This window comes from Vibrio sp. zbq_1 (genome assembly GCF_043102935.1).
Classification (GTDB): Bacteria; Pseudomonadota; Gammaproteobacteria; order Enterobacterales; family Vibrionaceae; genus Vibrio; species Vibrio parahaemolyticus.
Genome location: NZ_JBICJH010000031.1, coordinates 1 through 56,414, shown reverse-complemented (window position 1 = coordinate 56,414; position 56,414 = coordinate 1). Strand labels below are relative to the sequence as shown.

Annotated in this window: 53 protein-coding genes, 1 tRNA gene and 2 pseudogenes; 21 read left to right on the top strand and 35 right to left on the bottom strand. The window is 43.2% G+C overall.

Translation table 11 applies throughout. From position 1 onward, the window contains the following. Nucleotides 1-48 precede the first annotated feature (48 nt). Nucleotides 49-435 carry a hypothetical protein gene (locus ACF8CV_RS14200; RefSeq protein WP_392417024.1) on the top strand — a complete coding sequence of 129 codons (387 nt, stop codon included), beginning with the start codon at nucleotides 49-51 and terminating at the stop codon, nucleotides 433-435. Between the two features lie 40 nt (nucleotides 436-475). Here the strand turns inward: ACF8CV_RS14200 and ACF8CV_RS14195 are convergent, their stop codons facing one another. Both ACF8CV_RS14195 and ACF8CV_RS14190 read right to left on the bottom strand, forming a co-directional pair. Further along, nucleotides 476-2,020, bottom strand: coding sequence for a DNA methylase (locus ACF8CV_RS14195; RefSeq protein WP_138938494.1), 1,545 nt, complete (start codon nucleotides 2,018-2,020; stop codon nucleotides 476-478). After that, nucleotides 2,017-3,126 carry a DNA methyltransferase gene (locus tag ACF8CV_RS14190; protein ID WP_061871893.1) on the bottom strand — a complete coding sequence of 370 codons (1,110 nt, stop codon included), beginning with the start codon at nucleotides 3,124-3,126 and terminating at the stop codon, nucleotides 2,017-2,019. Before ACF8CV_RS14190 ends, ACF8CV_RS14195 begins: the two co-directional genes overlap by 4 nt. A gap of 679 nt (nucleotides 3,127-3,805) precedes the next feature. Between ACF8CV_RS14190 and ACF8CV_RS14185 the strand changes: the two genes are divergently transcribed. The 4 genes from ACF8CV_RS14185 (at nucleotide 3,806) to ACF8CV_RS14170 (ending at nucleotide 8,742) form a co-directional block, all read left to right on the top strand. Continuing rightward, entirely contained in the window at nucleotides 3,806-6,673 is a 2,868-nt protein-coding gene (locus tag ACF8CV_RS14185) for a DNA polymerase (protein WP_138938495.1), read from the top strand. 634 nt (nucleotides 6,674-7,307) lie between these two features. Continuing rightward, complete coding sequence (locus tag ACF8CV_RS14180) at nucleotides 7,308-7,907, top strand: hypothetical protein (RefSeq protein ID WP_138938496.1); 600 nt, start codon at nucleotides 7,308-7,310, stop codon at nucleotides 7,905-7,907. Between the two features lie 60 nt (nucleotides 7,908-7,967). Continuing rightward, nucleotides 7,968-8,438: a hypothetical protein gene (locus ACF8CV_RS14175; protein ID WP_061871896.1), complete on the top strand. Its 471-nt coding sequence runs from the start codon at nucleotides 7,968-7,970 to the stop codon at nucleotides 8,436-8,438. Between the two features lie 34 nt (nucleotides 8,439-8,472). Next, on the top strand, nucleotides 8,473-8,742 hold the full coding sequence (locus tag ACF8CV_RS14170; protein WP_025534411.1) for a hypothetical protein: 270 nt from the start codon (nucleotides 8,473-8,475) through the stop codon (nucleotides 8,740-8,742). A gap of 239 nt (nucleotides 8,743-8,981) precedes the next feature. On the opposite strand, the gene ACF8CV_RS14165 is transcribed toward ACF8CV_RS14170, so the two are convergent. The 3 genes from ACF8CV_RS14165 to ACF8CV_RS14155 form a co-directional block, all read right to left on the bottom strand. Continuing rightward, nucleotides 8,982-9,179 carry a hypothetical protein gene (locus ACF8CV_RS14165; RefSeq protein ID WP_138938497.1) on the bottom strand — a complete coding sequence of 66 codons (198 nt, stop codon included), beginning with the start codon at nucleotides 9,177-9,179 and terminating at the stop codon, nucleotides 8,982-8,984. Nucleotides 9,180-9,264: 85 nt separating this feature from the next. Further along, complete coding sequence (locus ACF8CV_RS14160; protein ID WP_005484894.1) at nucleotides 9,265-9,402, bottom strand: hypothetical protein; 138 nt, start codon at nucleotides 9,400-9,402, stop codon at nucleotides 9,265-9,267. Between the two features lie 15 nt (nucleotides 9,403-9,417). Beyond that, nucleotides 9,418-9,540 carry a hypothetical protein gene (locus ACF8CV_RS14155; RefSeq protein WP_256896159.1) on the bottom strand — a complete coding sequence of 41 codons (123 nt, stop codon included), beginning with the start codon at nucleotides 9,538-9,540 and terminating at the stop codon, nucleotides 9,418-9,420. Nucleotides 9,541-9,718: 178 nt separating this feature from the next. Between ACF8CV_RS14155 and ACF8CV_RS14150 the strand changes: the two genes are divergently transcribed. Beyond that, the gene (locus tag ACF8CV_RS14150) at nucleotides 9,719-10,624 is read left to right on the top strand and encodes a YafY family protein (protein ID WP_138938541.1); all 906 of its coding nucleotides are present in this window, start codon (nucleotides 9,719-9,721) and stop codon (nucleotides 10,622-10,624) included. Nucleotides 10,625-10,919: 295 nt separating this feature from the next. Next, on the top strand, nucleotides 10,920-11,045 hold the full coding sequence (locus ACF8CV_RS14145; RefSeq protein WP_255212448.1) for a hypothetical protein: 126 nt from the start codon (nucleotides 10,920-10,922) through the stop codon (nucleotides 11,043-11,045). Between the two features lie 583 nt (nucleotides 11,046-11,628). On the opposite strand, the gene ACF8CV_RS14140 is transcribed toward ACF8CV_RS14145, so the two are convergent. From ACF8CV_RS14140 to ACF8CV_RS14125, 4 genes are all read right to left on the bottom strand, one after another. Further along, nucleotides 11,629-12,060 carry a DUF2787 domain-containing protein gene (locus ACF8CV_RS14140; protein ID WP_061894857.1) on the bottom strand — a complete coding sequence of 144 codons (432 nt, stop codon included), beginning with the start codon at nucleotides 12,058-12,060 and terminating at the stop codon, nucleotides 11,629-11,631. A gap of 100 nt (nucleotides 12,061-12,160) precedes the next feature. Further along, nucleotides 12,161-12,661, bottom strand: coding sequence for a hypothetical protein (locus ACF8CV_RS14135; RefSeq protein ID WP_138938498.1), 501 nt, complete (start codon nucleotides 12,659-12,661; stop codon nucleotides 12,161-12,163). A gap of 44 nt (nucleotides 12,662-12,705) precedes the next feature. Continuing rightward, a complete protein-coding gene (locus ACF8CV_RS14130) occupies nucleotides 12,706-13,089 on the bottom strand; it encodes a hypothetical protein (RefSeq protein WP_065274884.1) in 384 nt (127 codons plus the stop codon). A 101-nt stretch (nucleotides 13,090-13,190) separates the two neighbouring features. After that, nucleotides 13,191-14,429 (bottom strand): integrase family protein, encoded by a 1,239-nt coding sequence (locus ACF8CV_RS14125; RefSeq protein ID WP_050920397.1) that lies wholly within the window; start codon nucleotides 14,427-14,429, stop codon nucleotides 13,191-13,193. A gap of 436 nt (nucleotides 14,430-14,865) precedes the next feature. Between ACF8CV_RS14125 and ACF8CV_RS14120 the strand changes: the two are divergent. Both ACF8CV_RS14120 and ACF8CV_RS14115 read left to right on the top strand, forming a co-directional pair. Continuing rightward, nucleotides 14,866-15,060 (top strand): annotated as a pseudogene (locus tag ACF8CV_RS14120) (IS630 family transposase); the annotation flags it as partial. After that, nucleotides 15,056-15,142: pseudogene (locus ACF8CV_RS14115) on the top strand (IS3 family transposase); the annotation flags it as partial. The pseudogenes ACF8CV_RS14120 and ACF8CV_RS14115, both read left to right, overlap by 5 nt. A 59-nt stretch (nucleotides 15,143-15,201) precedes the next feature. Here ACF8CV_RS14115 and ACF8CV_RS14110 read toward each other — a convergent pair. Further along, nucleotides 15,202-15,402: a hypothetical protein gene (locus ACF8CV_RS14110; RefSeq protein ID WP_023585700.1), complete on the bottom strand. Its 201-nt coding sequence runs from the start codon at nucleotides 15,400-15,402 to the stop codon at nucleotides 15,202-15,204. A gap of 423 nt (nucleotides 15,403-15,825) precedes the next feature. Here ACF8CV_RS14110 and ACF8CV_RS14105 point away from each other — a divergent pair, with 423 nt between their 5' ends. Further along, nucleotides 15,826-16,455 carry a hypothetical protein gene (locus ACF8CV_RS14105; RefSeq protein WP_023585699.1) on the top strand — a complete coding sequence of 210 codons (630 nt, stop codon included), beginning with the start codon at nucleotides 15,826-15,828 and terminating at the stop codon, nucleotides 16,453-16,455. Nucleotides 16,456-16,856: 401 nt separating this feature from the next. Here ACF8CV_RS14105 and ACF8CV_RS14100 read toward each other — a convergent pair whose 3' ends face one another. The 12 genes from ACF8CV_RS14100 to ACF8CV_RS14045 form a co-directional block, all read right to left on the bottom strand. Continuing rightward, complete coding sequence (locus tag ACF8CV_RS14100) at nucleotides 16,857-16,994, bottom strand: hypothetical protein (RefSeq protein ID WP_023585698.1); 138 nt, start codon at nucleotides 16,992-16,994, stop codon at nucleotides 16,857-16,859. Between the two features lie 2 nt (nucleotides 16,995-16,996). Further along, nucleotides 16,997-17,143 (bottom strand): hypothetical protein, encoded by a 147-nt coding sequence (locus ACF8CV_RS14095; RefSeq protein ID WP_023585697.1) that lies wholly within the window; start codon nucleotides 17,141-17,143, stop codon nucleotides 16,997-16,999. A 459-nt stretch (nucleotides 17,144-17,602) separates the two neighbouring features. Beyond that, on the bottom strand, nucleotides 17,603-18,163 hold the full coding sequence (locus tag ACF8CV_RS14090) for a hypothetical protein (RefSeq protein ID WP_023585695.1): 561 nt from the start codon (nucleotides 18,161-18,163) through the stop codon (nucleotides 17,603-17,605). 205 nt (nucleotides 18,164-18,368) lie between these two features. Further along, complete coding sequence (locus tag ACF8CV_RS14085; RefSeq protein ID WP_158500929.1) at nucleotides 18,369-19,274, bottom strand: sensor domain-containing diguanylate cyclase; 906 nt, start codon at nucleotides 19,272-19,274, stop codon at nucleotides 18,369-18,371. Between the two features lie 838 nt (nucleotides 19,275-20,112). Further along, the gene (locus ACF8CV_RS14080; protein ID WP_023585716.1) at nucleotides 20,113-21,912 is read right to left on the bottom strand and encodes a hypothetical protein; all 1,800 of its coding nucleotides are present in this window, start codon (nucleotides 21,910-21,912) and stop codon (nucleotides 20,113-20,115) included. 10 nt (nucleotides 21,913-21,922) lie between these two features. Then, nucleotides 21,923-24,436 (bottom strand): ATPase AAA, encoded by a 2,514-nt coding sequence (locus tag ACF8CV_RS14075; RefSeq protein ID WP_023585715.1) that lies wholly within the window; start codon nucleotides 24,434-24,436, stop codon nucleotides 21,923-21,925. A gap of 324 nt (nucleotides 24,437-24,760) precedes the next feature. Then, nucleotides 24,761-25,381: a hypothetical protein gene (locus ACF8CV_RS14070; protein WP_023585714.1), complete on the bottom strand. Its 621-nt coding sequence runs from the start codon at nucleotides 25,379-25,381 to the stop codon at nucleotides 24,761-24,763. Nucleotides 25,382-25,478: 97 nt separating this feature from the next. After that, nucleotides 25,479-26,147 carry a hypothetical protein gene (locus ACF8CV_RS14065; RefSeq protein ID WP_392417010.1) on the bottom strand — a complete coding sequence of 223 codons (669 nt, stop codon included), beginning with the start codon at nucleotides 26,145-26,147 and terminating at the stop codon, nucleotides 25,479-25,481. 170 nt (nucleotides 26,148-26,317) lie between these two features. After that, the gene (locus ACF8CV_RS14060; protein ID WP_023585712.1) at nucleotides 26,318-29,005 is read right to left on the bottom strand and encodes a DNA-directed DNA polymerase; all 2,688 of its coding nucleotides are present in this window, start codon (nucleotides 29,003-29,005) and stop codon (nucleotides 26,318-26,320) included. 65 nt (nucleotides 29,006-29,070) lie between these two features. Beyond that, nucleotides 29,071-29,499: a hypothetical protein gene (locus ACF8CV_RS14055; protein WP_024103869.1), complete on the bottom strand. Its 429-nt coding sequence runs from the start codon at nucleotides 29,497-29,499 to the stop codon at nucleotides 29,071-29,073. Between the two features lie 373 nt (nucleotides 29,500-29,872). After that, nucleotides 29,873-30,052, bottom strand: a complete 180-nt coding sequence (locus ACF8CV_RS14050; protein ID WP_023585710.1) for a helix-turn-helix domain-containing protein — start codon at nucleotides 30,050-30,052, stop codon at nucleotides 29,873-29,875. A gap of 10 nt (nucleotides 30,053-30,062) precedes the next feature. Continuing rightward, entirely contained in the window at nucleotides 30,063-31,220 is a 1,158-nt protein-coding gene (locus tag ACF8CV_RS14045; protein ID WP_023585709.1) for a site-specific integrase, read from the bottom strand. A gap of 183 nt (nucleotides 31,221-31,403) precedes the next feature. Between ACF8CV_RS14045 and ACF8CV_RS14040 the strand changes: the two genes are divergently transcribed. Next, on the top strand, nucleotides 31,404-32,711 hold the full coding sequence (locus tag ACF8CV_RS14040) for a hypothetical protein (protein WP_023585708.1): 1,308 nt from the start codon (nucleotides 31,404-31,406) through the stop codon (nucleotides 32,709-32,711). 100 nt (nucleotides 32,712-32,811) lie between these two features. Here the strand turns inward: ACF8CV_RS14040 and ACF8CV_RS14035 are convergent, their stop codons facing one another. From ACF8CV_RS14035 to ACF8CV_RS14025, 3 genes are all read right to left on the bottom strand, one after another. Beyond that, nucleotides 32,812-33,009: a glycine zipper domain-containing protein gene (locus ACF8CV_RS14035; RefSeq protein WP_023585707.1), complete on the bottom strand. Its 198-nt coding sequence runs from the start codon at nucleotides 33,007-33,009 to the stop codon at nucleotides 32,812-32,814. A gap of 84 nt (nucleotides 33,010-33,093) precedes the next feature. Beyond that, on the bottom strand, nucleotides 33,094-33,231 hold the full coding sequence (locus ACF8CV_RS14030; protein WP_023585706.1) for a hypothetical protein: 138 nt from the start codon (nucleotides 33,229-33,231) through the stop codon (nucleotides 33,094-33,096). A gap of 15 nt (nucleotides 33,232-33,246) precedes the next feature. Then, on the bottom strand, nucleotides 33,247-33,369 hold the full coding sequence (locus ACF8CV_RS14025) for a hypothetical protein (RefSeq protein ID WP_254901957.1): 123 nt from the start codon (nucleotides 33,367-33,369) through the stop codon (nucleotides 33,247-33,249). A 178-nt stretch (nucleotides 33,370-33,547) separates the two neighbouring features. Between ACF8CV_RS14025 and ACF8CV_RS14020 the strand changes: the two genes are divergently transcribed. Then, a complete protein-coding gene (locus tag ACF8CV_RS14020; protein WP_080102011.1) occupies nucleotides 33,548-34,453 on the top strand; it encodes a YafY family protein in 906 nt (301 codons plus the stop codon). Between the two features lie 682 nt (nucleotides 34,454-35,135). Here the strand turns inward: ACF8CV_RS14020 and ACF8CV_RS14015 are convergent. The 4 genes from ACF8CV_RS14015 to ACF8CV_RS14000 form a co-directional block, all read right to left on the bottom strand. Continuing rightward, nucleotides 35,136-35,567 (bottom strand): DUF2787 domain-containing protein, encoded by a 432-nt coding sequence (locus ACF8CV_RS14015; protein WP_392417004.1) that lies wholly within the window; start codon nucleotides 35,565-35,567, stop codon nucleotides 35,136-35,138. 100 nt (nucleotides 35,568-35,667) lie between these two features. Then, nucleotides 35,668-36,168 (bottom strand): hypothetical protein, encoded by a 501-nt coding sequence (locus ACF8CV_RS14010; protein WP_392417001.1) that lies wholly within the window; start codon nucleotides 36,166-36,168, stop codon nucleotides 35,668-35,670. A gap of 44 nt (nucleotides 36,169-36,212) precedes the next feature. Next, nucleotides 36,213-36,596, bottom strand: a complete 384-nt coding sequence (locus tag ACF8CV_RS14005) for a hypothetical protein (protein ID WP_392416998.1) — start codon at nucleotides 36,594-36,596, stop codon at nucleotides 36,213-36,215. A gap of 102 nt (nucleotides 36,597-36,698) precedes the next feature. After that, nucleotides 36,699-37,934 (bottom strand): tyrosine-type recombinase/integrase, encoded by a 1,236-nt coding sequence (locus tag ACF8CV_RS14000; RefSeq protein ID WP_392416995.1) that lies wholly within the window; start codon nucleotides 37,932-37,934, stop codon nucleotides 36,699-36,701. 422 nt (nucleotides 37,935-38,356) lie between these two features. On the opposite strand from ACF8CV_RS14000, the gene ACF8CV_RS13995 reads away from it, so the two are divergent. After that, nucleotides 38,357-39,910, top strand: a complete 1,554-nt coding sequence (locus ACF8CV_RS13995) for a helix-turn-helix domain-containing protein (RefSeq protein ID WP_392416992.1) — start codon at nucleotides 38,357-38,359, stop codon at nucleotides 39,908-39,910. 513 nt (nucleotides 39,911-40,423) lie between these two features. On the opposite strand, the gene ACF8CV_RS13990 is transcribed toward ACF8CV_RS13995, so the two are convergent. After that, nucleotides 40,424-40,984, bottom strand: coding sequence for a hypothetical protein (locus tag ACF8CV_RS13990; RefSeq protein WP_392416990.1), 561 nt, complete (start codon nucleotides 40,982-40,984; stop codon nucleotides 40,424-40,426). A gap of 210 nt (nucleotides 40,985-41,194) precedes the next feature. Here ACF8CV_RS13990 and ACF8CV_RS13985 point away from each other — a divergent pair, with 210 nt between their 5' ends. Beyond that, nucleotides 41,195-42,643: a hypothetical protein gene (locus tag ACF8CV_RS13985; RefSeq protein WP_392416988.1), complete on the top strand. Its 1,449-nt coding sequence runs from the start codon at nucleotides 41,195-41,197 to the stop codon at nucleotides 42,641-42,643. Between the two features lie 498 nt (nucleotides 42,644-43,141). Here the strand turns inward: ACF8CV_RS13985 and ACF8CV_RS13980 are convergent. Together ACF8CV_RS13980 and ACF8CV_RS13975 are read right to left on the bottom strand one after the other, a co-directional pair. Continuing rightward, nucleotides 43,142-43,226 (bottom strand) — tRNA-Leu (locus ACF8CV_RS13980). 189 nt (nucleotides 43,227-43,415) lie between these two features. Then, nucleotides 43,416-44,081, bottom strand: a complete 666-nt coding sequence (locus tag ACF8CV_RS13975) for an SDR family oxidoreductase (protein ID WP_029803447.1) — start codon at nucleotides 44,079-44,081, stop codon at nucleotides 43,416-43,418. A 303-nt stretch (nucleotides 44,082-44,384) separates the two neighbouring features. Between ACF8CV_RS13975 and ACF8CV_RS13970 the strand changes: the two genes are divergently transcribed. Both ACF8CV_RS13970 and ACF8CV_RS13965 read left to right on the top strand, forming a co-directional pair. Beyond that, nucleotides 44,385-45,653 (top strand): DUF2254 domain-containing protein, encoded by a 1,269-nt coding sequence (locus ACF8CV_RS13970; RefSeq protein WP_025505157.1) that lies wholly within the window; start codon nucleotides 44,385-44,387, stop codon nucleotides 45,651-45,653. Between the two features lie 181 nt (nucleotides 45,654-45,834). Beyond that, nucleotides 45,835-46,314 carry an RDD family protein gene (locus ACF8CV_RS13965; RefSeq protein ID WP_005461101.1) on the top strand — a complete coding sequence of 160 codons (480 nt, stop codon included), beginning with the start codon at nucleotides 45,835-45,837 and terminating at the stop codon, nucleotides 46,312-46,314. Nucleotides 46,315-46,363: 49 nt separating this feature from the next. Here ACF8CV_RS13965 and lptG read toward each other — a convergent pair whose 3' ends face one another. Next, on the bottom strand, nucleotides 46,364-47,434 hold the full coding sequence (gene lptG / locus ACF8CV_RS13960; RefSeq protein WP_005461103.1) for an LPS export ABC transporter permease LptG: 1,071 nt from the start codon (nucleotides 47,432-47,434) through the stop codon (nucleotides 46,364-46,366). A gap of 3 nt (nucleotides 47,435-47,437) precedes the next feature. Then, nucleotides 47,438-48,538 (bottom strand): LPS export ABC transporter permease LptF, encoded by a 1,101-nt coding sequence (gene lptF / locus ACF8CV_RS13955; RefSeq protein WP_005461105.1) that lies wholly within the window; start codon nucleotides 48,536-48,538, stop codon nucleotides 47,438-47,440. A gap of 201 nt (nucleotides 48,539-48,739) precedes the next feature. Here lptF and pepA point away from each other — a divergent pair, with 201 nt between their 5' ends. The 5 genes from pepA to ACF8CV_RS13930 all read left to right on the top strand — a co-directional run bounded on the left by pepA (nucleotide 48,740) and on the right by ACF8CV_RS13930 (nucleotide 55,398). Then, nucleotides 48,740-50,248, top strand: coding sequence for a leucyl aminopeptidase (pepA, locus tag ACF8CV_RS13950; RefSeq protein ID WP_005461107.1), 1,509 nt, complete (start codon nucleotides 48,740-48,742; stop codon nucleotides 50,246-50,248). Between the two features lie 114 nt (nucleotides 50,249-50,362). Beyond that, the gene (locus ACF8CV_RS13945) at nucleotides 50,363-50,812 is read left to right on the top strand and encodes a DNA polymerase III subunit chi (RefSeq protein WP_021484725.1); all 450 of its coding nucleotides are present in this window, start codon (nucleotides 50,363-50,365) and stop codon (nucleotides 50,810-50,812) included. 94 nt (nucleotides 50,813-50,906) lie between these two features. Further along, on the top strand, nucleotides 50,907-53,765 hold the full coding sequence (locus ACF8CV_RS13940) for a valine--tRNA ligase (protein ID WP_005478852.1): 2,859 nt from the start codon (nucleotides 50,907-50,909) through the stop codon (nucleotides 53,763-53,765). A gap of 212 nt (nucleotides 53,766-53,977) precedes the next feature. After that, on the top strand, nucleotides 53,978-54,382 hold the full coding sequence (locus ACF8CV_RS13935; protein ID WP_015297309.1) for a DUF2061 domain-containing protein: 405 nt from the start codon (nucleotides 53,978-53,980) through the stop codon (nucleotides 54,380-54,382). 110 nt (nucleotides 54,383-54,492) lie between these two features. Further along, nucleotides 54,493-55,398 (top strand): bifunctional helix-turn-helix transcriptional regulator/GNAT family N-acetyltransferase, encoded by a 906-nt coding sequence (locus ACF8CV_RS13930; RefSeq protein ID WP_025521009.1) that lies wholly within the window; start codon nucleotides 54,493-54,495, stop codon nucleotides 55,396-55,398. A gap of 19 nt (nucleotides 55,399-55,417) precedes the next feature. Here the strand turns inward: ACF8CV_RS13930 and ACF8CV_RS13925 are convergent, their stop codons facing one another. Further along, complete coding sequence (locus tag ACF8CV_RS13925) at nucleotides 55,418-56,218, bottom strand: hypothetical protein (protein ID WP_138938501.1); 801 nt, start codon at nucleotides 56,216-56,218, stop codon at nucleotides 55,418-55,420. Nucleotides 56,219-56,414: the final 196 nt, after the last annotated feature.

Below are 56,414 nucleotides of genomic sequence, written 5' to 3'. Positions count from 1 at the left end.
ATCGACTCACTTCTTCCCTGGAACTTCTCCCACACATAAAAAGCGCCCGTGTGTTCATGGGGCGCTTACGATTGTTTCGACTTTTTCCCTCCTTTAACAATTCGGAATGCTAGAGGATGGAAAGGTACTCTATCAACTCTAATTACACTTGATTACATAGACTTAGGAATACGAAGAGAAGAAAGAGTCACTTTTGAAGCTGAGAATAATCTCGACTTTAGGCTAGGAACTGGAGCACTAAGATACTCGGGCATCGCTGCACCAGGTGACTTAGCTTGCCTAAGCAGAATCTCTGATGACCACTACGAGTTAAGAATAATAAATCAATACCACCACGCATTTAATATGCTAGATAGTCATGCTATTACACATATAGGTAATAGGGGAAAGCGTTATGGCTTTATTGAAACATCTAGATTTATGAGTATTATATGATTACAACAATAGGCACAAAGTGCCTATTGTTTTTAGTATTTTAATCAGGCTTTTGTAATGTGACTAAGGTCTCAACATTGATTGAGTTGGCTTTATGTAGGTCATAACGTTTATAAACATCTAATTTTAAATTTTCTAAAGAAACCCAACCAACACTCTCTGCAATTATTTTCAAGTAATTTGGGGTATCTAAAAGGAATAATTTACCACCTAATGTTGTTTGGTTATGACCAACAACCAAACCAAATTTTCCCTTTGGCTTTAGCATTTTAAGAACATTGGTAAACATTAACTTCATGTCGACAAAATACCTATAGACAACGTATGGCATTGCCTGTCTTCGAAAACCATCAGTATCTCCCAGTGATTTCAGCATATCTAAACATAGTAAATGCAGTTCATCTGGAATACTGTCGGCATTAGTTTCAAGCTGCTCGCGAAGAAAACGTTCTTCTTTTTTCGTCAACTCCCTAGAACCGATCAAATTATTCTCCAAAACTTTCACTTCCTTTGGAGAAGCAAATCCTAACCAAATCAAACTAAGCCGCTGGGTATCAATATAAGGCAAGGCTGTTGCATATGGAGGGCTTGTAATAGCAGCATCAAAATCAACAAAATCAATTAAACTTTCAGCATCCCTAATATCTATATTGAATGCTTTCGAGTTATTCCTAACATTAACCACATAAGGGGAGATAGATTTTACACGCTTTAAAAAGTCTTCCACCTTTGACAACAGTGCATTAAAAAAACAGACTTCGGGTAAAGGAGATTTGCGTCTACGTATGCGAAGATCTGCTGGTTCTTGTTGCGAATAATCACGAATTAGATCACTTGCCACGCAAAGACATACATCCTTTGCTGCACTATTAATACTGGAACGTTCCAACTCATATTTTAGAATTTCAATTTTCTCAAATTGCTCTACATCAAACCATTTTTGAAGATAATCAGTTCGCTCGTTTTTTTCAAAATTGAAATCATATTGCTTGATGTCTATTTTAATCTTTTCAACAATTACCTTGATTTCATTTAACACCAGTTCAGCATCTAAATCCAAAGAAGCTAACTTTGTATTTGTGATATAAACCGCTAAGGGGTTGAAATCAAAACCATTAGACTTCATCCCTATCAACTCACTTTGATAAAGCGTTGTTCCACTACCGCAAAAAGGCTCAAGAACTTTGTCACAAGGTGACAAATCGAATAAATTTGCTATTGCAGATACTATTTGAGGATTAAACTTTCCTTTGTATTCATGCAAACCATGTGCACCATAACGAGTCGTTTGACGTTTTTGCCCGCCCGTCTTATGACAACTTGCTTCGTATATAGCTTGCAATGGCTGTTCAATAAAATAATCCCCATCGTAAACTTCAACACTCTGTATATAAGTTAATCCTTTTACTAACTTATTCAAAAGCTCTATTTTTACATCTGGAACTTCTAATTTATGAAAGCGCCCCTCTGAAGATTCCAAAACATGCCCATCGCATTTAGTTACTAAGCGCTGGACTTCTCTCTCAAGAAGTTCGATTTCATACCCCAATAGTTTATAATTTACATGGTTCAATCTTATTTTCATTTTTTCTGAACCACAACAATCGTTTCTTTTTTAATATTTGCATGAGACAAATTGAAAGACTTTCGATTACTATTCATATTTCTATCAAACCGACCGATAATATTGAATCCTAACTCTTCTGCGCCATCTATAATAAGTTGAGCATTATCAACCACTTCACCATGTATTTTTGAACGCCCTACTACAAATGCAGCATAAGCAGAATCAATTAAAACATCATTAGCCAATGATAAAGTGCCTTTCATTTGATGAAAGAAGTCCTCTGCTGTGTGATGATTTTTCTTGAAAAAATGAGCTCTAGCGCCTATCTCAGATTTTTTCACTGACTGAGGATCAAAATCTAGCCACCACATTCTATATTTATGATATAGCCAGTATTCATAAGCATTTGGATACGGAGGGGACGTCACTAAAAGGCCAACTTTTTGAGTTATGTCATCCTTTGATACTTTCAAAATATCTTTATTTATAATCATTGATGAAGACACACCATCAAAATCAATGAGATTTTGACTTAGATTTATACATGAGATTTCAAATAACGAATATACTTTCTGAGGAGATATATTTTTATCAATCGCAGCATATCGTGTATCACTATCTTGATTAGAAACTTTTACTATAATGCTAGATAAGGCAGCTCTTAAAGCATCAAATATCACGGTATTGTCTCGATATAAGCCAATTGCAGTTTTTAATTTTAGAACTTCAATCTGTATTTCTTTTTTAAACCAATGATCTATATTTGGGATATTACTAAGACTACTCACATCTACTTCAAGCTCTACTGCAACTTGTAAAACATGATGATATGCGTCAACAAAGTCGGTGCTCAATGGCGTTGTTTTTACTCTACTAATCAAGCAAGCTATAGGGTTTAAATCAACCCCGATAGACTCATAACCTTTAGATTGAGCAACGCATAGTGTAGTGCCCGAACCACAAAAAGGATCTAAGATAACACCATCCGGACATCCCAATGTATCTATTATTTGAGAAGGTATCTGAGGAATAAACTTCGCTGGATACGGGTGGATACTATGCAATCCTTTGCTCTGTCGTGAATCTTTGAAATCCCAATCTAGCTCTTTTAATGTTGCTAACATACTCTCTCAAACCAAAGTGAATACTGACGACCAACAACTGATCCTATAACCAGTAGAAAGAAGAAACAAGGGTCGTATTCTCTCTTTTGTTTGCTCAGACCACAACAGGAATTGACATAAACTTTAAGTAGCTGGCAATAACATCATGTATTGTATGGCTATACTTCTAAACGGTTCTTCACCAGCTCGGGGGTATTACAACTTGCAACCACTACGCTACCTTCCAACAATTTCATCTGTGACTCAAATTTCAAACTAATCGACAATCCATTCTAAGTAAATTACATTAGAATGAAGCCTGATCCCACTAAAGGATCAGGCTCTCTATACCGCACATACAGTCAGACCAAATCGTTCACCACCAACTGCTAGGGTAATATCATATTAAATCGGACCTCCTAGCGGAGTTATTTATATGTTTAGTTACACTCGATGAAAAACAGCACCGTTTTGAGAGTTCCCATATCTGGTATGGGTTTCTACTTTCATCAATTGCCCCACTCTCCATACCACACATCAAAATCTCAAAAATCATCGTTCTGTCCCTCCCACTTTCTACACAACCTTATCACTCACACACAAAACCAAGACGAAGCCACACTCATCAGTGGATGAGCTCTGTGGTATAAAGAGGGACGCATCACCCGCCAACAATGCACTTGGTTATAAGAGAACAACGATGAACAATGAAAACAAACCTAACCATGTTGAAGCCATAGATAAAGAACTCGACGAATACTTCCAAGCAGAAACCACCGACCAAACCACAGCATCAACCAGCATTGAACTCGACGCTTTTCTAGCGCAAGAGCAAACCGATGAATACTCAAGTAAAGCTGTCGATGATGAGCTCGACATCTACTTCGAGAATGAACAGCAGTCACCATGGCAAGCTCTCAAAGGTGATGATGAAGCGGTTCACATTGGTATAGACAGTGAGTACGTCTACAACGCCGAAGAAAACCGAAACGACATTCTGTCCTATCAATATTATCTAATCGCAGGTGAGCACCATATGAGTGATGTCGTACTTACCCCCGTTGCTGATGTTATAAAGAAGTCCAGAGCCGCTAACAAAAGTCGTGAAGATGAACTGAAAGCGATTAATCGCATAAAGAAACCACGTAAGAAATTTGAAGAGTTCTTGGTTGAAGTACTCCAAACTGCAATGGGGCGCGGATTCATCACAGGATGGCCAAAGAAAATCTACATCTATGCCCACTACCTTAGAGCTGACATGGTGTCATTCGAAGCGTTCTGGGATACCAGTCAGAAAGCGAAACTGGAAGTCGTCAGAAGCACATTAACCTCCACGCGTGGCGCATACGGCATCGACCTAGACGCAGTGGGTAGAACCAAGCAAGCTTCAGAACCCGTCCACTTTACAGACAAGAATGGAAAGAAACGTGAGAGTCGCGTGCGCTTTGTAGATACTTTACTACTCAGTCCAGGACAAAGCGGACTTGATAACGTCGGTGAACTCATAAAAATTCCTAAAGAAGTGATACCAGAGCCATATAGTAAAAGCCGTATGGATGAGCTTTTGGTCGCAGACGAGCCACTCTTCCTTCGCTATGCCCTACGAGATGCCGAAATAACAGTGAGGTATGGATTCGAGATGCAACAATTTGCCCTCGAAGACATTAAAAAATCACTCAAAGATAAAGTTCCAGAAGAACGGTTAGACAAACTTCAATTTGAACATCTACCATCAACACTGGGTAACTTCTCAGTATCAATCTTCAAAGCACTCACGGGTGATAAAGATGCATTAAACCAAGCACTCGGCATGGAGACCAAAACGATTCAATACTGGAATCAAACAAAAGGTCGTGTCATGCAGAAGAAAGAAACTGTCATCACTGCTGGTCGTCGTATCTTCGAACAATTGGCAATAGACTGCTTCCATGGAGGTAGAAACGAGTGTTACGTGTTTGGTGGTGCAAACTTAGGCGATTACAACGATTTCGATCTTGCTACAGCGTACGTCAATGCCTTAATGGACATTAAACCCGTAGACTTCGAGAAAAGCTTCACTTCAACCAATATCAATGACTATCTCGGTCATAAAATGGGGTTTGCTTACGTTAAGTTCAGCTTCAATAAAGACACTACGAAATTTCCATGCCTACCCGTTAGAACTGACCTCTATGGATTATATTATCCGCTAGAGGGCTACTCTTACTGCACCGCACCTGAAATAGAAGTCGCATATAACATGGGATGTGATATTGAAATTCAGTTCGGAGTGATAGTTCCATGGATTGAAGATAAAGAGCCACTTTTCAAAGGCTTTACGGAACTCATCAGAGAGCAAAGACAAAAATACACGGATGAAGGCGATAAATTCAGAGAGAAGCTCTGGAAGGAGATTGGCAATACACTATACGGTAAATTAGGGCAAGGACTCAAAGGAAAGCGCGGTTTCAACTCATTAGATGGGTTAAGCAAAAATATCCCACACTCTCCTGTTACCAATCCATATTTTGCTGCCAGTGCCACAGGGTTCGTTAGAGCGGTTCTCTCAGAGCAATTAGCAGGGATTCATAAACACCATGGCGACGGAGTTACCGTTGTAAGTGCCACAACAGATGGGTATCTCGTAGACTGTACTGAAGAACAACTCCATGTTTCAGGAACCATTAGCCAACGGTTCAGTAAGATATGCGAGCAAACGGGTGACGGTAAGATGATTAAGCATAAGCACCATGCTAAACAAATCATCGCAATGAAAACCCGTGGACAAATCACTGGTGAATATGGCGATACCGAACCTGTCATAGCAAAAGCAGGCGTTAAGCCACCGGAATCAGCCTTATCATCGGCAAAGGATGAAAATGCTTATATGGTCGAACTGTTCTTAGACCGTTACCCCGGACAGAAGATCCCAAACAACTCATTGATTTCACCTCGTGACATGTACCTTAAAGACATGGACTTGATAGAAATCCAACGAGAAAAGACGCTCAACTTAGAGTTCGACTTTAAGCGTAAACCCGTTAATCCTCGCATGACTAAAATCCGCCATCCTAAAGGTCACATCGTCGAGCATATCTACTTCGATACCGTACCGTGGAAGAACGAGCAAGAGGGACAACAGACTCGCGCATTGTTTGATGGATGGCGACGCGATAACTGTCTTAAAACAATGGAAGATTGGGAGAACTGGATCGACTACAGCAAAACCAAACCACTACTGAAGGGATCATACATCAAGTATGAGGAAGGCGGTTCACAGGGTGCCCTGCTAAAACTCGCGTTAAGAGCTCTATCTAAAGAGAGCTACGGACTCACCAAAACCATTAATGGTAAGAAACTCACTCTCAAACAACTTACTGAACTGTTTAACAATGCAGGATTTAGGATTGCAGATAATGCCATTAGTAATTCACGAGACACAGCCTTCCGTCCTAACGTACTCGCTGCAACCCCAAGACTGATACCACTATTACGTTGGTTAATTGCAACGTTCCCTGACATGGAGATAGAACACTTTTTCCATAAAGACGAACTGGATGAAGTAAAAATGATGCTGAAGGACTCGTGATAGTAGGTAACGATAGCGGAAAACGTGAAGAGAACCGCTTACACACAAACATATAAATGTTTGATTTTAATAAATTATATCAACATAAATGGATGTTATATCTTGATAGGGGATTAGGTTAACGATTTCGTGATGGGATTACTGACGTAATCAGAGGGGAATTGCGTGACCTAATTACACTATCAAGATTCAATATCCATTTTTAGCGCTAAGTTTCTGATAGATAATCAGTTTCTCGATTAAACCCTAGCGATGAGACCGTGATTTTTCGCCAATTAACGTGTTTATTTCCTCCGTTGTCAGTAGTCGACCTTTTCTATACAAGACCTTCGCCCTGCGCTTGAAAATGAATTAATTGTGATGAGCGTCACACTTTAGTTTATTATCAAAATTTTTATTCAACCTCCCTCCTGAGTGGCCGTTCGGGTTTTCAGGTAAGTATTCGAAATGGCTTTCACTTTGTACTGCCGGGGGCTATACCCTCGGAATTCCCCGTTTAAACGCGTGCTGGACTGCTTGTAGTGAGCATGACGCGATTCTTACTGGATTTTGCCTGTCTAATTTTTAACCTTTTGATTATGTTGGGTTTTGGTTCTAAATTCGGGGGTATCAATTAAAAATAAGGATGATACCCATGAGTGAACCAATTGATTTATTAAAAGCAACCGAAGAACGACTACAGCTGCTTGCCGAGAATATTGTTGAAGTATTAGGAAATGCGGGTGCAGGTCGTGTTGTTGATAAGGAACTGTGTGAGCAAGCCCAGTACGATATTGGTGCTGCAATGCATGAAGCTAAGCAGCTCTTTCAAGGGAACAAGAATAAGTTCGGTAAATGGCGTGATGAAAATATTATCGGTAACGGTAAACGTACGGTAGATAAGCGCACGCTTACACGTTGGACTAACTTATGTGAATTCGGAACGCTAGATGAATGCCGTAAAGTAGGATTTACCAAAGTTTACAAGTTATCGAGTAAACGCTATGCCCCTTTGCGTGAGCAAATTAAACAACACCTAGAACAACACCCGGATGTTGAATCCGACACTATCAATGAAATGTTCAACGATTTTACAACTCAATTAAAAACAGAGAAGAAACAGGACACCCCCGTTGTGAATGATGACTTGGTTGACAAAGTATCGGAGCTGGAAGCTCGCCTCAAAGAGCTAGAGCAGGAAAATGCCAACCTACGTCAACAGTTAGAAGGTCAACCCACTCTTGAAGCTGCGTAACTTGTTACCGAAACGACATTATGACGTTTCGGTTTTGCTATCGACTATTAAGGAACACCCATGGCAACCGAAGTAAAAAAGAACACGGTGAATTTATTCAGTGTCAAGTTACAGGTGTCAACGAGTATCTTGGCATCAATCAATATCACTGATGGCAATATCAGTGTCAGAGCAGCGAGCGGTAAACAGCTAGCTCATTTGACTCTTAAAGATGAAGAAAGTGAGCAAAATCTCGATACGCTATTTGCTGACCTTGAGAAGCTTTGTATCCGAGACGCGAATTACTGGATAACCCTCCCAACAGGTAGTTGGGTGCGGAAAAACGCCATTCTAGGATATGAATGTCACCTTAGTGAAAAATATCAAGGACTTATCCTGAGAACTCAAGGTAACCGGATTCTTTCATTTATTCCCTGTGATGATCTAGATACACAGTTAATGATCAAACAGGAAATTCAGAAGGCTACAGCAGCCTCATCACCGTCCCGTCGTTACAAACCTAACTGGGACTTCCATCAAAGCGCAGTTTAACTGCATCTTTTACTTAACTATTGGAGTATCCATCATGAACATGTCTATCTATGATTTAATCGTTAATGCTTTCACCGCTGAAGCAAATCGCACTAACCAGAACCGCCGAACTCGCCTTCGTGAGGTTCGTAAAGTTGGTCAGAATATCGAATCGAAAGGTGGCAAGATCCAACACTGGGATCAAATCCTTGATGAGCTTGAAACCGCGCTGGTGCACGACTATGACACTAAACGCGATTCTTTCGGTTACAAGGAGACAGCGAAGCGCTTGAAGCAGGTGATTAGCGAAGTCACGGGTCACTAACGTGTTGCTCGTTACCCTCACTGCTTAATAGTTTTTTAATAGTACGTTTTTTATCAAGTAAATTGCCCAGACCTTAGCGATCATTTCATGCAAGAATTTCCATACCCCATCTGAAAGGTGTTTGTTGACGGACGTTAGCAAGCACCTTTTGACCTTCTGCTTTCCACTCTTGAAACGACATAATGTCGGTACGAAACTACCAAAAAAAAGAAGCAGAGTCCCCCCTACTTCTTCCTTTACTAGATAACATCTAGTTCCTCTAGTGCCCCTCCGACGATTGATCCTGCTACAAATCCTATGGCTCCGCCAACTACGACAAACTGAGGGCAAAGTCGGGATGCTGTAATAAAACCGTAATGCGCTCCTTTTAGTCCCATTGATACGCTCGGCTTAAACCAGCGCTGTTGAGGGTTAGAATGAAAATGTGTTTTTGCCATACTGTTTTTCCTTTTCTATAGATACAGAAAAGGGCGATACCTTTCGATACCGCCCTTGTTGATAAGCCTAATTTAATGATGGGACTTAATCATCGTCATCATCAGCCATGAAGTCACCGCCAAGCCAACCATCGTCGCCCGGTTCCATGTCGAAGTCCTGACTGAAGCCAGAATCTTCTGTGCCATCATCATAGTCACCTTGGTCTTCTGTCCAGTTGCCCATAACGAATACTCCTTCTTAGCTGTAATCCATTGCGCCACATGTATCACATGATCCGCCCTTACTGACCCAACCGGGACAACCTAAAGAGCGGCATGAATAACCTGATGCCATAAGTGGCTTAATGAATGTCACTTGCATTGTTTGTTTCCTTTAATTGACGTTGTAGTAAATCTACGTTGTGTAGTATCCCACTGCGCTCGGACAGGATGTGTCCAAGACCGCAGAATGAGTGTGAAAATAGGCATCGTCATTGCCCTGCCTAATCCGATGAAAGCTATGCCAAATCTCAGTGCGCGACGGTTTGAAACATTTAAAAATGTTTTGCCCTCAACCTGTCCAAGGGAAACCGTACGCTAGTAGCATGAGCGATAAGAGTGAAAAGCTAGCTTTAAGGCTAGGTGACATATTGACGAGATTGTTTATGGGAGAAGTGCTCTCCCCTGAGCAGTTGGTCGCGGATTATCAGGTAAGCGAGAAAACCCTGAGACGCGATTTCAATGAAAGGCTAGTCAACGCTCCGATTATCCGCACTAATGAGGGTTATCGGTTAGATCCGGTAACTCGAAATAATGGTAATGCGAATACCAACAAGGTACTGCACGATACGGGTTTGTCTGCGCTACTACCGAATCACTACAAGTTCAACGGTCAAGCTACCGTTCTGTTTAAGAATCCACGCTCCGAATCCATCGGGAAGTTCGATGCGCTGTTTAGACAGCTGACCGAAGTTATCACCACTCACTCTGTTATTGACCTTATTTACAATGGCAAAACGTTTGAATCTGTCCATCCATATCGTTTGGTAAATGACCGTGGTATCTGGTTCCTCGCTGCGACCTACTGTGACCAGCTACATTCGTACCGATTACCGAATATTTCACGGATTCACCGCAGGGAAGATAAATATAAACCGAATCAAAAGGTCCACGAGGAGATACATAAACAAGGGATGGAGTGGCTAACTCCGGATGATGCTGAGGTGCTTGTACAGGTTGATAGGGAAGCAGCTCCACGCTTTCTTGAAGGTATGATTCTGCCCCACCAGCAGCTATTGAAAGAACTGAGCGACGGTAGTTTGTTGGTTAGCAGTCGAGTATCAAGATTGAGCGATATCTTGCCCTTGTTGAAGTCCTGGATACCTCAAGTCGAGGTTCTCTCCCCTGTCAGTCTCAAGCTTGAACTTATACGCGACCTCCACGCGACGTTGGATCGTTACAAGTAGGTGCCGCGTTAATAAATAACGCCCTAGCGTTCTCTCTAAAAGCACAGCTCCAAGACACCAAAGAACCACGACATAATGTCGTTTCACTGCGCCGCTAAAGCCCCTCCTAACCATCAACTTGCCACTATGTACCGATTTTGAGCTTACCTATGTGGGATAAGCGAAAGGGGTGATTTAGCGAAACCTCAAACCGATACCGCGCAAGGGAAAACTCAAAATGATGCCATTTTTCGTCGTTAATTAGCAAACACTAAAATAACTCCGGTAGGAGAAGTAATTTAATAGGGGTATAACCATGATGTCTGATGCACGAACTCTGCTCCAAATCACTCAGTCCAGTCCGTATTTTTACCTAGTTGATATCGCTAACTTGTTAAGCTTCACCGCCGTTGGCTATCTACTAGGTATGATGACTGGATAAACAGAGCCATGAATTGAACTTGTCACTATAGATTCCGGTGACAAGTTCCTTTTTGACTCAACGGGTTTGAGATTAATGTGTGGGAATCGTGGATTACCGCTTACAGCGCATAGTAACGTTGAAAATGACCAAGTTTTCACGCCAAGCCACTAACAAATTACTAAGGGCACCTCTCGTTGCATAATAAGGGCTAGCCTTTACCCCTAGCAGCAGAGATAGCATCAGACAAATCATTCTCTCGGTATTTTATATAGGCTTCCCACCCCTTACTGCTCCCATTGCTTCGACATAGCAATGGGAGCTTTTAATAACAAAACACCAGAACAAACCAACCAAACTCGTTAAAATTAACGCTCCCTTCCTTGGTGTTTCCACCGTCCATTGCAATCCAGCAACTTCATCCCCTCTGAATCCCGAAGGCAACGGATTGGGTAAACGTTGCTAAAACTTGCCCCGACGAAAAAGGCTTCCCATCACACCATGATTAACATGGAGCAATAGGAAGCCTTAGTTTCACTAGGAAGTGAGTCGACTATTTTATGGTACATACATGGTGCTTTCTACTTGGTTTGTTGCCGATGGACTAATCCACAGTGACTTTTATCTCATCGAACACGCCCATTTCGACGTAGCTGAGAAAGTTGGATTCCCACATCGAGTAGAACTCCATTACCTCACTACTTGTTATCGGCAGTTCCGGAACATAGGAAAAACTCGCCGTCCCAGATGAGAAGTTAAAGTCCACCTCTTTAACCAGTTCGGGATAAGGACCACCGCAATACGCAAAGTCAGTGATATAATCAAAAATCCACTGGTCGTAGAGTCGAACAAGCCTGATTTCGACAGGGTGCCAACCGCCGTTTTCCGAACTGTAGGATGAATCTCGGAAGTTAAACACAACCGATTGGATCATGGGTGTCCATTTACCTGATTCGCTGATCACTCGGTTTAAAGCATCTTGAAGATCGACACTGACAGGCAGCAGCAATCGCTCAACGTCAAAAGTTAAGTTCATAATAAAATCTCGTTTAGTTTGTTAGGGAAGCACTCTTGTTAAGTACTCGGTATGAAAGCCAGAGTTGGCTTGGTGGGTAAGAATTGATGTGGTTTTGGGGTTATTCAGCTTTGGCTTCAGCGTCCACGAGAGACAGCAACTCATCACGACGTTGCTCGTAGTCTGGCGCTAGAACGTGGAGAAACACTGATTTCTCCGACTGGATGATAAGACCAAGCCCCCTGCAACAAGCAGCCATAAAACCCGCGTTGTTCGCTGACTGTCCAGAAAATACACACTTCAGCACAGAACTCTTGAACGGCTTATCACCCTGCACATCCAGTACAGCGGTGATATCTTTAAGTGGGATCCATTCCTTGCTGTGCAGACCACCACCTTCATTACCCGACATGCGGATATGAAGCTCGGCTTCCGCGTCATTTAATGCTATTTGATAGAACACGTGGTTCTCCGTTTTCGGTGATAGCTTTTTAGCTTTGCCCTCACGCACGATATAAGTGAAATGGTCTACTGGTTGATCGTCAGTGACCGTGACTTGTTCATTGCCCTCTAAGATTTCAGGTTGAACCGTTTCTTGTTTATTGCTTGGTTTACGTGCCATAGGACACCTCCTTTAAGATGGAATTGTTCAGGTTTAATTTGGTTTTAAGATTCAGTTTGGTCTGCTAACATCACGACAGGGAACGTGGGACTGTTCATAGGAGCACAGCAGTACACGCCAGAGCCTTCCATGGTCACTATGGCGACCGCCAGCAACCAAGGACAGTCATCATCGTTTAACAACAGCACCCATTCAGGGTAGTTAGTAACAAAGCGAAGGAAGTGCAGATCTTCCTCAGATTCTTCACTCAAGGTTTCGTTGGTATCCCCTTCCTCAATCAAGTACAAGGTCGTACCGACCTCATCCCAAAACGTTTTTGTGCTTTCTTCATCACCGAATGGTTCTATCAGGTGCTCTAGCAGTTTTGCTTTCACGCCATCAGGCATTGTCAATGATTGAATGTCTTCAAACTTGTTTACTGTTTTCATCGTGAATTTCCTTCTAATAATGAAAAAGCCCCTGTTTAGCTCATCGCTAAACAGGGGCCTTTCTAATGTATTTCTAAATTAACTGGTTAAACGTAACTTCTTCATTCCCAAAGTATCTCTGGCTTCGCAGTCACCATATCCGACAAACGAGAGCCAATCTCCCTCCGACGCCCTACAGTCAATTTTGAGTAGCGCCTTGTTGATGAAAGGTCAGCGTGATTCAACTGCTTGGCTATGTCGTGTAACGAGACTCCTTGTGACGCCAAAAGCGACCCAACTGTATGGCGAGCACTGTGCAGGGTTAGATTCGCTTTATCACCGGGTATGTCGGGCAGTCCCATCTTAGCTTTGATAGCCTTGAAAGCATGCCTAGGTTGCCCTACTGGTTTACCCTTTTTGCGTCCAGGAAAGAGATACGGATTATTCGCCACATGAGGCACCGACCTCAAAATATCAAGCATGTAGTCACTTAGGAATAAAACGTGACTAGTACCGTTTTTCGTATGTGGAATAGTGAGTGTTTTCTCCTCCCAATTCACATCGGATTTCAAGCGCAAACGCAGTTCCTTATCCCTCGCGCCAGTCAAAAACAACAAAGCTAGGTACGCGCCAATACTTTTGTCTTCATGGTTCAGAGCGTGACCTATAAACTCCTTTAGCTGTGATTCGGACAAGTACCCAGTTCGCACGTTATCTTCTTTCAACAAGCTCACCTTGTCAGCAATGAGCGGCGCGTCCATCAACTTGTATGCTTGACGATTGATCGTTTTCAATAGAGCCAAAACGCGATTAATCGAAGCAGGAGCATAAGGCTTGCCTTTAATCGTAACGGCATTCTGCATCTCCATTTGGACTTTGATGATATCGGCGGCAGTTAGGTCGTGAATTGATATGTGATGTATTGACTTTGCTAAACGAAATCGCGCTACATCATCTTTCCAACTGCGTTTCTGTTTAGCCAATGGCAGGTAAACTTCATCAAAGAACCGTTCCAGAGTCATCGTCTTCTCGGTAGTCTGATTGTCACGCTCAAGCTTGGGATCAATGCCTTCCAGGATCTTCTGGCGGTATTCCTTAGCGATCTTTCTCAAGGTTACAAGATCTGTCTCAGGGTGACGGCCAAGACCAATCGCAGATTTTTTACCCGGAACCTGAGGGCTAATATACCTAAGCAAGAAGCGTTTCCCGCCAGATTTACCCACTAAGCAACGTACGCCAGTAGGTAAGCCACTATCTCTCATAGCAGATAAATTGACTTCGTAATCAGCGGATTTTGCAGTTCTAGGGTTGGGTTTAAGGTTGTTGAGGAAAGTGGTGGTGAGTCGCTGTGATTTACTCATTCAAACCTCCATTAACTAGATATTCAATTAGTTAATATGTGTTTGAATGGGTGTTTGTTACAGCTAAATAAAAGCCGAACGATACAACATGAAGTTATATGGTTCGGCTTTACCCACCCCTATCCCTAATAAACCTTGAACCGTTTCAGCTACTTGCCTCAGCGTTTTCACTTAGTCAGTGACAGGTTACAAGGTTATCCGAATACCTATACACGACCTCAACTTTAAAGCTAAGGTGGTGCTCATGATGAAAGGTACTTGTTGTTGAACTGACATCCAGTTCTGCTTTGAGGATTAAGCCCCTCTTTGGCTATTGGGTTTTCGGCTACATCTTAAAACGGCAACAGATCGCTATGCAAACCAAGTTTCATTAGCTTTTGATAAAAAGAAAATCTCATCGGTGAAGTATGCTTGAGATTAAAAAAATGGGAAGGCAAATTTAAATCCAATCGAGCGGTTATGGAAAGTGATGAATGAGCATGCGAGGAACAATATTTACTTCTCCTCGAAGGCTGAATTTACAACGGCTATTAATGAATTTTTCAATGTAACGTTGCCAGAAGTTGCAGGCTCACTGGTATCCCGAATTACGGATAATTTTCAGATTTTGAAACCTGCATCTTCAAGTTGAGCGAGTATATAATCGGACGAGAAGGCACAGTGCTCTTGGGTATCTAAGCCCAGTTAACTTTGAACAGCAAAATGTCGCTTAATGAAGTGTCCAGTCTAGCTGGAGCAGATCAGAGTTTTGCTTACCAGATCGAAAGACAGTTTACCTCCAATGTGTTTCTTCTAGCTCTTTTTGAGCTTTATCTAGCAACGCCATTAGTCTGTCTGCATCTTTGTATTTCCCTGCGATGATGGCACTGCGTAATTCGACCTGTAGAGCCTTCAATTTATCTAAGCCAGTTGGAGGTTTCGCAAGACGACGCAAACCATCAGCTTGATCCATAGATCTGATGTCATTGTTCATTTAATCTCCCATTTCGATGAAGAACTATATCTATTTGAGTTTGATGAGAAAAAACTTCTGCTGAACAATTTACACACTCATATTTGAAGTATTTTTTGCGGAATACTTTTTCTATGAATGAGCGGTGTATTCGATTAAACACCGTACTCTTATTACACGAAGGGCACACCCCATAAAGTTGCATATAAATTAGCCTACTGACGAACGGACAATATTTTATTCATACCCAAATTGATATGAAACTTGGTTATATGCATGACATTACTTCAAGTTTTTGTTTTTTGATGTGATCTTTGCCGCATAATTTAATGTTAAATAGGCGGTTGGATAAAGTTGGCAGCGGTAGGTTGAAGGTAGATTTATGTAGGATTTTTACACAGGCTAGGCTAAATATTTTCTGCAATTTCTTGTCTATTGGCGATATTGAGCGTATCCGCCCCGTGGGAGCATGGGGAGAATACTGGAAAACAGCTTAATAAAGATTTATACCGAGAGCGAGCCGATGTGCTCAGAGAGTGGGCTGGTGCAGAGATTCTTTACCTAACCATATTTAACGATAGTAGTATCTTGGCAAATGGCGTGTCTGTAGAGCTAATAATTCCACGCCACAAAGGGTCATCACTTCACGTACCCAAGAATAAGTATCCAGAAGAGCCTAAAGCAGAATACGAACCTTACGATAGATTAAAAATTAAAGGTATTCATAGTCTTAATAATCTACCAGACTTGAGTGTGTCATCTGATACTAAAAACTACTACATCAATTGGAGTGTAAACCGCCTGCAAGCGCAAACCAATTTAGAAGCAGATGGGTATGTACTAATTAAAACTGATAAGCCACTTGAGACTCAATGCACTATCTTTTGTGATGAGTTGCCTCAGCCAACCAAGACTACATTCAAGTCAAACCCACCGTTGGGTACTGCTATTGTTTCTGTAGATGAATTGTCGGATGAATCCTACTATACATCATTGCGCGATAAGCTCATTATGGATGGGTATGTTATAAGAGTTTTTGAAGAAATGTTGAACGAATATGAGCTTGAGGACTAGGTAGTTCTAGCACTGCGTTTGTTTACATATTGACATTTATCGCTACTTGCAGAATGTGAGGGACAAAGAGTTTTATTGAGCTGAAGGTTAAGTGTCAAAGAAATCAATAGAAACTTTTTGCTAGAGCTTCAATTTTCAACAATTGTATAGGTTAGTCTTTGGCCTAATTTCAATAACACACCTAGTATAAGGTGGTAGCTATGGCTCTGATCAAATGTCCTGAATGCTATACAGAAGTTAGTACTTCTGCATATAACTGCCCTAAATGTGGGGGGGCAGCTAATTGCTTAGCAATTTTCAACAACTGCCTTGTATATTTGTATTTTTTACCGTCACTTTTGTCATGCTAACCAACTGTTATTTAATAGAAAGCCGATGGCATTAAACCATCGGCTTTAGACTTAGTCATCCCCTAAGTAGTCATCATTATTTGGATTGTGAGCATCCGCCCAGTCATCCATATCAGAATCATTATTAGGGTTATTAATATCAGACCACAGGTCTAGCTCGTCTTGTGACATATCTGAAGGATCCATCATAATTATTTCTTTCCTTGATAACGTGAGTTGTTTGGGTTTAGTTGATTTGCTCGATTATCTTGAGCCTTTTGGTACGTGGTGTTATGTCCAGATGTACCTTTGTTGCTGTTAGCTTGATTTGCTTTATGGTTGTTCTGTTTGTTGCTCATCGTTCTATCTCCTTTGTTGAATGAACGATGACATTGTATGAGAGGTGGTTTAGTAGCGACGATGATGGGACGGTGATTGTTCAGTGATTCTTAGTGATATTCAGTGATTTTGGACGAATGAGTGGAAAATGTCATAGCTTAAAATGGAAACTACCACTGTATTACCTACAGATTTCGCCACCAGAGCCACTAACATAGTATTAATAATAACCAGTACAACAGCAGCCTATGGCAAGCTGTTGTACTGGTTATTATATATTAAATATAAAAATCCCATCCAAGATCTAGACCTCATCTATCAAGCCACATCAACACTAATCTCGCACGCAACTCATCAGAGAGTACCGAGATCATCACTCAGCAAGCTTAGAGCAGCGATATTCATACCCTGATGGTTAGTAGTAGCGATGGAGAATACCGCCATTTATTACTCTTTAATGAGGTCGGTAAGTCAGCCGACTAACACCTAACCCATTTTTTCTTGGACTGAGGACTACGCTTGATTTGGTTATTTTTGGAAAGCTCATTGATTGCCTTGGTAAAATCTGACTTTGACAGCCCTAGCTGCTTTTGAAAGCTAGGATCTAAAGCACGAGGAGACTTCAAAGCATGAAGAAGCTTGTCTTCAGGGGATTTTTGGGGTGTCTGTTGTGACTTAATAATTGGAACAACGGTGTTGTCTCTAGTTCTGATGCTTTGACAAGGTGCGCCTAATTGCTTGCACTGAAACTCAAATGCTGAAATCAAACTTTCATCGTTACTGTATAGCTCAAAATGAACAGAGCCCAACTGCTTTTTATCTAAAGCAAGTAGCACCCTAGACAGATATGCAATGATATAGAAATCGGCTTGGTTCTGACCTGTCGGATAGTCAGATAAGAACAGATACAACGACTTTTCACAAACAAGCTTGACTGAATCTGACTTAGAAAAAACAAAGACTTTATCAACGACCGAAGCATTAATTTTTTCTAGCTCCTTCAGTCCTACATTTTCAGCATCGACGAAAATCATCTTCATAGTTGGCCAAGCTCCATTTGTTCACCACTATAAAGAAGATTACACAGTTGCATATCGATATCAACTTGGAGTTAATTCATTTGTGTGATTGGTTGTTAATGTCTATCCCCGACGAACTAACCACACACTACCCAACAACGCCCATGACAAAAGGCTTAACGACAACCCAATCAAAACGATCAATCACTTTATTTACTAATACAGATCAACTTAAAGTTGAAGTAAGCACATACGGTAGTTTTTGTTTTTTAGCTACATACATAGCTCTATCCGTCTTATCTATTAACACTGATAATTCACGGTCATCATGCGGATAAATGCCAATTCCAATACTGACTCCAACCGCAATATCACCATCGACCTTATCGACTGAAACAGGCTCTGAAATTAGTTCATGTAGTTTATTAGCTATGCCTTTAGCTTCTTGTTCATAGTTCTTGTGGTCATTAATATTAAACAATATAAGGAATTCATCCCCACCGACTCGAAAACAGATATCACTACTACGTAACTTCCCTTTCAAGCGAGTAGATATCTCAACAAGAAGCTGGTCACCAATATCATGTCCAAACGTATCATTAATTAACTTAAATCCGTTTAAATCAAGATAGGCAACCCCCAAGCAGCCAGAATCAAGTACGCTTAATGACTGATTTTCCAATACACTCTCAAGGTGACGCTTATTAAATAAGCCTGTTAGTGCGTCAGTATTTGCCTCTTCCTTTAGCTCATCAATTAACTCTTGAACTCTAGAGTAATCATGTAAAGTCGCTATCCCGCATTGCATGCCATTAAAGACAATGTTTGCTATAGAAATCCCGGCGTTAAACCCATCACCACTAGAATTTCGACAAGGCACAATACTTCTAGACATCATAGCTCTTGCTTGTGACTGGTTAAGTACAAAGTTACTAACCTTCGCATCGTGATGATTGACAACATTCGGTTGCATCAAGTCGTTCAGCCTAAGAGTTAACAATACATCTCTTTCATAACCAAATAACAGAGCACATGACTTATTCGCAAACACAATATTAGAGTATTGATCAACAATCAAAATTGCATCTACCAGAAAGTCTAAAAACTGAGAAACTTCATCTGATTGTGCCATTACCATACATATCCATACTGATTGACATCAATAGATAATAATTTGATTTCATATACATATCTTTGACTTAAGTACAACATTCATACATAAATACCCCAATGCCCTTCCAAAGCACACTGCAAAACCGCCTAAAACCGACTTTTCGACATATCCATCAAAACGATCAGTTGTCCCATAGAAGAAAAACCAAAACCGCATAGCACCGTAAAGTCACCATGGTCGTACCATGCTTCTTCTGGCTCGCAACCCTTGCTAATACTGACCCGCAACTTTGCATTAACTGTAATTTGTTGGATTGACTGGGATTCCCTTGCGCACAGAATCGTCATGCGATGAACCATATATGGACCATAGGAGAAATTTTAAGGTAGATAAAGTGAGTCTATTGGAGCGAAAAAAGAGGCGATAGCAGGAAAGGAATTTTGAGATAAGCACCTGAAAAATCGAATATTTACAAACGCCTAAAACGACGAAAGGCCGCTATAACAGCGACCTTTCTATGTATGGTACCGGTGGGCGGACTTGAACCGCCACGCCCGAAGGCAACGGATTTTGAATTCCTCTTAAGCACTTGTAATTATTTGCATTTAAGAGGATTTCTTTGGATATCAAGGACCATGAAATAGGATTTCATTAGATCTTTTTAGCACACGTCGAGCACAGATTTGAAATACGGTTTCAGCTCATTTTTGCAAATGTTATATTAGCAACCCATAAATAACTTCAGAGGTGTTAAAACTGAGTGATCCGCCTTATAACTGCGAGGGGCAAAAGAGAAAACTACTATGAGAGTGCAATGAAGGGCTTTGCTTCGACATAAGTACCTTATTCACACCGTTCAATCTAGATTCAAGGTTACTCCACTAAGATGTAACAATCGCTCCAGTGTTAATTTCAATGCATCTTGCCCCCTAGTATCACCAAGAGCCACCCCCACACACTGAAGAGCTGGGACTACAGAGTATGGACCTTCGATACTATATTCAAAAGTGTGAAAGCTATCTAAGCTTCTCTCTTCACTTGGATAAAGAATGGTCATTGATTCTACAGGTGCTCTACCATTATCTCTTAGAGAAATACCATGAACATACTTCATCGTACAATCCGGTAAATAATATGAAAAAGCCTTAGACGCATATGTATATTTAGCATCTAAAACTATCAATTTGAAACCGGAATCTCTCGATCCGACTTCAATAACGTAGTCTGGAGACCGATGAGAGTATTTATGAGTTATATTACGTCTAACTATAATTCCTTCTTTATCGATCCTTTTTCCTTCCGAATTAACGAATTCGGTTTCTCCATCACGGGAGTTCCCCTTCATCCAATATGTTGGTTCATAATGTAAAGATACACCTATACCATTCACAGTCCATCTTGTTGAATTATCTCTATACATCAGATCATGGAGTGTTTCTTCAATTCTATAATATGTATACAGTTCAAAAAGCTTAGGGATAGATGTTATCGCCATCAAGCTTCGATATAAAGACCAATCAGGCTTATTACATTCTAGCCAATATATAAATTCAACGAAGACCACTCGATATGAGATATTCGATGCAGCTTTTGCTGTCAACATCGGACGAGCAATAGTCACTTTCTTAACGGGTAAGTTTCTTTCAAGGATTATCTGTAAATGATTTAGTTTCTCTAACAAAGCAGAGCAACGGTTTAGTTGATTACCTAAAAGATGAGCTTTGAGCTTCGATATTTGTGAGAAAAATGAAACATACCCAAGAGGAAAGCTTCGCTCATTTTTAATGTTGTTAGCAATTCCTTTGTAAGATTCCATCTGTTCTGACGTTTTTTGCTTCATAAAAAGCACGGCAGCATATACAACTTCGTTTTCATAAAGATTAGTATCTTCCCTTATACTAGATACTTCCAGTGAACTAGCTCGATAGTAATTCTCGTCGTATACCAAATGTGCATCGCGCGGGCTATCAACAGCCTCCAAAACCGAAAGATTGTCCATGAGCCATGAAATTGAAGAGCCGTCCAATTGTTCATCACCGTGAGGTTGAACTATTGAAGGTTTAGGGGAGAGCCTACTTATAGGCTTTCGAATAATCTGTTGAATATGATGAGAAACCTTTTCTACACTACCTTCCAGTCTCTCCAAATAACTTACGGGAGTTCCCAAACCTTCACGATATCCAGCACTAAACTTAGTAGTTTGGAATAATGAGTGAAGTTTGTCCTCCCCGAGAGAAGACAAGTACATAACCATTGACTCAACATTTTGAGCTTTCGCCTTAGAAGATAGTACTTCTAAAGGTTCAAACTCAAGAACGTTCAGCTCGCCAGTGTCGTCACGATATACAACATTTAGCTCAGCGATACCAAAGTAATTAAAAAACAAGCACTCATAGGTCCATCGACCTCTACTTTTAGGCTTCCAGACATAACGAACATTACCGTTTGGCAACCTAAAAGAATCACTCGGTTCGATCGAATGATCATAGAGGTTTAGCACGACCCCCGAACTCCCATCGGAAAGTGTAAGCTCAAAGGTTATCGCTTCATCTTCTTGAACCCACTGAGACGTAGAACCAGCAGAGCTTTGTAAGGGTAAAGACAAAACAAGGTCACGTCTGCTTCCATTCAAAATAGTAGCTTTCAGAAACTCCACAGGCAATCCTCTAACCAAAGAACGAGTATGAACCCGATAGGTAATCTCCAGACGTCAAAATACGTTCTAAATGGCCTTCTGTACGACTATGTTTGGAGACTTTATCGGCTAATTCTTCTAGGCGACACTTAAACGCAGATCCGTAACCATCAATGTGAGGTAGAATAAATTGAGATATAGCAAAGTCCATAGCTGTCTCTGAACCCATTAGATCACGAGAAGAACTAACGTAATTCGCTATAGCATTAAGTTTACGTTGACTAACGACTATCGCAGGACCTTTACTTCGGTCAGCTTTACTTAAAATATCTACAGTATCTTGTAATAAAATCTGTTCAGAGCGAAGCAAGGCGTTATCTTCAACAGTAAACATTTCTTTGATTTTCGATGCACTCAACATACCATCTAAATTTAATGAGCTTGTCTCACCACCAATGTTCGCTTCAGGATTATCCAAGGTGATGACAGGGACTCGGTCAATTAAACGCGGTGACAATGGTTCTGTAGTAGAGTCAAAGTTAATAGTAGCTATAAACCGCGTCATGTCATCCAATTTTAAATATCTCTGGTCAGTGTTTGGAATACCAGTATCAATAGAACGTAATAAGTTTTCACGATCACAGTAAATTAGGAAGTCAGACCAATAGTGTTCGATACTAGATAGGTTAGCCTCATCTAGTAGGATAATTTTCGTTGTATCACTAGGATGCATTTGGTGATGTGATAAAAATGAATATAGCCCGCTTCTAGACTCTTGGTAAGTGTCTTTTAATGAGTTGTAAAAACCCAAAATATCTCTGGATGAAACCCAACCACGGCCAACAGGAACATTCAAAAAATGATCTCCCAATTGACCAGTACCTAAATTCATAGCTTTAGCCAGACGAGTGACAGTTGAAGTTTTACCCGTACCAGGACCACCAGCAAGTACAGTCAAAAATGATTGCTGCAAACAAACAACCAAGTTACTCATTTCGTCAAAGCTAAAACCTCTACCACTATCTGAAAACTGGCTGCACAGGTAATCAACAAGGTCAGCTGCACTATCCGGTTGAACACTACTCATCGGCAGTTGCTCTACAACCGGAGCGGCCGTTTCAACCCTCGTGCTACTTTTACCATTCAGGAGTTTGTTAAAAGCTTGCATGTCACCGATACGTTTATAGAGCGCATCATCCTCTTCCCTTATAGCCTTGTTATAACCTGCAATTAAGTTATTAACCTTAGTTTGTTGCTTTTCATGATATCGCTCGTAGTAATCACTCTCAGCCTTGAGCTCTTTAATATCGTTTGCTATTTCTAATCGGTCACAGACACTTGCCAACTCACGACCACGAGCCTCAAGTTCAGTTTCCATTTGAGCGATCTTCTCACCTAATTCAGCTTGGTTTTCTTCTAGCTTTCTCTGACGCTCTTCTTCAGTTTCTTGAGCTATACGATCGAGTTCGTCTTGAGCCCACTTTCTTTTCTGAAGCACTTTGTCTTGGAGCTTTACGATATCATCTTGGTACTTATCAAGCAGTGCTCGCTGACGATCTAGCTCTATCTCAATCTCTTCTTTCTTTTCATTTGCATCCTTTTCGAATTCATCTAGGACACCTTGAAGAAGTCGCGATTCGTTTTGTTGAACATAATCTTTCAGAAACTTCTGACCAGTTGGAGCTTCTAAATATTCTTTGATCAGATTGTACCCATTCGAGCCATTCATTAGGTACTTATCGAGCATAGATTTCAAACGTTCTAAGCGTTCATCATGTAAGTTTTTATTTTCTTTTTCGAAACTCGTGATGATTTGTTGAAGTTTCTCGGCCTCCTTCTTACTCAGACCTTTTTTTCCAAAGTGAGTCTGGTTCGCAACCTTAATTAGCTGATCATCACTAAGGTAATCAATAAAGTCAGCTGAGTTTCCATTCCTACCTCTAAAATTAGATAGATGTTTGAAAGACTTAACATATATGCACTGCTCCCCGTCAACCTCAGTTTTGACTAAGCAGCTTTGTACATCTGAGAGCAACCAACGCCCTAAGTTCCCCCGTCCGTAAGACAACAACGGGTTAACGTTGGGCTCAACTACATATTGATCATCATCGGTGTAACTAGACTTCAGTGGACCGTAAAGATATTCACTATCAAGTATAAAAAAAGCACCTTTAGGGGGCTCTACACCTCTTTCTAGAGTACCCGTTTCTTTACTCGGTAGAGAAGTTGATAACACAGGCAGCAAAGTATTTGCAGCAAGTGGAGAAACCATGCCGTCGTCAGCCCAATACCTAGGCTCTCCCACCTCTCGCGACTTCTGCTCGTCTTTTACATGGGACTTTAAAATGAACAATTCACTTTGCTCATACTGTTTATCAATAGCACCGTAACCCTTTGATATAAATATATCTACCGGATATAAAGTTCGATCTAGTGGAACGTAGTCCCCATCTGGCGTAACTTGCAAAATCGGAGTTATAAAGCCTTGAGTCTCATAATACGGTGCTTTTTTGATTGCTAGCAACTGAGTGTTAATAGTAGACATTGACCTATCCATGAATACTTGTTTAATAGTAGGTTTCAGGGTAGCAAAAACCTAATGCAAAATTTCTATTATTTATCAAAAACATTACCACTGACTCAAAGATTTTTTGTAGAGCAGATAGTTGGTTATCAATTTCAACTAGAAGCCTCCCTGCAGCCACAGAAAACCGAACTTTCAACCGCATTCACCCCACAACTATAAATACCAACAGCAATGGTTACCGCACAGTTCTTCCGGCAACAGGCTCACCAGCACAAAACGCCCCAAACAAAAAAAGGGAGCAGTCACTCAACGCAACTACCCCCTTCAAAACGCAAATCCAGACTACTTCAGCTCATAGAACAACTCAGTTAAAGCCGCTTCACCAACTTGTTCCGCTAACTGAGCAACAAAACCATCAAACTCATCAGAAAACCCAATTTTCGCCAAACCAAACTCAGCGGCAACTTGATCCAGTGATAGATTGAGAACCTTACCCTGATTCTTAGCTCGGCGAGCCTTGTCATTCAGCGAGGTAACGGCTTTACCCAAATCGCCACCAGCAACCAGCGCGGGATTAGCCAGCAACAAATGGCGCGCAGACGGATAGAGCTTACCTTGGTAGAACATAGGTTTGGACTGACCCTTTAACTTCTCACGCTCGGTGTGTGCAGCAGACAGCGCTTCCTCTACAGATATGCCAGCCTTTATGCGGTTCATCAGCGTACTTTGCGCCACACCTAGCTCTCTAGCCGCTTGGCGCATACTTGAGTACTCGGTGCCGTCTATAACAACTTTCTTGCGGTAGTCACCTTTAGGGCGCGCTTCCAGCTCAAGGGCTTGCTCCAACGTCCAGCCGAACTTGGTAATGCGCTCATTCACCAGTTTAGGGGTCAAGCCATAGTGACGCGCAGCAGCAGTGCGGGAAGGGAACTCAATTCCCTCAATTTCATAGATATTTTTCATATAGTTATCACTTTTCAATTTGCTAAGCATAAAACCACACAGAGGTCGCCTGGACAAGCCAGACGACCTCTGCATGGTCAACTACTCTAAATAGACCTTAAAACGGGGCATCATCGTCTACAGGAGCTTTTTGAGCTACACCCTCGCCGAAGCTGACCTTGGATTTAATCTGCTCATACAACGCCAGCATATCGCGCACGAGTTCAGCGTTCGGTCGTGGCTGTCCATTAGGTTTCACCCAGTTCTGTAGCTTCCACTTCGGTGCCCATTCAGTGAGGGTTTTTATCGTCGCGGCATCCATCCCTATAATATCGATAGAACTCACCTCCTGATCTAGCAAACTTTTAGTGATGTTTAGTGTGTGCATACTGAGCTGGTAGCGCATTGCTGAAACTGTAGACTTCTTAACTTCAAATACTTGCGTGTCACCACCTACAACCGAAACCGTCGAACCCTTACCGCCAACACCAAGCTTACAGATAATGGTCTTTTTCGTAGGTCTTGCTGTGAAAGTACTCAAAAAGCTTAAATCTTCTTTTGGTCGAGAATTGCTGTATCGATTTCTCTTAGGCTTACTGCGCGTAAGGCGAGCATCACGTTCAGACAGCAACTCCTGCAAGTATTCTTCGGCTTGTTTGTAGGTGTAAGCCCCCTTCTTCTTACCACCGGGGTTAGCAATAATTTTCTCACATTCAGTCCATGTTTTTACGATACGAGCTATGTTGTTATTTACCGATGCGTAAAAGTTAAATTTTTTATTAGCCATAATAATGCTCCTTAAAATTTTATTGAGTTAGCCGCCGGAATGACGGCTGTGGATTTGAATAAATGTCATTGCGTGTGAGGTTGGGTTTCTTATATCCCCAACGGTGCAATGGTTGATATGTAAAAAAGCCCTTTGAGATAAGGGCTTTCGATAGGTCAATATTTACGATCTCAACGGGCGTTGAGAGCTTCTCGCAGTGAGGAACGAGATTCAGGGTTGAAGAGGATTTCAACTTCGAAGTCAGGAAACTTCGAGACTATTAAGCGAGCTAAGTTGATGGTCAGCTCTGTCATCGGTACAGCGCCTTCAATCAATTTGGTATTCTTAGCACTACGTACAGCGGTCGCTTTGGTTGGATAGCCAATATCGGTCATCCACTCAGCTAATGCTTTAGCGCTAATCTGCTTCTTGCTCATACCACCTTGTTCATGCGCGTAGAAACGCAAGAATAAGCGTGCCATTAAGCTATCCGAAGTCTCATCAGCCTTTAAACGCAGGTCCTTGTGACTCGTGCTTTCTGCCATTACTAAACGGTCTTGCCATGAACACCAATCCTCAAACGTTTTAAGACAATGCGTCTTCCGCCATCGATCAAAGCGCAATCTTGTAAACAGCATCTCATCCAGCGACTTGTGTGGCTTGGTTTCAAGCGCAATATGCTTCCGTCCTTTCACGTCAACCATTACCGGATTTAGGAGCTGTCGCTTTTGATCATATTCCATATTCAGGAAGATGGACCGCTTCTCAAGCATCAAATCCTTATGCTCTAAAAAGCGCATCCGGTTCGGTGTTAAGTAGCTACCATCAACTTTGTCACCGGGCTTTCGGGTGAGATACTTGTTCACCATATAAGCACTTTGGTCAGTGACCATCGGATCGACCTTAACGCCACCTTTAGCCAGTATCGGCTCAAAACCTTCACTTCCGATAACCGTGTACTGAGCACGAGTTTTAGCACCGATCAGTTGCTTCGCTTGATGCTTGAGTTCCAATACTTCACCACCAGTTGGGTCTATACGATGGTAGAGCTCTCGGAACCGCTGACAAATAGAGCCACTTAGGTCTATCTCATCCAGTTCAGCATTAGTCAGAAAGCCATCTGTCGTCACTGAAACAACAACCTTATTATCGGGGATGCTATGAAGCATTTCCCCCAACAAGGCTCTAGCTAAGCCAGTCGTGTAAGCGGCGAAAAATGGGTTGGTCAAAGTCGATGGTGGTAGTTGCGTAGAGTAACCAGCTTGGATATCGAACGACCTCTTTGGGCGTAACGATTGAGCTAGCTTTCCATAGCAACTATTCAACATTTCCTTGGTCAGTTTCTCGTCAAAGCTACCTTTAACGAATGATTTACGCCGTTCTCGACCCCAACGCATGAAGTCTTCGAAGATTCGTTTATCATTCTTCCAGGGCACTACAAACGCTTGCTTGATGGTGATTTCAGCACCTTGGTTATACGCAACTTCAAGTTCATGACCAGTGCAGTGCGTTTCACCTGATAGCGGAAATATCAATCCATATTCAGATCGTACGGCTAAGGACGGGTAGGCAATATCAGGGAACTTAAACTCGACCCAAGCCAAAGCACATTTGTCTCCAAACAGCTCTTTCAGATCTCTGGTCATGTACATCTGGTCGTAATCTAACTCACGTAAACCAAGCGTAATCGCCGAATAACATGATGGAACATCGTAATCACGCCATGTATCTATACCCGTGGGGCCAGCGATGAATGACTCATTGCGACCACCGTGATAACACTGAGTCGAAAAGTTTTCCAACGTCATACGAGCTGTTACAGGCACATCCCGTGTAATGGTCAGAGGTTTACTTCGGTCAGAAGGCCAAACCTCCTTGGTCACTTTCTCAAAGCCAAACAAACCACGGTAACCGCGCTTATCCTCCAAACTATTCACAAAGGCTTTAACGGCGATACCACCAATAGTAAAAGGAACCGAATTTAGACCGAGTGTATTTTGACAGAAGGAAGAAACCCGCTCGAAATGACGAGCACTGATAATTGAATCAGTAATTGCATACTCAGCGAATTTCTCAGGTTGTGCTTCCAGAAACTCATCCATTCGAGAGATAGAGTAAGGCTCTGGAATTTCAACTTTGGGTATAGACAGTAGGTCGCCTACTGATGAAAGAGATGAGCCATTGGGCGCTAATAAAAGCGTATCATAAAAGGTGATGAACAGAGTTTTCTTGTTACCAGACTTCGAGTAAGCGTGTAGTGGTTCTTTGTCGATACGTCGAGACATGACTTTATCAAGTTCCAGTCCGTATACGTCATCAAGACTCGCCACCGTCTTACGTAAACCTTTGACATGTGTCTTCAGTTGGTTAAAAGCTTGGCTGAAGTTAAACAAATCAGCCGATAGCCAATGAGCACACAAAATGATGTCAGTCGGCCACTTATCAAGTACTTCATCTTCCATCGCTTTTTCGATAGCCTGAACCAAGCATTTGTCCAGTGCCAGCCGTCCCGATTTTTTGGTCGATTCAGGAAACAAGATAATCGTTGATAACTTGCCCTGGAACAGAACGGCGAATTGGTAGCTCAAGATACGATTGTAGGTTCCGCATTCAGACTCTACATACTCAGTATCCATCGCTATCACGGGGCGCTCAAAGAACGGTGTTGCCTCTCGTCGCTTTCGCTTAGTTTGCTTCTTCTTTTTGGGCTTACGACCCACCAGTGGTTTCGCTTTGCGCTTAACGCTATCAAAAGAAGTGGGCTCACTAGGTTGAGCGTCACCCCAAGCACTTACCGCTTCTTCAGTCCAACCGGATGTTGCTAGGTTGTCCATGCTTAAGTCAGAAGACTGCTCTAACCAATCATATGTTTCATTCATAATACTACTCTCTAGAAACGCAAAAAGACGCTCTAAGCGTCTTTTTGCAAGGTTTACAATGATGATTATTTAAAGTCTGACCAAGCAATCTTAGGCAGATCATTACCCTCGCTGTACGTCAGCAAGGCTTCAGTAATCGCGTCACGCAAACCTTCGAGGTCACTGAATTCTTCAGGCGTAAACATAGCAAGCAAATTGTCGCTGTTTACCACCGTCATCAACAATGCACCCGACTTTGGAGAGATGAAAGCACCGCCGACCGTATCCGCATGGATCCAGCCACCGCTTTCTAGCATGAAACATTTGTTTTTCTCAGGCTTCATCTTCTTCGATACCTGTTTAAACAATGCATCAGCCTCTTCACCAGTTTCAGCAACGATTAGATTGCCTCTTGCACCCAGAATAAGCAGTAGATCTTCAGACGGAAGAACAGTTTTACCACCAAACACATTTGCTACACCAGAGTTAGTACGCACAAAAATAGAGTTACTCATTTTGATACCTCAAATCATTTAATTGTTAAAGAGCAGCGAAGAAGCTCGCTGCCCCCTCGAAAACAACTAAGCGAGAGAATCGCTGCGTTGCTGAGGTTCATATTAGGGATGAAAGAAAGCACTCAACTAAGAAGGGAATCGAGTCGACAAGCCACAAAACAATTAACTCGTCGCTCAAAGTCCAGCTAAGATTTAGCGCAGAACCTAAGTCACGAAAGGCGCTAGAAGAAATATCAATCGTCAAGGCTGTGATAGTAAAAAGATCAAGATTAGGTACACTTTTGTTTGATTTTTATAGGCAGATACTAAAAAGCCCAAAGACGTCCTAACGGACGCCTTTGGGCTTTTATCTGTATTAAGAGATATTACTGTGTTAATGCATTGTCATCTCTTTTTCCCAACGCTCAACCTCACTACGCAAGAAGCGCACACTGCGACCTATGCGCATCACTGGCGGTAAGCTTCTAGGGTTGCGAGTTACATTGGTTCGCACGGTTGCCGGGTTTAAGCCGTACATTTCCGCAAATTCTTCAATAGTTAGTACTCTGGACATGTCGAACTCCTTAATCGATTTGTAAGTTAGGTAGCATAGCGTCAACGGTCTGCTGAGAGGCTTGCGCTAAATGGGTATTTTGATAGTAGGCGTAACGCTCGGTGACATTCACATTGGAATGACCAAGGCTTTGCTGCGCGAGACGGATATCGTTCGTCGCAATCAACATTTGGGTTGCGTAAGTGCGGCGAAGATCGTGGATAGTAAAAGGTGCGTCCAGACAGCCTTCTTGCTTCATGGCAAGCTGAATGCGCTCCATACAAGCGCGTGGGTAGGCAATGTGCTCGCCTTGGTTCTTTAACGAGGGGAACACCCAATCATTGAACGACACTTTGAGACATTTACGGATCAGGCGTTTTGCAGGCTCGGAGAAATAAATGCGCTGCGATTTACCAGACTTAGTCATCGGCAGGAGCGCAGAAGAAAGATCATCGGCAAGCATGGAGCGAGTCAGGCTAATCACATTACCAATGCGCATACCTGTCAACAAACTCAACATCAGCGCACTCGCATGTAGAAAGTTAGGCTCAACACACGCATTCCGACAAAAGCTTTCCGCTTCTTTCGAGGACAACACTCGGTCTTTCGCATTGTTCTCCAACCGCTTTTTAACGCCCTTTACTGGACTTTTATCGATAATCTCGTGCTCGACCGCCATCGAAAAAAGTTTCGATAAGAAGGCGTGATAGCGGTTAATAGACGCATGACTTAAGTCAGTAAGTGAATTGAGAAACCGCTCAACATCACGGCGAGTCACGTCCGTAACGCGCTCTTTACCAAACGCAGCCATTACGCGCTTAGAGCGGGATAAAAAGGTCTTAGAATCGCGGTGATGATTACGACTGTATGGAAGTACAACGTCATCAAAGAACTGCTGAACCGTCAAACGCGATCCCTTCTGGTATGCCCCAGACTGAACATCAGCGATAAATTGGTAAGCCAACTGATTGAATTCAGCAAACTTCATTTCGGGGTAAGTCCCAAACGACTCGTAGTAACGCTTTCCTTTCCAGCCAAGGCGAACTATCCAGCGCATACTCTTCGCGGTCACAAGTACGCGCAATCGGGGGTTTTTCTTCCAAGGATACTCAACACCTTGCTCGCCCTTAGCAGGACGAGGCAACGCATTGAGTACCTTCTGGTTCATTTCTATCGGTGTAGTGCTCACAATATCTCACTCCGTATAAGTAAATCGTGAGCAAAGATTAAGGTGACACTGACTGAAGAGTGCCGACCACACGACTCCCTCTACAGACCATAAAATATGATGCACCGTAAGAAAAAAGAGTTCATACAAAGAGATTAACTCGTTAGTATGCACAGATTAAGGAACCATTTTGTTTGATTTAATATGCCTAGAAGAAAACCCGTACTCTATGAAAAAACGGTTTACCTTTTCACGCCAAAAGCTAAACCGTTATCAATTCATAACAAGCACTTGCTCATCATCACCCTACAGCGGCTATTTGGCTTAAGTCCTGATAAAGCTACCGCAGCATTGGAAAGTGCCTTTAAGAAAGCAAGGGTACACCAGTCGTTCCCAAAGCGTTCCGCACATTCCACTTATAAAACTAAGCACATTAAAACGCTCAAGCCATTGAAAGAATTGTCAAACAAGAAAAGAATTGCGCTCACTTTAATCGAGAGCAGCATTGTAGAATTGGACAGCAGTAAAGACGAGACATACCAAGATATAGAGATGCCAATCACGGTAGATATTCTAGACTTCCCACCCTGGTATAAACAAAACCGAGAATTTATCCAGCTCTTGGGAAACTTCATTTCAACCGAGCGAAAGTACGAAGAAGAAAGCCATCAGCTGCTTCTTGAAGCCGTACGCAGAGCATCACCACCAGCAGAAAAGCACCTAATAGAAACGAATCTCAAGTTCTACAAAAAACATATTGGTCAACCAAGTACCAATAAAGTAGCTAACAAACAGCTCTTAGATGCCAAACTCGTTATCTTTAACACCATTAACGACGAGGTTGATAACAAAGATAGTAAAGCTGATACCAAAGAAAGCAAAGAGATTGAGACAACCACTCATAATTACTTAGATTATTATGACGATACGCGTGGCGAAACTGACGAGAAAGACGACGAACAGAGCACGTACCTCATCTATCTCTTGGTTAAGCCAAGCAAAAGTATCAAATACATCCCGTTCAAAATTACCAACCTAAATCCGCTCTACAAATATCTTGGTAGTAGAGACAGCACTTACTCAGTGTATGCAATTAAAAACCGTAATCAATTAACGCTCGAACTCGTTATTAGTGACAAAAGTCGAATAAAATATAAAGCCACCATCGAGCAAGACTTTCAGCAAGACGTACCTAACCCGTTTACTGGTCAGATATTATTCAATAAGTTCAACTTTTGGGATCCATCGTTACCTGACAAAAAACACACAATTGTTAGACAAAGAAAAATTCACACATGTAACGTAAAGCTCTCAACATCGGAGGGACATATCGGCAAACGCAGCATAAGGTATATCTTGCAACGTATGCACCAATCGCTCTCGCTGACAGAGTTTCACGATATCGTTACACCCAAAATGTTCATTGAAAGACCTCAAGCATATAAAACGAAACCTATCTTGCTCACATGGCCGTGTGAAATTAAGAATGGTATTAATTCCCCAACGGACTAAATGAACACAGAGGAAAAAGTCCAACGAGACAAAGGGAAACCACTTCTCATCAGTTACGACAAAGAAAAAAGTAGAGGCGCAACCGCCTCTACTTTTTTCACTAGATAACATCTAGCTCATCTAACGCCCCTCCGATTAATGCACCTGCGACAAACCCGATCGCCCCGCCAATCACGACGCCCTGGGGACCATAGCGGGTACCGAGTGTGGCACCGTACTTCGCGAATCGAACACCTGTTGACGAGCTAGGCTTAAACCAGCGCTGTTGAGGGTTAGAGTGAAAATGTGTTTTCGTCATAATGTTTTCCTTTTCTATAGATACAGAAAAGGGCGATACCTTTCGATACCGCCCTTGTTGATAAGCCTAATTTAGTGATGGGACTTAATCATCGTCATCATCAGCCATGAAGTCACCGCCAAGCCAACCATCGTCGCCCGGTTCCATGTCGAAGTCCTGACTGAAGCCAGAGTCTTCTGTACCATCATCATAGTCACCTTGGTCTTCTGTCCAACCGCCCATAACGAATACTCCTTCTTAACTGTAATCCATTGCGCCACATGTATCGCATGACCCACCCTTGGTGACCCAACCGGGACAACCTAAAGAGCGGCATGAGTAACCTGATGCCATAAGCGGCTTAATGAATGTCACTTGCATTACTTGTTTCCTTTAATTGACGTTGTAGTAAATCTACGTTGTGTAGTATCCCACTGCGCTCGGACAGGATATGTCCAAGATCGCAGAATGAGTGTGAAAATAGTCATCGTTATTGCCCTGCCTTATCCGATGAAAGCTATGCCAAATCTCAGTGCGCGACGGTTTGAAACATTTAAAAATGTTTTGCCCTCAACCTGTCCGGAGGAAACCGTACGCTAGTAGCATGAGCGATAAGAGTGAAAAGCTAGCATTAAGGCTAGGTGACATATTGACGAGATTGTTTATGGGAGAGGTGCTCTCCCCTGAGCAGTTGGTAGCGGATTATCAGGTAAGCGAGAAAACCCTGAGACGCGATTTCAATGAAAGGCTCGTCAACGCTCCGATTATCCGCACCAATGAGGGTTATCGGTTAGATCCAGTAACTCGAAATAATGGTAATGCGAATACCAACAAGGTACTGCACGATACGGGTTTGTCTGCGCTACTACCTAATCACTACAAGTTCAACGGTCACACTCCCGTTCTGTTTAAGAATCCACGCTCCGAACCTATCGAGAAGTTCGATGCGCAGTTTAGGCAGTTGACCGAAGTTATTACCACTCACTCTGTGATTGACCTTACGTACAATGGCAAAACGTTCGAATCTGTCCATCCCTATCGCTTGGTGAATGACCGTGGTATCTGGTTCCTCGCTGCGACCCACTGTGACCAGTTACATTCGTACCGATTACCGAATATTTCACGGATTCACCGCCGGGAAGATAAATACAAACCGAATCAAAAGGTCCACGAGGAAATACATAAACAGGGGATGGAGTGGCTAACTCCGGATGATGCTGAGGTGCTTGTACAGGTTGATAGGGAAGTAGCCCCTCGCTTTCTTGAACGGACGATTCTCCCCCACCAGCAGCTATTGAAAGAACTGAGTGACGGTAGTTTGCTAGTTAGCAGTCGAGTATCAAGATTGAGCGATATCTTGCCCTTGTTGAAGTCCTGGATCCCTCAAGTCGAGGTTCTCTCCCCAGTCAGTCTCAAGCTTGAACTGATACGCGATCTCCACGCCACATTGGATCGTTACAAGTAGTTGCCACGTTAATAAATGACGCCCTAGCGTTCTCTCTAGAAGCACAGCACCAAGTCAACAAAGAACCCCGACATAATGTCGTTTCACTACGCTGCTACAGACCGTCCTACCCATGAACTTGTCACTATAGATCCCGGTGACAATTTCCTTTTTAACTCAACGGGTTTGAGATTAATGTGTGGGAATCGTGGATTACCGATTACAGCGCATAGTAACGTTGAAAATGACCAAGTTTTCACGCCAAGCCACTAACAAATTACTAAGGGCACCTCTCGTTGCATAATAAGGGCTAGCCTTTACCCCTAGTAGCAGAGATAGCATCAGACAAATCATTCTCTCGGTATTTTCTATAGGCTTCCCGCCCCTTACTGCTCCCATTGCTTCGACATAGCAATGGGAGCTTTTAATAACAAAACACCAGTGTAAACCAACCAAACTCGTTAAAATTAAGACTCCCTTCCTTGGTGTTTCTACCCTTCATTGCAATCCAGCAACTTCATCCCCTCTGAATCCCGAAGGCAACGGATTGGGTAAACGTTGCTAAAACTTGCCCCAATGAAAAAGGCTTCCCATCACGCCATGATTAACATGGAGCAATGGGAAGCCTTAGTTTCACTAGGAAGTGAGTCGACTATTTTATGGTACATACATGGTGCTTTCTACTTGGTTTGTTGCCGATGGACTAATCCACCGTGACTTTTATCTCATCGAACACGCCCATTTCGACGTAGCTGAGAAAGTTAGATTCCCACATCGAGTAGAACTCCATTACCTCACTACTTGTTATCGGCAGTTCTGGAACATAGGAAAAACTCGCTGTTCCAGATGAGAAGTTAAAATCCACTTCTTTAACTAGTTCGGGATAAGGACCACCGCAATACGCAAAGTCAGTGATGTAATCAAAGATCCACTGGTCGTAGAGGCGAACAAGCCTGATTTCAACAGGGTGCCAACCGCCGTTTTCCGAACTGTAGGATGAATCTCGGAAGTTCATCACCACCGATTGGATCATGGGTGTCCATTTACCTGATTCGCTAATCACTCGGTTTAAAGCATCTTGAAGATCGACACTGACAGGCAGCAGTAATCGCTCAACGTCAAAAGTTAAGTTCATAATAAAATCTCTTTTAGTTTGTTAGGGAAGCACTCTTGTTAAGTGCTCGGTATGAAAGCCAGAGTTGGCTTGGTGGGTAAGAATTGATGTGGTTTTGGGGTTATTCAGCTTTGGGTTCAGAGTCCACTAGAGACAGGATTTCCTCTCGAATCGTCACGTAGTCTGGTGCTAGAACGTGGAGAAACACCGATTTATCCGACTGGATGATAAGACCAAGCCCCCTGCAGCAAGCAGCCATAAAACCAGCGTTGTTCGCTGACTGTCCAGAAAACACGCACTTCATCACAGAACTCTTAAACGGCTTATCACCCTGCACATCCAGAACAGCGGTGATATCTTTAAGCGGGATCCATTCCTTGCTGTGTAGACCGCCACCTTCATTGCCCGACATGCGAATATAGAGCTCGTTGTCTTCATCATGAATGGCGATTTCATAGAACACATGATTCTCGGTTTTCGGTGATAGCTTTTTCGCTTTGCCCTTGCGCACGATATGAGTGAAATGGTCAACTGGATTATCGTCAGTGACCGTGACTTGTTCATTACCCTCTACAATTTCAGGTTGAACAGTTTCTTGTTGTTGGTTTGATTTACGTGCCATAGGACACCTCCTTTAAGATGGAATTGTTCAGGTTTAATTTGGTTTTAAGATTCAGCTTGGTCAGCGAGCTTGGCGACAGGGAACGTTGGACTGTTCATAGGAGCGCAACAGTACACACCACCACCTTCCATGGTCACTATGGCGACCGCTATAAGCCAAGGACAGTCATCATCGTTTAATAACAGCACCCATTCTGGGTAATTAGTAACAAAGCGAAGGAAGTGTTGGTCTTCCTCAGATTCTTCACTCAAGGTTTCGTCGGTATCGGACTCCTCAATCAAGTACAAGGTCGTACCGACCTCATCCCAGAATGCTTTGGTGCTTTCTTCATCACCGAATGGCTCTGTCAAATGTTCGAGCAGTTTTGCTTTCACACCATCAGGCATTGGCAATGATTGAATGTCTTCAAACTTGTTTACTGTTTTCATTTCTAATCTCCGTTTAATAATGAAAAAGCCCCTGTTTAGCTCATCGCTAAACAGGGGCTTTTCTAATGTCATTTCTAAATTAACTGGTTAAACCTAACTTCTTCATTCCCAACGTATCTCTGGCTTTGCAGTCACCATATCCGATAAACGAGAGCCAATCTCCCTCCGACGCCCTACAGTCAATTTTGAGTAGCGCCTTGTTGATGACAGGTCAGCGTGATTTAACTGCTTGGCTATGTCGTGTAACGAGACTCCTTGGCTAGCTAACAAACTCCCAACCGTATGACGAGCTGAATGTAGGGTTAGGTTCGCTTTATCACCGGGTATGTCGGGCAGTCCCATCTTGGCTTTGATAGCCTTGAAAGCATGTCTAGGTTGCCCTACTGGTTTACCCTTTTTGCGTCCAGGAAAGAGATACGGATTATTCGCCACATGAGGCACCGACCTCAAAATATCAAGCATGTAATCACTTAGGAATAAAACGTGACTAGTACCGTTTTTCGTATGCGGAATAGTGAGTGTTTTTTCCTCCCAATTCACATCCGATTTCAAGCGTAAACGCAGTTCCTTATCCCTCGCGCCAGTCAAAAACAACAGAACTAGGTACGCGCCAATACTCTTATCTTCATGGTTCAGAGCGTGACCGATGAACTCCTTTAACTGCGCTTCCGATAAGTAGCCAGTGCGAACGTTATCTTCTTTTAACAAGCTCACCTTGTCCGCGATAAGCGGCGCGTCCATCAACTTGTATGCCTGACGATTAATAGTTTTCAATAGGGCTAGAACACGGTTTATCGAAGCGGGAGCATAAGGTTTGCCTTTAATCGTAACGGCGTTTTGCATCTCCATTTGGACTTTGATGATATCGGCGGCGGTTAAGTCATGAATCGATATGTGATGTATCGACTTTGCTAAACGAAATCGGGCTGCGTCATCCTTCCAACTGCGTTTCTGTTTAGCCAGCGGCAGGTACACTTCATCAAAGAACCGTTCCAGAGTCATTGTCTTCTCGGTAGTCTGATTGTCACGTTCAAGCTTGGGATCAACGCCTTCAATAATTTGCTGGCGATACTCTTTGGCTGTTTTGCGCAATGTGGCGAGGTCGGTTTCAGGGTGCTTACCAAGACCAATAGATGCCTTCTTACCTGTTACCGGACTGGTATAACGCAGCAGGAAGCGTTTCCCACCAGACTTACCCACTAAGCAACGAACGCCAGTAGGCAAACCGCTATCTTTCATAGCGGATAAATTGACTTCGTAATCGGTGGATTTAGCGCTAGCCGGATTGGGTTTAAGGTTGTTGAGGAAAGTGGTGGTGAGTCGCTGTGATTTACTCATTCAAACCTCCATTAACTAGATATTCAATTAGTTAATATGTGTTTGAATGATTGTTTGTTACGGCAACGCGATACGGTTGGAGAAATGACGAAAATTACGCGAAAATTCCGCACAAGCAAATAAAAACCCAAATATACCAATTAACCAGAAATGTTTATTTATGTAAAATTTACGCAGAATGACACTTAAGCTCAATGACTCTCCTCTCATGTAAAAAATCTCCCAAAAGTAACGAATGGCAAGGTATCTTTCAGCCAAAAACACCTTAAAAACACCCAAGATTTCTTTATTAATTTCTTTAAAAATAATAATTACCTTTTAATTTCAGTTAATTACAAAATCACACTTCCGTAAATTTTCCTTTTATTTCATTCTTATATGCATTTATAGTCATTTCAAACTTAACCCAAAAAGAGGTGCCTATGTCAGAATCAATAACCCACAATCAAAAGCTTGATAAGGACTGCGCTAAAAGCATTGTCGAGCAACTGGTATCTTTGAATATCCCTAGGTCAGAAATAGCCCGAAGATGTGGGGTCAACCAGTCCAGAATTAATGGATGGGAAAATGGAGAAAAAGCGGGTAGTGAAAATCTTCAAAAACTAAGAGCATTATTAAACCTCCGCTTACCAAACCATAAAGCGGAAACATTCCAGGTTTCCAAATGCGTGCGTTTAGCTTTAGCTAAAGAAGATTTAGACCAGTTCCTAGTTAATCAGCTTAAAGGCTTTGTACGAGAGCTACCTTCACTTTCCTTAGAGCTGCGAGAGAAGTTCTACAGTGTAGATTCATTAGAATCATTAAATATGATTATCACAGACCAACATCACGCATACGTTTGTAAAGAGGTTGATTTAGATATTAATTCTCAAAAACGCCCAGAGCACTTGCTTGGTCAAATATCTCCATATGTAAAACCATTTGGCGTATTACCTTCAAGTTACCAAAATACTATGCAATCCGTACTCGAACAGCTTAAAAAGGCGATTCAGGGGGCAGAGGAACAGATAGAAAGCAAAAATCATCGTGAGCAGAAGAATAAAGATATTTTTAAAAGTACGATTGAGTATTCTGTTTCGTCTAGTTTCCAAAGAAACATTGCTTTTCATCACGGGCAAGATGGAAGTTTTGAAAAGCTCAAGCAAGAACTCCTCCAAAGTTTAGAATCCGCCATGCAAGACTTTTACTATACAGGCTCGTATTTTTCGCATCCCTTAAACGAACTTGTGGGTACTATGGAGAGAGTTGCCCAATTTCTCGATGACAGTCAATTTGGCCCTAAGTACGGCACAATGCGACTAGATGGTCAGAATATGTATTACTCTGACTCGATTAAAAAACCAGAAGGTTTTATCGAATTTGAAGATATAGAGTTCGCAATTGATTCTGCTAAAAAGCTTCAGGGTAACTTTGAAAAGTTCATCGAAGAACAGCAAGAACGCTACTCCGCTCTTTTCAAACTCAAAGAGAAAGAACTGGAACTCAGTTCCACGCTGGATAGCGGCAAAGTATTCCGTCAAAAGACTTGTGAAGCTCTAGCATCTGGTAAAGAACTTGGTGTACAAGACGCTCGTCTGAGCAACCTAGCGGTATTTGCAGACAGCATTTTGAAATGTGACAAACTACCAATAGCTTTAAATGGGGAAAAACATGAATTAGAGCTATTAAACGGACTCAAAGAAATGCTCAATGATCTAACGCCAGAGCCAATCATCCATCCCGTTCAAATAGGTGGTCAATTAGTCTTCTCTAAAGAAAGAGAAACCAAAGGAAAGACTTTGATATATTCGTTAAATAATAATGATCTGGTTCTTCTACAAGAAGCTAGTATTTGCGACCAACAAATCTTAACAATACAACCCAAACTAGCAGCAGAAGAATTACTCACTCATATTGATGTCGATATCAAAGAGTCAGCGAAGCAATCACTACTAGAACACGGCTACATGTTCAGCGACGTCGAGGTTCTAGGGTAGAGGCGAAAACTATAAGCACGCAACTTCACGCGTGCTTATCACTCTGAGAACAGACTCATGGAGTTGGATATCCGCTTAAAAGTCCATACTGATCAAGCACTTTCTACATCAATAATGTTTTGAAATTCACAGCCAGACTCAAGAACATACCATTAATAATAACCAGTACAACAGCGGCCTACGGCAAGCTGTTGTACTGGTTATTATATATTTAATATCAAGATCCTATCACAACCCTAGCTCTCAGTTCATTTCGCAACATTCGCACAATCACCAAATCACAGACACCCGAAGCAAAGCGAGTCCCTATCTCTCGCATAGGAACTCCAGCACAAGCATATAGTTCAGAGCACACCGAGAGCCGAGACACTAATCCCGCACAATTACCACCAGAAGGTACTCTAGTAGCCACCGAATGAGCTTAGGACAGCGATATTCACACACTGATGGTTAGTAATAGCGATGGAGAATACGCCATTTATTACACTTTAATGAGGTCGGTAAGTCAGCGTACTAACACCTAACCCATTTTTTCTTGGACTGAGGACTACGCTTGATTTGGTTATTTTTGGAAAGCTCATTGATTGCCTTGGTAAAATCTGACTTTGATAGCCCTAGCTGCTTTTGAAAGCTAGGATCTAAAGCACGAGGAGACTTCAAAGCATGAAGAAGCTTGTCTTCAGGAGATTTTTGGGGTGTCTGTTGTGGCTTAACAATTGGAACAACGGTATTCTCTCTAGTCCTGATGCTTTGAAAAGGTGCGCCTAATTGCTTGCACTGAAACTCAAATGCTGAAATTAAACTTTCATCGTTACTGTATAGCTCAAAATGAACAGAGCCCAACTGCTTTTTATCTAAAGCAAGTAGTACCCTAGAAAGATATGCAATGATATAGAAATCGGCTTGGTTCTGACCTGTCGGGTAGTCAGATAAGAACAGGTACAACGACTTTTCACATACAAGTTTGACTGCACCTGACTTAGAAAAAACAAAGACTTTATCAACAACAGAAGCGTTAATTTTTTCTAGCTCCTTCAGTCCTACATTTTCAGCATCGACGAAAATCATCTTCATAGTTGGCCAAGCTCCATTTGTTCACCACTATAAAGAAGATTACACAGTTGCATATCGATAGCAATAAATTGTGTCTAAAGAAAGAACTCATGTACACAAGTGAACAATCCCATTAAAAAGCGATTACTCAACAAAGATCACAGAATGAAATAAGCCTCATATATTACCCTTCGCCATTGGCTATCTAAATCATTGAAATAAAAAATCAAAATGAAAAATATAAATAAAATCCTTCTTGTAACATCGGTTTCTATTGGTCTCGCAGCTTGCGGCGGTGGTGGAAGTTCTTCGAGTGGTTCATCACCTAGCTCAAAAAACCTAAAAGGTACAGCTATCGACGGGTACTTAACTGGTGCAACAGTATTTTTAGACGTCAACTATAATGGCAAATTAAACACTGGTGAGCCTAGCGTCGTTACGGGTGAAGATGGTTCATGGGAACTACTGACAACAGGATCTTATGCAGAATGCTCTGAATACGTACCGTTAGTTGTCGATGTTCCTGTAGGCGCTATCGACTCTGACTACGGTGAAGTCACAGAAGCTTACCAAATGACTTACCCACCAGCATTTGCGATAGCATCCGATCAGGAAATCAAGAACACTACTCCTCTAACTACTGTTGTTTGGGGAACTATTCAGAAAGAGCTGCATGCTGATGGTGAAAAACTGACGTGTGACAATGTAAAAGCAAGTTTTGATACGCGTGAACGCATCAAAGACCGTTTAGAAGAACAGGAGTTCCGTGTTGCACAACGCTATAACGTGACCGTTGATGAGCTTTATGGTGACTATATCAAAACAGGTGATACCAGCCTTCATGCTATAGCTGCTGCACTAGTCCCATCCATGAAAGCCTCATACGCAGATACCGTGGCTATTGAAGCTAATAACCCTAATGCCGTTGCTGCATGGGTGGAGTACTTTAAGAGTGACTGGGATGAACGAACTCATTTCGCTGATGGGTGGTACAAACAAACATATCTAAATTTAGGTGAGGCTGAAGGCTGGTCAACGACAACTGAAGCCGTGACTGACAATCTAAATACAGTATTAAAGACTGTTGAATACAATTCAGGCTATCGTATTAATTTGGACGATATCACCTACGAATGGACCATCTCGTTTAATGACAATCTAAATGCAAATGACTGCTCTGCGATGGAGTGGATTGAGCAAACAACTGATACCGCATACGGTGTCCTGAATGTGTTTAGCTCAACCGCAAAAGAAGCAAATAACTGTATAAACGAAGACTGGTCAACGCTTAAAGATACTGTAAAACAACAATTAACCACACGTGTGCAAACCCCGAATAGTAACGCAGGTTCACAGCACTTCTTTGCCAGCACAACGGAAACGGGCCTTGGTCACCTTGTCATGGTTGACCCAGCGACTATAGATGCAAGCGAGTTCGATGCCGTCAACTTCATTAGTACTGACTTTAATGACACTAATGACTACGGTGCTTACCTTTGGGGACGTATTCTTGCGGAATACGAACCGACATCAGAATTATCACAACGCACAACCTCTCACAACAATGCAGGTCATTGGTCTCGTACTCTCATATACACAAACGGTACTTACGCTGAACAGTGCTCTTATGACAACGGAGCAACTTGGGTAGCTAAGACAGGTGATAATTGCGAGCAGTAAGCCTTAATCATATATGGGGGCGGTTACCCTGTCCCCATTTATTCTTATCATTACTACCTGTGCGTGAATATCTTATGTCAATATCCCCAACGCCCTTAATACACACACCGCAAAACCGCCTACCTCAAACCGACTTTTCAACTATCCATCGAAACGATCCGTTGTTCCATAAGGGCAAAACCAAAACCTCATAGCACCGTAAAGTCACCATGGTCGTACCATGGTTCTTCTCGCTCGAAGCCCTTGCTAATACTGGCTTGCGAGATTACAGAAGTTTGCATTTGTTGGATTTACTAGGATTCCCTTGCGCACAGAATCGTCATGCGATGAACCATATATGGACCATGGGCGAAATTTTAAGGCGTATAAAGAGAGCCTATTGGAGCGAGAAAAGCGTTGATAACAAGAAAGGAAAACTGAGGTAAGCACCTGAAAAATCGAATATTTACAAACGCCTAAAACGACGAAAGGCCGCTATAAAAGCGACCTTTCTATGTATGGTGCCGGTAGGCGGACTCGAACCGCCACGCCCGAAGGCAACGGATTTTGAATCCGTCGTGTATACCAATTTCACCACACCGGCATCTCTGGGCTATTGCCCTTTGATGGTTGGCATTATACGGAAGCTTTTGACCTGCGCAAGCAGAAAAACCTTAAATAACTATCGTTTGCTGATAATTTCGCCACAAAGTGTGACGAAGCTAAGCTCAGAGAAGAAAATCAAATTCATCTTCACAAAAAACCGCGTAAAATTCTCTTGTTTAGAAAAGATTTACAGTCGATTCACTGTAATATCAGAAACGTAGCCGTTGCCAATGTTAGCGAGTGCGCCATGTATCATTAATGCTGCTTCTTCTGCGCTCATAAAGCTACTCGTATCCAAGCTCTTACCACTGGTTTCCCAAAACTCCGTCGCCATTCCTCCCGGATACACGGCAATAATCTTCATTGGCTTACCCTTCAACTCCAGACGAACCGATTCAATCAATCCTTTGACTGCCCATTTCACAGCGCAATATGTGGATTCTTGAGCTTTGGGCTGCTGAGCCGCAGTAGACATGATCATCACTATATTAACAGGCTGATCCTTGTATCGCTTAACCAACTCACGAAGCACGTTAATCGCTGAGCTGAGATTATTCTCTATTAAGGTTTGAATCTGCTCTGGATCTTGCTCTTCTAACAACCCAAAGTACCCACTGCCTGCACTGTGAACCACCGTGCTCGGAATAGAATCTAACTGTTCAAACAATTGTTCCACTTCTTGATGGGATGCGAGATCACAAGCTCGATAGCCAACATTGTTCGATAAGCGGTTTGTGACTGTAGAGAGCTTACTCTCACTTCGGCCATTCAGATAAGTGGCTTTCCCTTCCGCATCATAAAGCTTGGCCAACTCCGCCCCTAAGCCGCTACTTGCACCTGTGATTACAATCATTTTCTACCTCGTTCGTAAAAATGCTTTCTAATGTGTGTACCAATTAAGGTAACGGAATATAGGCTGATTCACATCTTACGAACGCCATTCTTTGAAGCAGCATGACTTTCTGATTTTAACGCTCGTTAACTTCTAAATATGCCCAATAGTTTTCAAAACTATCCAATGGTTCGGATACCTGTACCTTGATCACGAAGCCCATCAAGCACAAAGAGAAACCGGAAATTTCACCTATGCTTAAACAAAGAATAACGTTTTGAATTTCCTATCGACTTTCTCACTAAAGATAAGAGGCACATGAGAATGACCGGCTCCAAATGGCAGTGGCTGCTTAAACAAATGACACGCAAACTGTGGGTTCGTACATCACTTTTCGCCTTACTTGCTGTTGTAACCGCCCTGATCTCTATTGTTTTAAATAAATTCATTACCCTGCCTCCCACCATCAATGTCAGTAATGAGCTGCTGAATAACATATTGAATATTCTCGCGACGTCGATGCTGGCGGTGACGACGTTTTCACTCAACATTATGGTTTCAGCGTACAGCGCGGCCAGTGCAGGGGTCACTCCTAGAGCTACTAAGCTATTGATGGAAGACAGCACAACGCAAAATGCTCTGGCGACTTTTCTTGGCTCATTCTTGTTTAGTTTGGTAGGCATCATCGCACTTGGTATTGGCGCCTATCACGAGCAGGCACAGATCTATTTGTTCATCGTAACCATGGTGGTGATCATTATGATCATCCTGACTCTACTTCGCTGGATTCAGCACCTATCTGTACTTGGTAGAGTCTCGGAAACCACCTCAAATGTGGAACAAGCGCTATTAAGTGCGATTCGAAAACGAGGCTGTGAGCCTTGGCTGGGTGCATTTCCTTGGAGTCATCCAGAGCACAAACCGAGAGGAAGCAAACCGATTGTCAGCAAAGAAATTGGTTACTTACAACATATTGATATGCACCACCTAGATAGTGTTGCTAAAGCCTCTCAATCCACTATCTATATTGAGAGGCAGCCAGGGAGTTTTGTTTATCTTGGTCAACCATTGGCTTGGGTCTGTGGCGAATTAACAGAAGAAAGTGAGGTAACGGCAGCGTTCACGATCCGAACTGAGCGATCCTATGACCAAGATCCTCGCTTTGGCTTAGTTGTACTTGCAGAAATAGCCTCTAGGGCCCTCTCTCCTGCCGTTAATGATAATGGTACTGCGATTGATGTTCTGGGACGTTCGATTCGGGCGCTTTCACTTTGGGGAGAACTTATTAGCCAACAGCCGACCAAAACTCGCTTCCCAAGATTGTTTGTGCCCTCGTTAAACTGCCAAGATTTATTCGATGATGTCTTTTTGCCGATAGCGCATGATGGGGCAGCTCAACTGCAAGTTCAGGTTCGCCTGCAAAAGGCATTACTAGCCCTGTCTAGTATGTATCCCAAGCTGTTTAGCGCTCCAGCAACCAAGCTTTCAGAGAAAGCATTAGAACTCGCGTTGACCCAACATTTTACTGAAGATGAAAAGCATCAACTTGCGCAACTTTCGAACCAGGTAACTGACCCAAAAACACGGTGTTGACGATTCATTCAATCAGCATCGTTTTAAGCACACGCCTCAAACATGCGTATGCGCAGCCATCATCCTTCGTGAAAAGCTCTTAGATTTGGTCGTAATTGGAGAGTCTGTGCGTCAGCTCTCTTTTCACAGACTGACGGAATCTATATCCTGACGCACAATTTTTAAGGTAAGTGATGGAATTATGACTACTTCTACAACTCTTCCACCAGCGGGATTTTTCCGTCGATTGGCCGCTTTGTTTTATGACACTCTAATTGTCTTAGCCATTGAGATGATGGCGGCGGGTGTCGTAATAGCAGTGGTGTTTGCTTTGAATGCAGCAGGCTTGCTGAGCTACGGAGAATATGTGGATGCCGCAGATATGTTAGGGAAACACCCGGTGTTGAGTCCGATATTCACACTTTATCTGGCGGTAGTCTGGATTTACTTCTTCGTCTTTTTCTGGACGCGAGCAGGTCAAACCCTAGGCATGCGCGCTTGGAAAATGCAAATTCGAAACGCGAAAGACGGCGCTCCAATTACGGCGACTCAAGCATTAATCCGCCTTGCGACATCAGGCTTTGGTCTTGCGAACTTAACCGTGCCAATTGACCCGCAAAAACGTGGTTTCCACGATATCTGGGCAAAAACTGAAGTGGTGGTTTTGCCAAAAGCAAAATAAATCGCAGAGAAACAAAAAAGGAAGGCATAGCACCTTCCTTTTTCTTTGATTATAGCTTTCTTCTCAGCAACGCTACCGCAATCGCCAAAAAAGCTAAGCTCGGGGCTAAGGCACCAAATATCGGCGGTATGCCATACACCAGAGTCAATGGCCCGAAGAACTCGCTGGAGATATAGAAAGTGAAACCAGCCACAACGCCAGATAAAACTCTCGCCCCCATTGTTACACTTCGCAACGGACCAAAGACGAAAGACAATGCCATCAACATCATTACGGCAATCGACAAAGGCTGCGTCAGCTTACGCCAAAATGCGAGTTCGTAACGTGAAGCATCTTGCTCTGATGCTTTCAAATACGTCACGTAATCATACAAACCGCTCAGAGAGAGCTCTTCTGGTTTTACTGTCACCACGGCTAGCTTGTCAGGAGCCAACGAAGTGTGCCATTCCATTTGATCCATCTCTTGTTTGGAAATCACGTTTTCGTCTTGCATGTTGGTGATTTGCACGTCACGCATCAACCAATTGTTATCTTGTTGGTAATCCACTTCTTCAGCGAAGATAACTTTTTCTAAGTTCTTGTCATCATCAAAGCGCCACATGTTCAACGCATACAACTTGTCATCTTCCACTTTACCGATAAAGATGAAGTCGTTGGCATCACGAGCCCAAACCCCAGCACGAACCGAAACGATGCTGCCGCCAGACAATGCAAAAGATCGCAGATCACGCGCCATTTTCTGAGCTTCTGGAGCACCCCATTGGCCTAAAGTCATCACGATAAGCATCAATGGAACGGCCGTTTTTAGCACGGACAAACCGATATCCAGCTTGGAGAAACCCGCCGCTTGCATGACCACAAGCTCAGAGCTCGACGCCAGCATACCCAAACCGATCAGCGCACCCAGCAATGCTGCCATTGGGAAAAACATTTCAACGTCACGAGGCACGCTCAACAAAACGAAATACAAAGCGTGCGTCAGGTCATACACACCACGCCCCACTTTTCGTAGCTGTTCCACGTATTTGATGATACCCGATAGGCCAACAAACGTTGCCAGAACCAAGGCTGTGGTAGAGATGATGGTTCTACCGATGTAAAGGTCTAAGATTTTGAACACAGCTTACGCGAGCCTCTTCTTACGGAATTTTTCTTTCATTCGTCGAGCTGGAACACTGTCCATCATATTGGCCATGATCGCGACAATCAGCAACATCGCATTAATAGGCCACATGCCAATCGCCGCAGGAATCGCACCATCTTCCAATGCCGATTTTGTCGCACTAATCGCAAGGAAGTATGCCAAGTAAATCAGAATCGCCGGGCCCATTTTGGCAAAGCGCCCTTGACGAGGGTTCACCGCAGACAAAGGAATCACAAGCATCGTGAGCAATGGAATACATACAAACAGAGAAATACGCCATTGCAGCTCCGCTTGCGCTTCAGGATCCGGATGACCAATCAAATCCGCCGTTGGGTAAGCTTCCCAGTCACGACCTTTCTGTTTGACTTCACGCTGCCCGATCACCCCTTCGTATTCATCAAATTTGGTGATCATATACTCCACGCGAGTTGGCACACCTTCATAGCGTGTACCTTCTTGCATCGTAATAACTTGACGGCCATCTGATAGTTCTTTTACTTCACCAGAAGAAGAGAACATCACGCTAGGTAGAACCGAATCTCGTGGACGCATTTGCGCGACAAACACGTTACTAAGCGTGCTGTCCTTAATATCGTCAATGAATACCACGGATGAACCGTCTGGTGTACCTTGGAACTGACCCTTTTTAAGTAAGTCGACGCTGTTTTCCGCCGCGACTTGTTCGTAAAGGTGTTCCACTCGGTCTTGAGACCAAGGTGATAACCAAAGTGCATTAAACGCAGCCACACCAGAGGTGATCAACGCCAAGTAAAGTGCAGCTTGCACTAGGAACTTGTTGCCGATCCCCGTCGCATTCATCACGACAATTTCGCTTTCTGCATAGAGACGACCAAAAGTGATCAATATGCCGATGTACAAACTCAATGGCAGCATCAATAAACCCATTGCTGGCATGTTCAAACCAACAATAGAGAAAATCAATCCAGCAGGAATATCCCCGTCAGAAGCATCAGCGAGAACACTGATGAACTTCTGGCTCACAAACACCAAAAAAAGTACGAAAAAAATCGCAAATTGACTCTTGAGTGTTTCGCGGATCAAATATCTAACAATAATCACGCTGAAATTACCTATACAAAACTTGTTTTTTTGGTCGAATCACTATAGTTTCCCGTTGAACCATTTATTTTTTTAAAAATTATAAACTAAATGTTAGTCGCTTAAATCAGCTCTAAATGTAAGCTCGGAGCTAAAATTCAACAAGTAAGCGATCATTATCTAACATTTAGAGCAATTTGTCTTCAGGATGTAGGAGTACGCATGGAGTTCAGTGTTAAAAGTGGCAGTCCAGAGAAACAACGTAGCGCATGTATCGTTGTTGGTGTGTTTGAACCACGTCGCCTTTCTCCAGTAGCCGAGCAACTTGATAAAATCAGTGACGGTTACATCAGTTCACTACTTCGCCGTGGTGATCTAGAGGGTAAACCTGGTCAGATGCTGCTACTGCATCAAGTACCAGGTGTTTTGTCAGAGCGCGTTTTACTTGTCGGTTGCGGTAAGGAACGTGAGCTTGGCGAGCGCCAGTACAAGGAAATCATTCAAAAGACGATCAGCACACTTAACGAAACAGGTTCAATGGAAGCCGTATGTTTCCTAACAGAACTGCACGTTAAAGGTCGCGATACTTACTGGAAAGTTCGCCAGGCAGTAGAAGCGACGAAAGATGGTCTATACACATTCAACCAATTCAAGAGCGTTAAACCTGAAACTCGCCGCCCACTGCGTAAACTTGTTTTCAACGTACCAACGCGTCGTGAATTGAGCCTAGGTGAAAAAGCAATCACCCACGGTCTAGCCATTGCGTCTGGTGTAAAAGCATCGAAAGACCTTGGCAACATGCCACCAAACGTAGCCAACCCAGCTTACCTTGCCTCTCAAGCTCGTCGTCTAGCGGACGATTACGAAAGCGTAACCACCAAGATCATCGGTGAGCAAGAGATGGAAAAACTGGGCATGACATCTTACCTAGCGGTAGGTCGTGGTTCGAAGAACGAATCTATGATGTCTATCATCGAGTACAAGGGTAACCCTGACTCAGATGCAAAACCTATCGTGCTTGTAGGTAAAGGTCTAACCTTCGATTCAGGCGGTATCTCATTGAAACCGGGCGAAGGTATGGATGAGATGAAGTACGACATGTGTGGTGCGGCATCGGTATTCGGTACAATGAAAGCGCTAGCGAAGCTAAACCTACCAATCAATGTAATTGGTGTTCTAGCAGGCTGTGAAAACATGCCAGGCAGCAACGCTTACCGTCCAGGTGACATCCTGACCACAATGTCAGGTCAAACTGTTGAAGTACTAAATACTGACGCAGAGGGCCGTTTGGTTCTGTGTGATGCACTGACCTACGTAGAGCGTTTCGAACCAGACTGTGTTGTTGACGTAGCAACGCTAACAGGCGCTTGTGTTATCGCACTTGGTCACCACATCAGCGGCGTTCTATCGAACCACAACCCACTGGCGCACGAACTTGTAAACGCTTCTGAGCAATCAAGTGACCGCGCGTGGCGTCTACCAATGGCGGATGAATACCACGAACAGTTGAAGAGCCCATTTGCTGATATGGCAAACATTGGTGGTCGCCCTGGTGGCACTATCACTGCGGGTTGTTTCCTGTCTAAGTTTGCGAAAAAGTACAACTGGGCACACATTGATATCGCAGGAACTGCGTGGAAGTCAGGCGCAGCGAAAGGCTCAACGGGCCGCCCTGTCTCAATGCTTGTCCAATTCCTTTTGAACCGCAGCGGCCAAGAGACAGAAGAGTAATTTCTGAACTAAATCGAAAAGGGCCGCAAGGCCCTTTTTTATTACCCCGATTTTCTTCATTGAAAATGGGCTTTAAGATGGTCTTAGGATGAGACCAAGGCAAGTGAGAGAATGATGCAAACTGCGACCTTCTACATCATTAACGAAGAGAGCCCGCAAGCAACGGCGGCTGGCTTTGAAGAGTACATCGTTTTTTTGGCGCAGCATTTCGCACGCCAAGGCGCTAAAGTGTACCTAAACTGCCAAGATAAACCGCATGCCGAACAGCTTGCTGAAGCTTTCTGGCAAATTGATGCAGACCAGTTCATGGCACATAATCTCGTTGGCGAAGGACCGAAATACGCCACCAATATTGAAATCGGCCACGATGGCGTGAAACCATCTTGGAATCGTCAACTGGTAATTAATTTGGCGGAAAATGAGACAACCTTTGCGAACAAGTTTGCTCAAGTGGTAGACTTCGTGCCTTGCGAAGAAAAAGCTAAACAGCTCGCAAGGGAAAGATATAAAATTTACCGACAAGCAGGCTACCAGCTGCAAACGATCGAAATTCAATATCCTTAGCGGTCAATCCTTATAGTTAAGCTCTCTCTTTAGAGAGTTCACTTATAGAGATTGACTAAGATTCAACCATCAACGTATCCATTTAAAGAGCGCTATGGAAAAGACATACAACCCAACTTCAATCGAACAAGCTCTGTATCAGACTTGGGAAGAGAAAGGCTACTTTAAGCCACACGGTGACACTACTAAAGAATCATACAGCATCATGATCCCGCCACCGAACGTCACTGGTAGCCTACATATGGGCCACGCGTTCCAAGATACGATCATGGATACGCTTATCCGTTGTGAACGTATGAAGGGTAAAAACACCCTTTGGCAAGTAGGTACTGACCACGCAGGTATCGCTACTCAGATGGTTGTTGAGCGTAAGATCGCAGCAGAAGAAGGCAAAACTAAGCACGATTACGGTCGTGATGCTTTCATCGACAAAATCTGGGAATGGAAAGGCGAATCAGGCGGCACAATCACTAAGCAGCTTCGTCGTCTTGGCGCATCGGTAGACTGGGATCGTGAACGCTTCACGATGGACGATGGTCTGTCTAACGCCGTTCAAGAAGTTTTCGTTCGTCTATACGAAGATGACCTAATCTACCGCGGTAAGCGCCTAGTTAACTGGGATCCAAAGCTACACACCGCTATCTCAGATCTAGAAGTAGAGAACAAAGACACTAAAGGCCACATGTGGCACTTCCGCTACCCGCTAGCAGATGGCGTTAAAACAGCAGATGGCAAAGACTACATCGTTGTTGCGACCACTCGTCCAGAGACCATGCTAGGCGATACTGGTGTTGCGGTTAACCCTGAAGATCCACGTTACAAAGATCTTATCGGTAAAGAAATCATCCTTCCTATCGTTGACCGTCGCATCCCAATCGTGGGCGATGAGCACGCTGATATGGAAAAAGGTACTGGCTGTGTGAAAATCACACCTGCGCACGACTTCAACGACTACGAAGTTGGTAAGCGCCACCAGCTACCAATGATCAACATTCTGACGTTTGACGCAAACATTCGCGGTGCGGCTGAAGTATTCAACACAAACGGCGAGCCAAGCGACGCTTACTCAACAGAACTTCCTGCTAAGTACCACGGCATGGAACGTTTTGCTGCACGTAAAGCTATCGTTGCTGAGTTTGACGAGCTAGGCCTGCTTGAAGAAGTGAAAGATCACGATCTACAAGTTCCTTACGGCGACCGTGGTGGCGTGGTTATCGAACCAATGCTAACTGACCAATGGTACGTACGTACTGCGCCTCTAGCGAAAACAGCAGTTGAAGCAGTAGAAAACGGCGACATCCAATTCGTTCCTAAGCAGTACGAAAACATGTACTTCTCTTGGATGCGTGACGTTCAAGACTGGTGTATCTCTCGTCAGCTATGGTGGGGTCACCGCATCCCTGCTTGGTACGACAACCAAGGCAATGTTTACGTAGGTCGCACTGAAGAAGAAGTTCGCAAGAACAACAACCTAGAGTCAGTCATTGAACTGCACCAAGACGAAGACGTACTGGATACCTGGTTCTCTTCTGCATTATGGACGTTCGGCACTCAAGGTTGGCCAGAGCAAACTGACGATCTGAAAGTATTCCACCCTTCAGACGTACTAGTAACTGGTTTCGACATCATCTTCTTCTGGGTTGCGCGCATGATCATGATGACCATGCACTTCGTGAAAGACGAAAACGGCAAGCCACAAGTACCATTTAAAACGGTTTACGTTACCGGCCTAATTCGTGACGAAAACGGTGACAAGATGTCTAAGTCGAAAGGTAACGTGCTTGACCCAATCGACATGATCGATGGTATCGACCTAGAGTCTCTAGTAGAGAAGCGCACTGGCAACATGATGCAGCCTCAGCTAGCGAAGAAGATCGAGAAGAATACTCGTAAGACGTTTGAAAACGGTATCGAAGCATACGGTACAGACGCACTGCGTTTCACGCTTGCAGCAATGGCATCAACAGGTCGCGATATCAACTGGGATATGAAGCGCCTTGAAGGTTACCGCAACTTCTGTAACAAACTATGGAACGCAAGCCGTTACGTAATGATGAACACAGAAGAGCAAGATTGTGGCTTCAACGGTGGTGAGATTGAATACTCACTAGCGGACAAGTGGATCGAGTCTCAGTTTGAGCTCGCAGCAAAAGCGTTCAACAACCATATCGACAACTTCCGTCTAGATATGGCGTCTAACACGCTGTACGAATTCATCTGGAACCAATTCTGTGACTGGTACCTAGAGCTAACTAAACCAGTTCTATGGAAAGGTACAGAAGCGCAACAGCGTGGTACTCGCCGTACACTAATCACAGTTCTTGAGAAGACGCTACGTCTGGCTCACCCAGTGATTCCTTACATCACTGAAACTATCTGGCAAAGCATCAAGCCACTAGTTGAAGGTGTAGAAGGCGAGACAATCATGCTGCAAGCACTGCCTCAATTCGACGAAGCAAACTTCAACCAAGAAGCGCTAGACGATATCGAATGGGTGAAAGCGTTCATCACTAGCATCCGTAACCTACGTGCTGAATACGACATCAACCCAGGTAAGCCGCTTGACGTTATGTTGAAAGCAGCAAACGCAGAAGATGCAGCGCGTCTAGAAGCAAACAAACAAGTACTGATGTCTCTAGCGAAGCTTGAATCTGTACGCGTGCTTGCAGCTGACGAAGAAACGCCAGCGTGTGCAACAGCATTAGTTGCTAAGTCTGAGCTGATGATCCCAATGGCGGGTCTGATCGACAAAGACGCAGAACTTGCTCGTCTTGATGGCGAAATCAAGAAAACTCACGGCGAAATCAAGCGTATCGAAGGCAAACTAGGTAATGAAGGCTTCGTAGCGAAAGCACCTGAAGCCGTTGTTGCTAAAGAGCGTGAGAAGCTTGAAGGCTACAAAGAAACACTAGCGAAGCTGGAAGAGCAAAAGAAAACCATCGCAGCTCTTTAATCGTTAGCGTTGGACTAGAAGCGAAACGCTTCTGCTCTTAAAATCAGAAAGGTTGGTCATCATGGCCAACCTTTTTTTTTATCAGTCCATTCAGTAAAAATCCTCCTATCGATAGTTTTTACCTATCAAATTAATATCCACCACCCATTGGCGTTAATGAGAAGTATTATCGATAATGTATTCATCGAAACAAACACGATTGAGTAATTATCATGAAAAAGACACTAACATTCGCAACGCTGCATTTTACTATCGCATTTAGTGTCGCTTACGTGCTTACTGGCGACATTCTAATTGGTAGTTTAATTGCCATGATTGAGCCATCAGTAAACACCGTCGCTTTTTACTTTCATGAAAAAGCTTGGGCAAGTGTTCCCGCTTTAAAAGCTCGTCAATTCATGACCAAGCTAAAAACCGCGAGTTTCGCAACGGTACACTTTAGCGTAGCGTTTACGGTGGTTTACTTGTTAACGGGTGATGCATTTATCGGTGGCGTTATGGCAATGCTAGAGCCATCATTAAATACCGTAGCCTACTACTTCCACGAAAAAGTTTGGTTACGTAAATCGTCTGATCAGAGCTCAGCGCCGCATTTTTGCTTCCACAAACACGCTTAAGAGCGGGTCGAAACCGAAGCAACAGCGAGCTCAAACCGATTCATCATTGACAACGTTGCGCACCGCAATTAAATTAATTGCGGTGCGCAACTTATTATAGGTAACTTAAGATGAATCCTCGTCAGCTCAGACATTACTCCCGACAGACCGTCCGCTTGTTAGGTATGCTTGATAAACAATGTGGCGAGGTTACCCTCACCCCAGTACAAGCTCATGCCTTGGGCGAGATCCAATTACAGCCACTGACTATCAATCAACTGGCGCAGCAGCTTAACGTAGATAAATCCAATGCCAGCCGCACCGTAACAGCTCTCATCAAGCAGAGCCTAGTTGAGAGCATCGAAAATCCAAAAGACAAGCGCAGCCAGTTCATAGCTTTGACCGAGCAAGGCCAACACGCGCTATCTCAACTCGACCAACAACAAAATACTTTCTTCGAATCATTGCTATCCCATCTGGACGAAAACGAGCAGCAACAGCTCAAACAAGGGCTTGAAGTGTATCTAAAAGGCTTAACCAAAGTATGCCAAGCAAACCAATTTGTTCTTCGCCCACTCAGCAAGGCCGATAACCCACAAGTCGCCGACGTGATTCGTCAGGTTTCCGCGGAATATGGTCTAACCGCAGACAAAGGGTACGGCGTCGCAGACCCAACACTTGATGACATGTATTCGGTGTATAACCAACAAGGTGCCGCTTATTGGGTGATTGAGCACAATGGCGTCATCGTCGGTGGTGGTGGTTTTGCTCCACTAGCAGGCGAACCTAACGTGTGCGAACTACAGAAAATGTACTTTTTACCCCAAACTCGTGGACACGGCTTGGCAAAACGTATCGTCGCGATGAGTTTGCAACTGGCGAAGCAACTTGGCTATCAAAAGTGTTATTTGGAAACGACAGAGTGCTTAAAAGAAGCGATAGGTTTGTATGAGAAGTTAGGCTTTGAGCATTTACATGCCCCGCTTGGACAAACAGGGCATGATGCATGTGAAGTAGTGATGCTTAAAACACTGTAATAAAGAGCATTACTAAGAGTTAAAGCACAACATGGGTAACGCAAAGCTCTTGGCTAAGCGCAACAGAAAATGCTTGGCGCTGCCCATCTAACTCCACCGCAAGTTGGTAGAGATCTTTCGGATCGGGGTCATTCAAATCAGCGTATTTAGGCGCTTCGATCTGAAATAACGCACTGGCATGATCGGCGCGCACATCAATTGGAATATGGTAAGTCATACCATCAAACTTCACTGATGCCGAGACCAAACCCGGCACAAAAGTCTGATAGTAAAGATCCACTTTAAACTCACAACCACCACCGTGGTGCCAGATTTGTTCGGTCGCGACACGCTCTAAACGTACGTTGCGAATAAACTGCAGGTAAGGCACTTGCCACACGCCTAAGCGGTCATCGCTTTTTCTATATTCATGATCGGACAGCGAACACAGCTCAGGCTTATCTTCATCAAACAGAAGATCTTCGTCTTCCTCTAAGAACAAGATTTCAAAGCGGTTACGCCCCATTTGCATGTAAGGGCGAATGCCTTTCTTGTAGACATTCTGAGAGCCATCGCAGTCAAACAGTGCAACGCCATTCAAACGCACCTCAGCATGGTAGTCCACACCACCCAGCACCATTTCAACCGCCGGGAACGCCATCATGGATTCATCCACCTCAATGTCGTGCATCAAGTGCCATTCTTGTTGGCGAATGGCCGCTTCCGTCAATTCAGCGGGCAGCACCTGACTCAGAGGAGCAGGGAAAGTGATGTCATCCTGTGGGATAGAAAGGTCCGTCAGTGGAGAGACTTGCCATAATCCGGCGAGTGAGAGTTGCATATTTACCTTGAGCTAGATCAATTTTAACGCATTATAGGGAGAAATCCCCCATAAACTCAACGTGAATTGTTTATCGTTACCCAGCGTTGTCATTTTCTAGGCATAAAAAAACCAGCGATAAACGCTGGTTTTTCGAAAACATTAAATTACTCGTCTTCATCATCTTCGTCAGAGTAAAGCGCATCTTCGCCTCTCC

What these genes read in the sequence shown, in the direction of transcription:
- ACF8CV_RS14050 (WP_023585710.1), bottom strand. Translation starts at nt 30,052, where the DNA reads ATGTCCAGAGTACTAACTATTGAAGAATTTGCGGAAATGTACGGCTTA.
- ACF8CV_RS14175 (WP_061871896.1), top strand. Translation starts at nt 7,968, where the DNA reads ATGGCAACCGAAGTAAAAAAGAACACGGTGAATTTATTCAGTGTCAAG.
- ACF8CV_RS14135 (WP_138938498.1), bottom strand. Translation starts at nt 12,661, where the DNA reads ATGGCACGTAAACCAAGCAATAAACAAGAAACGGTTCAACCTGAAATC.
- ACF8CV_RS14035 (WP_023585707.1), bottom strand. Translation starts at nt 33,009, where the DNA reads ATGACGAAAACACATTTTCACTCTAACCCTCAACAGCGCTGGTTTAAG.
- ACF8CV_RS14085 (WP_158500929.1), bottom strand. Translation starts at nt 19,274, where the DNA reads ATGGCACAATCAGATGAAGTTTCTCAGTTTTTAGACTTTCTGGTAGAT.
- ACF8CV_RS13985 (WP_392416988.1), top strand. Translation starts at nt 41,195, where the DNA reads ATGAAAAATATAAATAAAATCCTTCTTGTAACATCGGTTTCTATTGGT.
- ACF8CV_RS14185 (WP_138938495.1), top strand. Translation starts at nt 3,806, where the DNA reads ATGAACAATGAAAACAAACCTAACCATGTTGAAGCCATAGATAAAGAA.
- ACF8CV_RS14065 (WP_392417010.1), bottom strand. Translation starts at nt 26,147, where the DNA reads ATGGCTAATAAAAAATTTAACTTTTACGCATCGGTAAATAACAACATA.
- ACF8CV_RS13925 (WP_138938501.1), bottom strand. Translation starts at nt 56,218, where the DNA reads ATGCAACTCTCACTCGCCGGATTATGGCAAGTCTCTCCACTGACGGAC.
- ACF8CV_RS14195 (WP_138938494.1), bottom strand. Translation starts at nt 2,020, where the DNA reads ATGAAAATAAGATTGAACCATGTAAATTATAAACTATTGGGGTATGAA.
- ACF8CV_RS13965 (WP_005461101.1), top strand. Translation starts at nt 45,835, where the DNA reads ATGACTACTTCTACAACTCTTCCACCAGCGGGATTTTTCCGTCGATTG.
- ACF8CV_RS13995 (WP_392416992.1), top strand. Translation starts at nt 38,357, where the DNA reads ATGTCAGAATCAATAACCCACAATCAAAAGCTTGATAAGGACTGCGCT.
- ACF8CV_RS13940 (WP_005478852.1), top strand. Translation starts at nt 50,907, where the DNA reads ATGGAAAAGACATACAACCCAACTTCAATCGAACAAGCTCTGTATCAG.
- ACF8CV_RS14025 (WP_254901957.1), bottom strand. Translation starts at nt 33,369, where the DNA reads ATGCAAGTGACATTCATTAAGCCGCTTATGGCATCAGGTTACTCATGC.
- ACF8CV_RS13935 (WP_015297309.1), top strand. Translation starts at nt 53,978, where the DNA reads ATGAAAAAGACACTAACATTCGCAACGCTGCATTTTACTATCGCATTT.
- ACF8CV_RS13975 (WP_029803447.1), bottom strand. Translation starts at nt 44,081, where the DNA reads ATGATTGTAATCACAGGTGCAAGTAGCGGCTTAGGGGCGGAGTTGGCC.
- ACF8CV_RS14000 (WP_392416995.1), bottom strand. Translation starts at nt 37,934, where the DNA reads ATGAGTAAATCACAGCGACTCACCACCACTTTCCTCAACAACCTTAAA.
- ACF8CV_RS14145 (WP_255212448.1), top strand. Translation starts at nt 10,920, where the DNA reads ATGATGTCTGATGCACGAACTCTGCTCCAAATCACTCAGTCCAGTCCG.
- ACF8CV_RS14005 (WP_392416998.1), bottom strand. Translation starts at nt 36,596, where the DNA reads ATGAAAACAGTAAACAAGTTTGAAGACATTCAATCATTGCCAATGCCT.
- ACF8CV_RS14190 (WP_061871893.1), bottom strand. Translation starts at nt 3,126, where the DNA reads ATGTTAGCAACATTAAAAGAGCTAGATTGGGATTTCAAAGATTCACGA.
- pepA (WP_005461107.1), top strand. Translation starts at nt 48,740, where the DNA reads ATGGAGTTCAGTGTTAAAAGTGGCAGTCCAGAGAAACAACGTAGCGCA.
- ACF8CV_RS13930 (WP_025521009.1), top strand. Translation starts at nt 54,493, where the DNA reads ATGAATCCTCGTCAGCTCAGACATTACTCCCGACAGACCGTCCGCTTG.
- ACF8CV_RS14095 (WP_023585697.1), bottom strand. Translation starts at nt 17,143, where the DNA reads ATGAGCAACAAACAGAACAACCATAAAGCAAATCAAGCTAACAGCAAC.
- ACF8CV_RS14110 (WP_023585700.1), bottom strand. Translation starts at nt 15,402, where the DNA reads ATGAACAATGACATCAGATCTATGGATCAAGCTGATGGTTTGCGTCGT.
- ACF8CV_RS14125 (WP_050920397.1), bottom strand. Translation starts at nt 14,429, where the DNA reads ATGAGTAAATCACAGCGACTCACCACCACTTTCCTCAACAACCTTAAA.
- ACF8CV_RS14090 (WP_023585695.1), bottom strand. Translation starts at nt 18,163, where the DNA reads ATGAAGATGATTTTCGTCGATGCTGAAAATGTAGGACTGAAGGAGCTA.
- ACF8CV_RS14140 (WP_061894857.1), bottom strand. Translation starts at nt 12,060, where the DNA reads ATGAACTTAACTTTTGACGTTGAGCGATTGCTGCTGCCTGTCAGTGTC.
- ACF8CV_RS14040 (WP_023585708.1), top strand. Translation starts at nt 31,404, where the DNA reads ATGCCTAGAAGAAAACCCGTACTCTATGAAAAAACGGTTTACCTTTTC.
- ACF8CV_RS13970 (WP_025505157.1), top strand. Translation starts at nt 44,385, where the DNA reads ATGACCGGCTCCAAATGGCAGTGGCTGCTTAAACAAATGACACGCAAA.
- ACF8CV_RS14015 (WP_392417004.1), bottom strand. Translation starts at nt 35,567, where the DNA reads ATGAACTTAACTTTTGACGTTGAGCGATTACTGCTGCCTGTCAGTGTC.
- ACF8CV_RS14070 (WP_023585714.1), bottom strand. Translation starts at nt 25,381, where the DNA reads ATGAAAAATATCTATGAAATTGAGGGAATTGAGTTCCCTTCCCGCACT.
- ACF8CV_RS14150 (WP_138938541.1), top strand. Translation starts at nt 9,719, where the DNA reads ATGTTTTGCCCTCAACCTGTCCAAGGGAAACCGTACGCTAGTAGCATG.
- ACF8CV_RS13990 (WP_392416990.1), bottom strand. Translation starts at nt 40,984, where the DNA reads ATGAAGATGATTTTCGTCGATGCTGAAAATGTAGGACTGAAGGAGCTA.
- ACF8CV_RS14170 (WP_025534411.1), top strand. Translation starts at nt 8,473, where the DNA reads ATGAACATGTCTATCTATGATTTAATCGTTAATGCTTTCACCGCTGAA.
- ACF8CV_RS14010 (WP_392417001.1), bottom strand. Translation starts at nt 36,168, where the DNA reads ATGGCACGTAAATCAAACCAACAACAAGAAACTGTTCAACCTGAAATT.
- ACF8CV_RS14055 (WP_024103869.1), bottom strand. Translation starts at nt 29,499, where the DNA reads ATGAGTAACTCTATTTTTGTGCGTACTAACTCTGGTGTAGCAAATGTG.
- ACF8CV_RS14155 (WP_256896159.1), bottom strand. Translation starts at nt 9,540, where the DNA reads ATGCAAGTGACATTCATTAAGCCACTTATGGCATCAGGTTATTCATGC.
- ACF8CV_RS14130 (WP_065274884.1), bottom strand. Translation starts at nt 13,089, where the DNA reads ATGAAAACAGTAAACAAGTTTGAAGACATTCAATCATTGACAATGCCT.
- ACF8CV_RS14100 (WP_023585698.1), bottom strand. Translation starts at nt 16,994, where the DNA reads ATGATGGATCCTTCAGATATGTCACAAGACGAGCTAGACCTGTGGTCT.
- ACF8CV_RS13945 (WP_021484725.1), top strand. Translation starts at nt 50,363, where the DNA reads ATGCAAACTGCGACCTTCTACATCATTAACGAAGAGAGCCCGCAAGCA.
- ACF8CV_RS14160 (WP_005484894.1), bottom strand. Translation starts at nt 9,402, where the DNA reads ATGGGCAACTGGACAGAAGACCAAGGTGACTATGATGATGGCACAGAA.
- ACF8CV_RS14060 (WP_023585712.1), bottom strand. Translation starts at nt 29,005, where the DNA reads ATGAATGAAACATATGATTGGTTAGAGCAGTCTTCTGACTTAAGCATG.
- ACF8CV_RS14030 (WP_023585706.1), bottom strand. Translation starts at nt 33,231, where the DNA reads ATGGGCGGTTGGACAGAAGACCAAGGTGACTATGATGATGGTACAGAA.
- ACF8CV_RS14180 (WP_138938496.1), top strand. Translation starts at nt 7,308, where the DNA reads ATGAGTGAACCAATTGATTTATTAAAAGCAACCGAAGAACGACTACAG.
- ACF8CV_RS14075 (WP_023585715.1), bottom strand. Translation starts at nt 24,436, where the DNA reads ATGTCTACTATTAACACTCAGTTGCTAGCAATCAAAAAAGCACCGTAT.
- ACF8CV_RS14165 (WP_138938497.1), bottom strand. Translation starts at nt 9,179, where the DNA reads ATGGCAAAAACACATTTTCATTCTAACCCTCAACAGCGCTGGTTTAAG.
- ACF8CV_RS14020 (WP_080102011.1), top strand. Translation starts at nt 33,548, where the DNA reads ATGTTTTGCCCTCAACCTGTCCGGAGGAAACCGTACGCTAGTAGCATG.